The organism is Bradyrhizobium jicamae, assembly GCF_018130695.1.
GTDB lineage: Bacteria > Pseudomonadota > Alphaproteobacteria > Rhizobiales > Xanthobacteraceae > Bradyrhizobium > Bradyrhizobium jicamae_B.
Map to the genome: position 1 here is coordinate 1 of NZ_JAFCJX010000022.1, position 54,221 is coordinate 54,221.

A 54,221-nucleotide genomic window follows, 5' to 3' on the forward strand; every position below is an offset into this window, starting at 1 on the left:
GTAGATTCCATGGGCGGTGAGCGTGGCCTCTCCGATAGGTTTGGGTTTCCACACTCGAACCCACGGAGAGTCAGATGCAAGCATCGACTATAGGCACGCTCACCACCGGCCATAATGGCACAATTTTCCTTGCGATCGAACTCAGTCAGAAGACGTGGCTGACGACGTTGCACAGCCCGGATCGAGATCGGATATCGCGCCACAAGCTCGAAGGCGGCGATCATGCCGGACTGCTGGAGCTGATCGAGAAGGTCCGCAGGCGGGCGGCAGAGAAGCTCGGAGAGGTGCCGCGTGTGGTGAGCTGCTACGAGGCCGGCTACGACGGCTTCTGGCTGCACCGGCTGCTGGAAGCCGCCGGGATCACGAACTACGTGTTCGACCCCGCGAGTATTGCGGTGGAGCAGCGGTCGCGGCGGACCAAGACGGACCGGATCGATGGCGAGCTTCTGCTCCGCACCTTGATGGCCCATTTGCGCGGCGAGCCGCGGGTGGTTCGGATCGTCCGCGTCCCGAGCGCGGCGCAGGAGGACGCCAGGCGCGCCAGCCGCGAACGCGATCGGCTGGTCACGGAGCAGACGGCCCATACCAACCGGATCAAGGCGCTGTTGCGTCTTCAGGGGATGGCCGTCGGCAATCCGCGGCGGCGAGACTGGCTTGGCTGGCTGGCACGGCAGCGCGACTGGCAGGGGCAACCGCTGCCGCCGCATCTGCTGGCCGAAGTGACGCGCGAGCACGCCCGCCTGATGCTGATGCGTGAGCAGCTTGCAGTACTGGAAGAGGCCCAGACCCCTGCCGTCCCTGCGCAGACGGCCGAGCGGCAGGATCTGCTGCAGCGGCTTAAAGCCCTCGGTCCGGCCTTCACCGCGACGCTGACCAACGAGGTGTTCTACAAGGACTTCCGCAACCGCCGCGAGGTCGCCAGCTACGTCGGATTGGCGCCCAGTCCCTGGCGGAGCGGCGGCATCGATCGTGAGCAGGGCATCAGCAAGGCTGGCAATCCACGCGCCCGCCTCAAGGCGATCGAACTGGCCTGGCTGTGGCTGCGGCATCAGGCCGACAGCGAGCTCAGCCGCTGGTTCCGCATCCGCACCGCCAACGCCGGCAAGCGGGCCAGGCGCATCGCCATCGTCGCCCTGGCGCGCAAACTGATCGTGGCGCTGTGGCGCTATCTCACCACCGGGCTCGTCCCAGCGGGGGCGACGATGAAGGCATAGAACCGAACCACCGCACCGGCGCTGCGCCTGGCCGCAGTTCCGCGCGGGATGGATGATGACCGTGCCACCCTTGGGCCGAACCAACAGCCGTTTCGTAGATGGGTCTCATCCTCAAGGCTTCCTCGCCGCAAGCATGCGGAAGGTGGGTCCGGACCACACCAGTCCGACCGGATATGAGGTGATGCAGTGAGCTGCAGAAATCTTCGGAAGCCAATCCTCGCCCGGAACGCGGTCGTCGCGCGGCGCTACGCATGGCTCCGCGCGCCGCCCTCGCACCGTACCAACCTCACTCAAGCCAATCGAAGGGCCTTGACTCACAAATCCCCATATGAGGGTGGGCAAAGCGAAGCGTGCCCACCATCACGAGCACGCCGTGAATGGTGGGCACGGCGCAAGTGCGCCTTTGCCCACCCTACAAGATCACGCTACGCCTTCGCCGGCTTCGGCCAATACCGATCGCGCAGATGCCGCTTCACCAGTTTCCCCGTTGGCGTTCGCGGCAGCTCGGCTTCGAAATCGATGCTCTTCGGGCATTTGATCGGCGACAGATGCTGTCGGCAGAACGCGATCAGCTCGGCTTCGAGGTCCTTGCCGGCCTTGGCCATGTCGTGCGGTTGCACCACGGCCTTGACCTCTTCGCCCATCTCCTCGTTCGGCACGCCGAACACCGCAACGTCGGCGACATCAGGATGCGTGATCAGCACATCCTCGGTCTCCTGCGGATAGATGTTCACACCGCCCGAGATGATCATGTAGCTCTTGCGGTCGGTGAGATAGAGGAAGCCTTCGTCGTCGAGATAGCCGACGTCGCCGAGCGTCGACCAGCCCTTGGCGTTGTAGGCCTTCTTCGTCTTCTCGGGATCGTTGTGATAGGAGAACACCGGCGCGTCGGCGAAATAGACCTGGCCGATCTGGCCAACCGGCGCTTCCTGGTCGTTCTCGTCCAAAATCTTCACCTTGCCGACCACGGCGCGGCCGACGGTGCCGCGATGGGTCAGCCATTGCTGCGAGGTCGAGACCGTGACGCCGTTGCCTTCGGAGCCGGCGTAATATTCGATCAGGATCGGTCCCCACCACTCGATCATCTTGGCCTTCACGTCGACCGGGCAGGGCGCCGCGGCGTGGATCGCGCCCTTCAGCGAGGAGACGTCGTAACGCGCGCGCACTTCGTCGGGCAGTTTCAGCATGCGCACGAACATGGTCGGCACCAGCTGCGACTGCGTGATCTTGCGCGTCTCGACCTGCTTCAGAAATTCCTCGGCGTCGAAATGCTCCATGATTACGGACGTGCCGCCGAGCGTGATCGCCATCATGTTGAAGCGCAATGGAGCCGCGTGGTAGAGCGGCGCCGGCGACAGATAGACGCTGTCGGCATTCATCCCGCACATGTCGGCGCAGAGCACCTTCAGGAACGGATTCGGCACATCGATCCGGTTGCCTTCGAAATCCTTCTTGATGCCCTTGGGCCGGCCGGTGGTGCCGGAGGAATAGAGCATGTCGTAGCCGGCGACCTCGTCCGCAACCGGCGTGGTCGGCTGCACGATCGCTTCCTTGTCGTAGGAGCGGAACCCCGGCTCGGGCTCGTCCATCATGTAGAACAGGGGCTCGCCCTGCTCGCCCTTGATGATGCCCTTCACCTTGTCGGCGCATTGCGGCGTGGTGATGAAGACCTTCGCGCCGCAATCCTTGACGATGTAGGCGATCTCGTCCTGCGTCAGGTAGCGGCTGATCGCGGTGTAATAGAGCCCCGAGCGTTGTGCGGCCCAGCAGATCTCCATGAAGGCGAGGCGGTTTTCCATCAGCAGCGCGATGTGGTCGCCGGCCTTCAGGCCGAGCGAGCGGAACAGATGCGCGCCCTGGTTGGAGAGCTCGTCGAGCTCGCGATAAGTGATCGCCTTGCCGCTGCCGGCCATCTGGTAGGCGATTTTATCGGGCGTGTTGCGGGCATGAATGGACGGGTGGGTCATGAGAAGGTTCTGCTCGTGAACTCAAGGAGGCGTTCCCCGGATGCTGCGCAGCGCGTAGCGGTGCGCTGCTGATCCGGGGTCCATCGGGACACGCATGGGTCCCGGCTCTGCGATGCATCGCTCCGCGCTGCATCGCGTCCGGGACACGAGATAGTTACAGCCGCTCAACAATCGTCACATTGGCCATGCCACCGCCCTCGCACATGGTCTGCAGACCATAGCGCTTGCCACGCTGCTTCAGCGCGTTGAGCAGCGTCGTCATCAGCTTGGTGCCGGAGCCGCCGAGGGGATGGCCGAGCGCGATCGCGCCGCCATTGACGTTGAGGCGCGCCGGATCGGCGCCTGTGGTCTTCAGCCACGCTGTTGGCACCGAGGCGAAGGCTTCGTTGACCTCGAACAGGTCGATATCGTCGACGGTCATGCCGGCCTTCTTCAGCGCGCGCTCGGTCGCCGGCAGCGGGGCTTCCAGCATGATCACGGGGTCATGGCCGATCATGGTCATGTGATGGATGCGCGCCAGCGGCTTGACGCCGAGCGCCTTCAGGCCCTTCTCGTTGACGACCATCACGCCGGAAGCGCCGTCGCAGATCTGGCTGGCGCTCGCTGCGGTCAGTCTGCCGTTCTCGGCGATCAGCTTGACGCCCTTGATGCCGTCGAGGCTGGCGTCGAAGCGGATGCCTTCGTCGATGCTATGGATATCGGTCGAGCCGTCGGCGCGGGTGATTGTCACCGGCACGATCTCGTCCTTGAAGGCGCCGGCCTGGGTTGCCGCGATCGCGCGCTGATGGCTGTTGTAGGAGTATTCGTCGAGCTCATCCTTCGACAGGCCGTACTTCTCCGCCATCATCTCCGCGCCGGTGAACTGGCTGAACAGGATGTTCGGATATTTCTGCTCGATGCCCGGACTCTTGTAGTGGCCGAAGCCGTTCTTGGCGGGCAGCTGTGAGGCCAGCCCCATCGGCACGCGGGTCATCGACTCCACGCCGGCCGCGATCACGCAGTCCATGGTGCCGCTCATCACCGCCTGCGCTGCGAAGTGCAGCGCCTGCTGCGAGGAGCCGCATTGCCGATCCACTGAAGTGGCCGGCACGCTCTCCGGCAGCTTCGAGGCCATCACCGCATTGCGCGCGATGTTGTTGGACTGCTCGCCGGCCTGCATCACGCAGCCCATGATCACGTCCTCGATCTGCGCGGGGTCGACACCGGTGCGCTCGACCAGCGAGTCCAGCACGGTCGCGGCCAGATCGGCCGGATGCCAGCCGGCAAGACGTCCCCCCTTGCGGCCGCCCGCGGTGCGAGCGGCGGCGACGATATAGGCCTCGGCCATGTCTGATCTCCCTGATGTTTTTGGATTGGGGTGTGCAATGTCGGGCCGGATTTAAGGGGCGGCTCTGCATTTAGTCAATCAATCAATTAACTCTTGAGTGCAACCCCGGCATGGGCTTATGTGCGGCCTCATTCTCCTCGCAGCGGGATCAGGCGGCAGTTGAATACCAGCGTACCGACACGGCGCCAGGCGACCACCAATGCCACCGCCGACAAGCTTCTGGTCGCGGCCAGCGAGCTGATGATCGAGCGCGCCTCGATCGAGGTGTCGCTGTCGGACATCGCGCAGAAGTCGGGCGTCAACGCAGCCCTGGTGAAATATCATTTCGGCAACAAGGACGGCCTCTTGCTCGCGCTGCTGGCGCGCGACGCCGCCACCGAAATGTCCCAGCTCGAATATCTGCTGGCGCAGCCGATCACGCCCACCGCAAAGCTGCGCCTGCACATCGGCGGCATCATCCGCGCCTATCACCAGTTCCCCTACATGAACCGGCTGATCCATTATCTCTTGCACGAGAGCAGCGGCGAAGCTGCGGACGAAGTGTCAAAATTCTTCGTTGCGCCGCTGTTCGATTTTCATCGCCGCTTGCTCGACGAAGGCGTCAGGGCGGGCGAATTCCGCAAGGTCGATCCGGTGCTGTTCTACACCAGCCTGATCGGCGCCTGCGATCATCTGTTTTTCAGCCGCCACGCGATGTCGCGTGCGCTCGGCGTCGGTCCGGTCACCGACGAAGTCTGCCGCGACTACATCAAGCACATGGAGGCGCTGATTTTCGGCGGCATGCTCAATCCGAAGAATGAAACGGCGGTGATCGCCGTCGGATAACACGTTCGAAGTCCAGAGAAGAAACGCCCAAGGAAAGGTTGATCCCATGCAGTTGAAAGACGTTGCCGTTCTCATCACCGGCGGTGGCTCCGGCCTCGGTGCCGCGACCGCCCGCGCCATGGCCGCGAAGGGCGCCAGGATCGGCGTGCTCGACCAGAACAAGGACAATGCCGAGAAGGTCGCCGCCGAGGTGAAGGGCGTCGCGCTTCATGCCGACGTCACCAGCGAAGAGCAGATGAAGGCTGCGATCGCGAAAGCGGAAGCCGCGCACGGCATCGCGCGTGTGCTGATGAACTGCGCCGGCATCGGCGGCTCGCAGCGCATCGTCGGTCGCGACGGCGTCTATCCGCTGGAGAAATTCGCCCGCATCATCAACGTCAATCTGATCGGCACCTTCAACGCGCTCCGCCTGTTTTCCGAGCGGCTCGCCACCGCCGAGACCATCGGCGAGGAGCGGGGCGTGATCATCAACACGGCGTCCGTTGCGGCCTACGAAGGCCAGATCGGCCAGATCGCCTACTCCGCGTCGAAGGGCGGCATCGTCGGCCTGACGCTGCCGGCGGCGCGCGACCTCGCTTCCTTGAAGATCCGCGTCAACACCATCGCGCCCGGCATCTTCTTCACGCCGCTCTTGATGGGCCTGAACGAGGAAGCCCGCAAGAGCCTCGGCGCCCAGGTGCCGCATCCGGCCCGCCTCGGCGAGCCCGACGAATACGGCGCGCTCGCCGTGCATATGGTCGAGAACGCCATGCTCAACGGCGAAACCATCCGCCTCGACGGCGCCATCCGCATGGCGCCGCGGTAGTACCGCCGTCGTCCTGACGAAAGTCAGGACCCATTACCACCGGCGTTCGTTGTTGCGCGAGCTCAACCAACGCCGGTGATCGACAACAAGAGCCTGTGGTTATGGGTCCTGGATCAGCGCTCGCTCCGCTCGCTTGTCCAGGACGACGATGGGGAGTTGTCCGTGTCTCAACCGCTAATGATCGAACACCACGACGGAACAGATTGGGTCACGCTCAATCGCCCCGACAGCCTCAACGCGCTCGATCCCTCCCTGATCGACGCCCTCAACGTCTACTTCCAGGGACTGCAGCGTAACCGCGACACTCGCGTCGTCGTCCTGAAGGGCGCCGGCGCCAATTTCTGCGCCGGCCTCGATCTCAAGCATGCGATGGCGCGGCGCGGCGGGCAGGCCGAGCCGCCTGGCGTGCAGGACTCGCTGGACTCGCAGCGGCGCATTGCCGACATCGTGATGCTGATGCGGCGCTGTCCGCAGCCGATCATCGCGCTGGTGCAGGGCGCGGCCGCCGGCGGCGGCTTTGCGCTGGCGCTGGCCGCCGACATCCGCATCGCTGCCAAGAATGCGCGGATGAACTGCGCCTTCATCAAGCTCGGCCTTGGCGGCTGCGACATCGGCACCAGCTATTTCCTGCCGCGCCTCGTCGGCGTCTCCGTTGCCTCCGAGCTGATCCTCACCGGCCGCTTCATCCATGCCGATCGTGCGCTCGCCGTCGGCCTCGTCTCGGAAGTGGTGGAGGAGGACGCGCTCGAAGCAGCAGCCAATCCTTACGTCGAGGCAATGATGACGGCCTCGCCGGTCGGCTTAAGGCTGTCGAAGGAATGCATCAACATGAGCGTCGATGCCGGCTCGATCGAGGCCGTGATCGCGATGGAGGACCGTAACCAGGTGCTCTGCAGCCGCTCGGAAGATTTCGCCGAGGGCATCAAGGCCTTCCTTGAGAAACGAAAGCCTGTCTATATCAGGCGCTGACGCAAGATCCGCAAAGGACAAGAGAATTCCGGGAGACGCAAAATGAGTGGGAATGCCGCGGCAGTGATGACGAAGCCCGCCTTTCGCAAGATCGAATGGCTGCCGCGCGACATCGCCGTCGAGCGTCGCGACGACGGCACCGTCATTCTGAAGTCGCGCATTCCGCTGAAGTCCTACGAGACGCATATCCCGGCCTCGCTGGCGAAATGGGCCAAGGATGCGCCTGACCGAATCTGGCTCGCGCAGCGCGGCGGTCCCGATCGGCAATGGCGGAAAGTGTCCTATGGCGAAGCCAAGCGCACCGTCGATGCGCTGACGCAAGGCCTGCTCGATCTCGGCCTCGACGAGGGACGTCCGGTCACGATCCTCTCCGGCAACTCGATCGAGCACGCGCTGATGACGCAGGCGGCGATGCAGGCACGCCTGCCGGCCGCGCCGGTGTCGCCGGCCTATTCGCTGATGAGCCAGGATCACCTCAAGCTCAAATATCTCTTCAACCTGATCAAGCCCGCCGTCGTGATGGTGCAGGACGGCCCGACCTTCGAGAAGGCGCTGAACGCGCTCGATCTCACCGGCATCACCGTGATCCACGTGCTGCGTCCCTGCGAGGGCATCAAGAGTGTATCGTTCGCTGACCTCGCAAAAACGCCGGTGACCAAGGCGGTCGATGATTCGATCGCGAAGATCACGCCCAAAACCGTCGGCAAGCTGCTGTTCACCTCCGGCTCCACCGGCATGCCCAAGGCCGTCATCAACACCCAGGAGATGATGTGCGCCAATGCGGCGATGATGATGCAGGTGCGGCCGCGCGACACCGACGGCACGGCGCCTGTTGTGCTCGACTGGATGCCATGGAATCACACCATGGGCGGCAACGCCGCGTTCAATCCGGTGCTGGTCGACGGCGGCACGCTCTATATCGACGACGGCCGTCCGATGCCGGGCCAGCTCGAGGAGACGATCAGGAATCTGCGCGAGGTCTCGCCGACCTATTACGCCAATGTGCCGGCCGGCTATGCCGCCCTCGCCGCGGCGATGGAGAAGGACGACGCGCTGTGCCGCTCTTTCTTCAAGAACCTCGCGATCATGGCCTATGGCGGCGCGCGGCTGCCTGACGATCTCTATGATCGCATGCAGGCCTTGGCCGTGAAGACCACCGGCGAGCGCATCGTGTTTTACACCGGCTGGGGCTCGACCGAGACCGCGCCGACCTCGACCGGCACCTATTGGGACACCGAGCGCGTCGGCCTGATCGGCCTGCCGTTCCCCGGCGTCGAATTGAAGATGGTGCCGTGCGGCTCGAAATACGAGCTGCGGCTGCGCGGCATCAATGTCACGCCGGGCTATTTCGGCCAGCCTGATCTGACCAGGAAGATGTTCGACGAGGAAGGCTTCTACTGCATCGGCGATGCCGGCGTGTTCGTCGACCCCGAGGATCCCGTCGCCGGCATCATCTTCGCCGGCCGCGTCGTCGAGGACTTCAAGCTGACCACCGGAACCTTCGTGCATGTCGGTTCGCTGCGCACCGACGCGATCGCGGCCGCGACGCCGGTGGTGCATGACGCACTGGTCGCCGGCCAGGATCGTCCGTTCATCGGCCTGCTGTGCTGGCCGAACCTGCACGCCTGCCGACAGGTCGTCGGCAATCCGGATGCGACATTCGCGGACGTGGTGAAACATCCCGACATCGTCGCCTGCCTGAAGCGCGGGCTCGAGGCTTTCAACACCGCCTGCAAGGGCAGCAGCATGCGCGTCGCGCGCGCGATGCTGATGGTCGAGCCGCCCTCGATCGATGGCAACGAACTCACCGACAAGGGCTACATCAACCAGCGCGCCGGCCTCGAACGCCGCGCCGACCTGGTCGAGCAGCTCTATGCCGACAAGCCGGGAGAGGACGTGATCATCCTCAACTGAACGCAAATCGCAGGATGGGTAGAGCGCAGCGAAACCCATCACGCACCAACCAGGAACCCGATGGGTATCGCTTCGCTCCACCCATCCTACAAGAGCAAACGCCATGAACTTCGATTTCTCCGACGAGCAGAAGCAGATGCGCGACGAGGCGCGGAAATTCCTCTCAGAGCAGTGCCCGCCGAAGGCGGTGCGCGCCGTGCTCGATGGCAAGGCTGCCTATGACAAGAGTCTGTGGAAGGGCCTCGCGGAGATGGGCTTCCTCGGCGTCGCGATCCCGGAAAAATTCGGCGGCGCAGGTGCGGGCCATCTCGAGCTCTGCGTGATCGCGGAGGAAATGGGCCGCGCGCTGGCGCCGGTGCCGTTCTCCTCCACGGTCTATCTCGCCGCTGAAGCGATCCTGATTGCCGGAAGCGACGCGCAGAAGCAGAAGTGGCTGCCGAAGATCGCGAGCGGCGAGGCGATCGGCACGCTGGCGCTGTTCGAGGGCAAGGGCAATCCGTCGCCGAAGGCGATCAAGCTCACGGCCAATGGTGGTGCGCTCAATGGCGTCAAGAAGCCGGTGCCGGATGGCGCGATCGCGGATTTCGCAGTGGTGGCCGCGCGCACGGGATCTGGTAGCCGCGAGTCCGACATCTCGCTGTTCATTGTCGACCTCAAGGCTGAAGGCGTCGAGGTCAAGGAGCTCACCAACATCGATCCGACTCGCGGCCAGGCCGAGATCACCTTCAAGGATGCGAAGGCTGAACCGCTCGGCGCGGCCGGCGAAGGCTGGGGCGTCATCACCCAGGTGCTGGATCGCGCCGCGGTGCTGATGGCGTTCGAGCAGGTCGGCGGCGCCGACCGCGCGCTGGAGATGGGTCGCGACTACGCGCTCGATCGCATCGCGTTCGGCCGTCCGATCGGCTCGTTCCAGGCGGTCAAGCACATGCTCGCCGACATGTACGTCTCGGCGACGCTGGCGCGCTCCAATTCCTATTACGGCGCCTGGGCGCTCTCGACCAATGCCGGCGAACTGCCGGAAGCCGCCGCCGCCGCGCGCATCAGCGCGACGCAGGCGTTTCAGCACTGCGCCAAGAACAACATCCAGGTCCATGGCGGCATGGGCTTCACCTGGGAGTTCGACTGCCACATGTACTACCGCCGCGCCAACGCGGTCGCCGTTGGTCTCGGCAGTCTGTCCTATTGGGAAGACGCGTTGATCGATCGCATGCGCAAGAAGAACGCGGCGTAAGGGACACTCGTGTCCCGGACGCGATGCAGCGTGAAACGCTGCTTCGCAGAGCCGGGACCCACGGTGGACCCCGGATCAGCAGCGCATCACTTCGTGCTGCGCAGCATCCGGGAACGCAGGAGAGATAGATGAATTTCGACGACACCCCGCAAGAGGCCGCATTCCGCGCCGAGGCGAAAGCCTGGATCGCGGCGAATGCGCCGAAGCAATATGAAGACGAACTGCGCAAGGCCTCGCTCGGCCGCGTCCAGCTCAAGGGCGCCAACATCCTCGAGGTGGCAAAAGCCTGGCAGAAGAGGAAGGCCGATGCCGGCTGGGCCTGCCTGCACTGGCCGAAAGAGTATGGCGGCCGCGGTTCGTCGCCGATCGAGCGCGTGATCTGGCAGCAGGAAGAAGGGCCGTTCGGCCAGCTGTCCCGCATGTTCATCATCGGCCACGGCATGTGCGGGCCGACCATGATGGCGTTTGCGCGCGAGGAGCATAAGCGGACGTTCCTGCCGCCGCTCGCCTCAGGCGAGAAGGTCTGGTGCCAGCTGTTCTCCGAACCCGCCGGCGGCTCCGACGTCGCGGGCCTGCGCACGCGTGCCGAGAAGGATGGCGACGACTGGGTCATCAATGGTCAGAAGATCTGGACCTCGGGCGCGCATTATTCCGACTACGGCATCCTGCTCACCCGTACCGATCCGACCGTGCCCAAGCACAAGGGCCTCACCATGTTCTTCCTGGACATGAAGAGCCCGGGTGTCGAGGTACGGCCGATCAAGCAGGCCAGTGGCGCGTCCGACTTCAACGAAGTCTACTTCACCAACGTCCGCATCCCCGACCATCAGCGTCTCGGCGAGGTCGGTGACGGCTGGAACGTGTCGCTGACCACGCTGATGAACGAGCGCAGCGCGATCGGCGCGGCCGTCTCGACCGGTTTCCCGGAGCTGTTCGAGTATTGCTCCAGCCTGATGCTGGAAGACGGCCCCGCGATCGAGGATCGCGCGGTGCGCTCGAAATTGGCGAACTGGGCGGTGAAGGCGAGCGGGCTGAAATACACCAGCATGCGCGCGATCTCGGCATTGTCGAAGGGCGAGCGTCCGGGTCCGGAGAATTCGATCGGCAAGCTCGTCGCCGGTTCGATGATCCAGGACGTCGCGACTTATGCGCTCGATCTGCAAGGCGCCGCCGGTGGGCTGAATGGACCAGAGGAGGCCGAGGTCGCCGGCAAATTCCAGGCAATGCTGCTGCGCGCGCCCGGCACCCGCGTCGAAGGCGGCACCGACGAGATCATGCGCAACATCATCGCCGAGCGCGTGCTGGGTTTGCCCGGAGATATCCGCGTCGACAAGGATGTGCCCTTCAACAAGATCCCGACCAAGGGAAGAAGCTGATCGTGTCCCGGACGCGAAGCAGCGTGAAACGCTGCTTCGCAGAGCCGGGACCCACCCATCCATGGGCCCCGGCTCTGCGTCGCGTCACTCCGTGCCGCGCCGCGTCCGGGGCACGAGAGAGGAGAATGCGAAATGAATTTCGATGACACGCCGCAGGAAGCCGAATTCCGCCAGGTCGCGCGCCAATGGGTCGAGGCCAATGCGCCGAAGGAGTTCGAGGCGGAGCTGTCAAAGTCTTCGCTCGGCCGCATCCGCCTTGCGAAGCACGACATGGTCGAGGTCGGCAAGGCCTGGCAGAAGAAGAAGGCCGAGGGCGGCTGGGCCTGCCTGCATTGGCCGAAGGAATATGGCGGCCGCGGCGCGACGCCGATCGAGCGCGTGATCTGGCAGCAGGAAGAGGGCGTCTACGGCAAGCTGACCCAGCCGTTCCAGATCGGCGAGGGCATGTGCGGCCCGACAGTGATGGCCTGGGGCAGCGAAGACGCCAAGCGCCGCTATTTGCCGAAGCTCGCGTCGGGCGAGGAGATCTGGTGCCAGCTGTTCTCCGAACCGTCGGCCGGCTCGGACGTCGCGGGCCTGCGCACCCGTGCCGAGAAGCAGGGCGACAACTGGGTCGTCAACGGCCAGAAGATCTGGACCTCCGGCGCGCACTACTCGGATTACGGCCTGTTGATCGCGCGCACCGATCCGAACGTGCCCAAGCACAAGGGCCTCACCATGTTCTTCCTCGACATGAAGAGCAAAGGCGTCGAGGTCAGGCCGATCAAGCAGGCCAACGGCATGCAGGAGTTCAACGAGGTTTATTTCACCGACGTCGTGATCCCGGACAGCCAGCGGCTCGGCAATGTCGGTGACGGCTGGAACGTGTCGCTGACCACCCTGATGAACGAGCGCATGTCGATCGGCTCGCGGCTTGCGACCGGCGTCCCCGAGATGTTCGAGTTCTGCTCCAATTTGATGCTGGAAGACGGCCTTGCGATCGACGATCCGGCCGTGCGCTCGAAGCTCGCAAGCTGGGCGGTGAAATCGAACGGGTTGAAATACACCAGCTACCGCGCGATTTCCGCGCTGTCGAAGGGCGAGCGGCCGGGCCCGGAGAATTCCATCGGCAAGCTGGTCTCCGGCATGATGCTGCAGGATATCGCCGCCTACGCGATGGATCTGCAGGGCGCGGCCGGTTCGCTGACGGGGATGTCGGAGGAGACCGTGCACGGCCAGTTCCAGCAGATGCTGCTGTCCTCGCCCTCGATGCGCATCGCCGGCGGCACCGACGAGATCCTGCGCAACATCATCGCCGAGCGCGTGCTCGGCCTGCCCGGCGATATCCGCGTCGACAAGGACGTGCCGTATAACAAGATCCCGACCAAGGGGCGCTAAATCTCGTGTCCCGGGCGCGGTGCAGCGTACAACGCTGCTCCGCAGAACCGGGACCCACCTCTCATGGGCCCCGGCTCTGCGTCGCATCACGATGTGCTGCGCCGCGTCCGGGGCACGAAAGTGAGTTTCGACAATGGACGCTGTAGTCAAACCAACAGACCGTATCGACGCGCTCGAAAGCCTGCTCAACGAGCGCTACTCCGTCCGCGCCTTCCTCCCCCGCGAGGTCCCGCGCGACATCATCGAGCATGTTCTGACCGTCGCGCAGCGCACCGCGTCCTGGTGCAACAGCCAGCCCTGGCAGGTGCTGATCGCCAGCGGCGAAGCCAAGGAGCGTTTCCGGAAGGCCATCTACGCCGAGGCCGCCTCGGGCGGTAAGGACAATCACGACTTCACCCCGCCGCGCGAATATGTCGGCGTTTACCTCGAGCGCCGCCGCGAGAGCGGCTTTCAGCTCTACAACACGCTTGGTATCGCGCGGGGCGACAAGGCCGCGTATGCCAAGCAGGCGCTGGAGAACTACAATTTCTTCGGCGCGCCGCACGTCGCCGTGATCCACACCAACGAGCCGCTCGGCATCTACGGCGCGATCGATTGCGGCGCCTATGTCGCGAACTTCATGCTCGCAGCCCAGGCGCTCGGGCTCGGCACCATCCCGCAGGCCGCGCTCGCCCGCCACTCCGGCCTGATCCGAAAGCATTTTGATCTGCCCGACGACCGCCGCGTCGTCTGCGGCATCTCCTTTGGCTACGCCGACCATGCGGCCAAGGTGAACAGCTACCGGACCTCGCGCGCTGAGGTCGCCGACACCGTCACATTCCTGGACAAATGATCCCGTTTAAGCAAGTGGCCCACGCATCTTCCCGCGCGGGACAGGAACTGCATGATGGCGAACCGCGCCGCCACCCTCACTCCGGCGAAGATCATCTGGACTCTGCGTCAGTTCCCCGCGCTCGAGCGGGACGCTTTCATGGCTTCCGAATATCTGGGGCAGCGCGTCGCATGGAAGACGCGCTTCTTCGACGTCATCGATTACGGGGCAGGCTCGATCAAGCTGTTCAGCCTTTTCCAGCGCGGCTGGCACCGGCACGCGCGGTTCGACAGATCGGTCTATGCTCACATCGACATCAACAGCCATCCGGAAACCCGCGATCTGCGACGCGGGCGCCGCGTCGATCTCGGCGGCACCATCGCGGCCATCGACATCGTCACGGGAATCACGCTGACGCTGGACCGCTTCGAGATCCTCCCGGTCAGCCTGCTCGACCGGTTCGTCATCAAGTCCGACAGCCGCTACTGACGGCGAGGACGACGCTCAGCGCTTGCGCCCTGCCACCGCGCGAAGCGGCGCCGGCGCATAGCGCGCGGCCATCTCGCTTGTCATCTCCGCCATCTTCGCGCGCAAATCGGCGGGTGCCAGGACCTCGGCTTCGGCGCCGAGGCGGAGCAACTCGGTCGCGGCATGCCACAGCGTCTTGCCGACCGGCATGGTGGCGACGCGCCAGCCGTCGGCATCGGCGTTTGCGAGGCGCATCCGCGCCTTCACATAGGGATGGCCCAGCGCCTCGAACAGCTTCAGGCCGAACGGCGACAGCCGCACCGTCGCCTCGTTCGGGTGCAGCTCGGCTTCGAGCCGTTCGGTGGATGCGCGCCAATAGGCGGCGAGGTCGAAATCGGCGGGCCGCTTGAACGGCTTGTCGAGCGCTGCGCAATCCAGCACCCGCGCGACGCGGTAGGTGCGCACGCTGCCGTCGACGAGGCCGGCGAGATACCAGCTGCCGCCCTTCAGCACCAGGCCGAGCGGCGCGACGCGGCGGCGCTTTTCGGCGCGCCAGCTCTGGTAGCGGATCTCGATCATGGTCTCGCGCAGCACGGCGCTGGAGATCATGCGCAGGTATTTCGGCTCCTCGTTCTCGCCGAACCAGTTCGGCGCATCGAGATGGAAGCGCTGCTGCATGCCGCGTGCGTTCGGCCGCAGATTCTCCGGCAGCGCCGCCATCAGTTTTGTCTGTGCCGCCAGCATCGCCGCATCGAGGCCGAGCGCGGCAGCGGGGCCCGGCAATCCCGCCATGAACAGCGCCTCGGCCTCCGGCTGCGACAATCCGTTCAGCCGCACCCGATAGCCGTCGAGCAGGCGATAGCCGCCCTCGGCGCCGCGATCGGCATAGATGGGCACGCCGGAGGCGGCGAGCGCATCGATGTCGCGATAGATCGTGCGCACCGAGACCTCGCAGGCCTCCGCGAGCGCGCCCGCGGTGACCTGCCCCTTGGCCTGCAGGGTGGTGAGGATCGAAAAAAGCCGGCTCGCGCGCATGCCCAAAATCATACCTGACACAGGATGTCAGGTATAGGCGCGTATCACGGTGTCTTCGAAGCCCACGGAGTTCCGTCATGACCACCACCGACCGCATCACACTGTATTACTCGCCGCAGAGCCGCGCCACCGGCGCCCGCGTGCTGCTGGAGGAACTCGGCGCGCCCTATGATCTGCACGTCCTCAACATGAAGGCCGGAGAGCAGCGGAAGCCCGAATATCTCGCCATCAATCCACTCGGCAAGGTGCCGGCCATCGGCCACCGCGGCGGGCTGGTGACAGAGCAGGTCGCGATCTTCATTTATCTGGCCGATTTATTCCCGCAGGCCGGGCTGACCCCCGCGCTCGATGATCCCAGGCGCGGGCCGTATCTGCGCTGGACCGCCTATTACGGCGCGTCGTTCGAGCCAGCCGTGATCGACAAATTCATGAAGCGCGAGCCCGCGCCGGTCACGCAGTCGCCCTATGCCGATTTCGACACCATGCTGGGCGCGCTGGAGACGCAGCTCGCGAAGGGGCCGTATCTGTTCGGCGAGGAGATCACCGCGGCCGACATCCTCTGGGGCATGGCGTTGAACTGGACCATGATGTTCGGCCTGGTGCCGAAGAGGGACGTCTTCGTTCGCTTCGCCGAACGCATCGCCGCGCGCCCGGCCTACCAGCGGATTTCCGCAGCGGACGACGAGATGGCCGCTGCGCACGCCGTCGCGGCGGGAGTGTGATAGAGAGTGGCGATGACCAGGGCGCTGCACACGACCAATGTCGTCGACACCTTCATCCGCGTCGCGGAGGACTGCCCGGCGCGGAGCGGTGAGGAGCCGCAGCCGCGCGGCGGCAATCCGACCGTTGCCACGCTGCAGTACGCGATGCTCGCCGGATCACCCTACAAATACACCTCCGACGACGTCGTGTTCGCGACCTCGGCACCGGGCCGTGAGCTCGGTGCCAAGGCGACGAAGCATGAGCGCAGCCTCGCGCGTGAGACGTTCTTCTCGAAAGGCCAGGCCTGCATGCGCGCCTCGCCGCTCGGCAAGCGCTTCGGCTGGGGCGTGCATGCAGATGCCAAGGGTCGCATCGCGATCTACGCTGTCGACAGCAAGCGCTATCAGGCGCTTTCGGCGGATCCCGAACTCACACAGGTCCGCGCGATGCGGTCAAGGCGTGCCTGATCCAACTCGGAAATGAGTTTTAAATCGATCAGTCTTGCTGACCGATTGACGGACCTCCGACACAGCCGCGCTGTATGGTATTGTGGAGCGCGAGGAGATGAGCGTCATCACGCGTCTCGTCCGGGGCAGCAACGCCTGAAACAGCGTGGATCGGCGCGCTCATTGATTGCCTCAAGCAACCTGCAAGCCAAGCGCGTCCAACGACAATGGAGGATCGACCATGAAGATCGTCGTGATCGGCGGCACCGGCCTGATCGGCTCGAAGACCGTTGCCATTCTGCGCCAGGGCGGCCACGAGGTCGTCGCCGCCTCGCCTAAGTCAGGCGTCAACACCATCACCGGCGAAGGGCTCAAGGACGCCGTGGCCGGCGCGCAGGTGGTGATCGACCTCGCCAACGCGCCCTCATGGGAAGACAAGGCGGTGCTGGAATTTTTCGAGACTTCCGGGCGTAACCTACTTGCGGTGGAATCCGCAGCGGGCGTCCGGCACCATGTCGCATTATCCATCGTCGCAACCGACCGGACAGACAACGGCTATTTCCGCGCCAAGCTCGCCCAGGAGAAATTGATCGAGGCCTCCGGCATGCCCTACACCATCATCCGCGCGACCCAGTTCATGGAGTTCCTTCGCGGCATCGCCGATTCAAGCGCGGATGCAAACAGGGTGCGGATCTCACCCGTCCTGTTCCAGCCCATCGCGTCGGATGACGTTGCTGCCAACGTTGCCGATGTGGCGCTTGCGCCGCCGCGCAATGGCATCGTCGAGATCGCCGGTCCGGAACGCGCGCCATTCAACGACATCGTGGCCCGCTATCTGAAGGCCGTCGGCGATCCGCGTGAGGTGGTGAGCGACCCCAAGGCCGGATACTTCGGCGGCCAAGTTGAGGAGACTTCGCTCGTGCCGCTTGGCGAGGCGCGCCTCGGCCGCATCGGTCTCGACGAATGGCTCCGCCGCTCGCAGGCCGCAGCCTGATCCCGCATCGGCGCGTCGCCCCGGCTGTCACGAGCGGGGCGTGGGGAACGCCGCGCTTCAAAACTTCGGCGGCCGCTTCTCGGCGAATGCCTTGATGCCTTCCTTGATCTCCGGCCCACGCATGCTGTCGCGGTGACGGGCATCGGCGGCTTCCTCGTCGAGCTTGCCGCGGGCGAATTCGTTGATGGCGCGCTTCATGCCCGCCATCGCCTTCGGCGCGTTGCCGGCCAAAATCGCAGCGAGCTTGTCGACTTCCTCGTCCAGAAATTCGGGCGCCACCATCGCGGTGAGGTAACCGATCCGCAGCATCTCCGGTGCCGTGATCTTCTGCGCCGTCAGGAACAGCATCTTGGCGTTGTCGGCGCCGAGCCGCGTCACGTAGCGCTTGATGCCGTCCTTGTAGTAATGCAAGCCCAGCCGCGCCGCCGGCATGAACATCTCCGCGGTGTCGACGCCGATCCGGAAGTCACAGGCCAGCGCCAGATCGGTCGAGCCGCCATAGACGCCGCCGTTGAGCCGGCAGATCGTCGGCACGGAAAGATCCTCCAGCCGGTTCACCACCACCTCGAATGCCGAGCCCGCGCTCTGCTGCTCGTTGGCGCTCACCGCGCGCTCGGCGACCGAATTGAGATCATAGCCGGCCGAGAAGGCGCGGCCGGTGCCGGTCAGCACGAGTACGCGGATCGCCGGATCGGCTTCCACGCGGTCGAACAGTTTGACCAGTTCGCCGAGGTCCTCGGCCTGCAGCCGGTTGAGATGTTTGGGCCGGTTGAGGCGGATGGTGGCGCGGGCGCCACTGATTTCGAGCACGGGCGCGCTGGCGGTGTCGGCCGCGTCTGGCATGGTGGCCTCCTTATTTGTTTTCTTGCTCGCGCCGCCTGGCCTCGACGTCGATGGTGTTGGCGAGATCGGGGTGCCGCGCCATCAGCAGGCGGAAGTCGACGAGGTCGAGCACCAGGAGCCGCGTCACCTTCGTGGTCGTGACATTGGCGCCGCGCACGGCGTTGCCGAGCAGCGCCATCTCGCCGAAGAAGGCGCCTTCGCCGAGCTTGACCTGCCGGCCCGGCAGCTCCACCGCGACCTCGCCGGCGGCGACGAAATACATGCAGTCGCCGCTGGTGCCTTTGCGGATGATCATGGTGCGCGGCGGCAGGTCCATGGTCCGCAGCATATGCGTGACGTCGGCGATCGCGGACGGGCCGAGCTTCTCGAAGAACGGTACCTTGCTGACGGTTTCCCACGTCTTCAAAAAGTTGTCGCGCCGCGTCTCGGCAGCGAAGCCGGTGGCCAGAATACCGGTCCACAGCCCGAACACGCCGAGGCCCGAGATCATCACCATCGCCGCCACCACGCGTCCCATCGGAGTGATCGGCACCACGTCGCCATAGCCGGTCGTGGTCAGCGTCACCACCGCCCACCACAGCGCGGCCGGGACGCTGCCGAAGGTCTGCGGCTGCACGTCGCGCTCGAGGAAATATTCGGCCACCGAGGCCAGGAACACCACCATCAGGAAGATCACGAGCACGCTGAGCAGCGGGCCTTTTTCCTGCACCAGCACGCGGCGCAACTGGCGCAGGCCGGGAATGCCCGGCACCACCTTGAGCACCCAGAGGATGCAGAGCAGCCAGGCCGTGCGCGGCTCGACGCCGCTGATGAGCGCGACCGGGATCGCCAGCGCGCCGACCGTGTCGATCAGGCCTGCGCTCGACAGCAGATAGACCGACCGCCGGCCCTGCCGCGCCATGTGGCGCAGCCGCACCAGCCATTCGAAGATGAAATAGACCAGGCACAGCCAGAGCAGCGCGTCGACCCAGCGATGGGCCGCCTCATAGGCCGGCGCGACCGTCTGCAGCGCCATCATGGCGACGCCGAGCGTCACCGCGAGATAGGCCACACGGGTCATGTTGCGGCCGGCGGTGGCGGACACGAATTGTGTCAAGGCCGGAGGAGCGAGCCGCTGGGACATCGGACGTGGAATGCCTGTCGCTGAAATGGACAAAACCGGCCCTGCCGCTGCAGGGGCCAATGCCACAAACTGCCCGCCTGCGGGCAAGCCGTCAACGCAAGCAGCCCACACAGCACATTAATCCCGGCCCGATTTCATCCCTTCGTCGGATGCCGGCGCTGCCTGTCAGTGAATTTGACCCCTCAAACGTGAGAATCCCGACAAAACGTCGCGTTTTCCCCGTATATCAGGAATGTAAGCCGGTGTTTGCGACCGCGGCCGCGCATCGGCGACTAATAGAGCGACATTCACTTCTTGAGAAATTGGTTGGTTTCCGATGGATACCTCTCACCTCGCACAGCACGCTGGCGCCGCCGGCAGTTTCTTCGCGTCGATCTTCGTGGTCGCGACGCTGTCGATGCGGACCATGATCCCGCTACGCGTCTTCGCCATCCTGACCAACATCGTGCTGATCGTCACTGCGATTCCGACGCACAACTATGCGACGCTGATCCTGCACGCCATCCTGCTGCCGATGAACACCTACCGCCTGCACCAGATGCTGCAGCTGGTCCGCGACGTGAAGAAGTCGGTCAACAGCGACCTGTCGATGGAGTGGCTGAAGCCGTTCACCACCGAGCGGAAATGCACGGCGGGCGAGGTGCTGTTCTACAAGGACGAGAAGGCCGACAGCATGTTCTACATCACCTCCGGCCGCTTCCGCCTGGTCGAGTCCGGCATCGAGCTGCCGGTCGGCGCCATCGTCGGCGAGTTCGGCATGCTGTCGCCGACCAACACGCGCACCCAGACGCTGGAATGCATCGAGAGCGGCATGGTGCTGTCGGTGACCTATGACCAGGTCGAGCAGCTCTATGTGCAGAACCCGGCCTTCGGCTTCTACTTCCTGCGGCTCGCCAGCGCCCGGCTGTTCCAGAACATCGCGACCCTGGAGCAGCGGCTGGCCCAGCACACCGCCCCGCAGGTGGTCGAGCCGAAGCCCGCATGAGCACCGGAGGCACTGCATTGCCGGATGACGACGGTCTGCTGGCTTCGCTGCGTTACCTGTTCTCCGACATCATCGGCGAGCAGGACGATACGCCGCCCCTGCTGCCCGAGGCGCTGCCGGCGGCGCTCGCGCCCGCCGTCAGCGACGCCATCCATCTGTTGATCGACTATCAGGGCGTGTCCTACGCCAAGCTCTATGTCGATCGCCTGAAGCGCTTCGTCGGCCGCCGCGGTGTCGACGAGGCGATGCTGGCCGACATCGCGCAATTGATGGCGCAGCGCATGGCCTATCAGGATCCGATCAGGCTCGCGCAGCAGAAGCTGGTCGAGCTCGAGGAGGCGCAGCGGCGCTTCCAGCCGCGCTCGGCCGACGACGTCAAGAAATTCCGCGTCGACGAGATGGTCGGCGCGCTGCCTGCGGTCGTCGCCGATCCCATGCTGGCCGTGCTGGAGAAGTTCGGCTGGGTCCGCAAGAACGTCTCGATCCGCTTCAGCGCCAACAGTCCGTTCAGCGTGCGCCGGCTGAAGATGGAGGCGGGCCTGAAGCGTTGGCGGCTGTTCTCGGTGCGCTATGCCTCCGAGCGGGTCTGGGTCGAGCGCTGGCTGCACATGATCGACCGCAGCCTGACCAAGCAGCCGAAAGCCGCGACGGCGGTGATCGAGACCGCGACCATGATCCAGGGTTTTGGCGATCCCTACCGCCAGGGCATTGCCGATTGGCACGCCATCATCGACGGCCTGGCGAAGCCGACCTTCGACGGGGCACTGGCGCTGTCGGATCTCGCGGCCGCGATCTTGGAAGCCCGCGTCGCCGTGATGCCCGACCCGCGGCAGGCCGCGCTGAAGCGCAAGATCGCGGAGATTCGCGCAAAGGTGCCGGTCGCGACGAACTGATCGTTTGTAGGGTGGGCAAAGGAGCGAAGCGACGTGCCCACCGTCCACGGCGTGCTCGCGATGGTGGGCACGCTCTCATGTCGTGTGTGGAAATACCGCCCGCGTGAGCGCTTTGCCCACCCTACCGATTCCGCCCGACAAGCTCACCGCTCGTAGCGCGGCGGGTCGTCGTAGCCGTGGCGGCTCGAATAGAACAACAGGCCCATCAGCGCGACGCCGACGATCGCGAGCAGGGCGGTCGCGACGCCGAACACGACATAGCCATAGGTCGGTACCGCCGCATCGGGCAGTTCCATGCCTTCATAGGCGTAGATGCCGACGACGGCGAGAAGGGCCAGCAGGCCGATGCTGATTGCAAGTCGCACGTTGATCTGCCTCGGTTCCTCGCGGGTCGTGATCGCTGCACTGCGAATCAATCCCTCGCAAGGCCGACAGGGCTGGTCATTCGACCGATCATTTCGCCGCGACAGCTCGCTTCGCCAGCGCGGCTTTATCGAGTGCGTCCTGGCCTGCCGCGGTCAGTTCCGTGAGCGTCGTCCTGCCGCTCTCGGCGCATTTGATGATGTGTCTGGCAACGTATTTGCGGGTGGCATGTTCCTCGCCGTGCGGCATCGCCTGGCAGATCTGGTCGAGTGCCATGTCCATCGCGGCGAGGGTGCGCGAATCGAACTGTTCCTTGATCATCGCAAGCTCTCCCGGCGGCTGTGATGTCTTGCGTATGTCTTGCGGCTATTTGTGGAGCGTCAGCAGTTCGCTGACCTCCATCACGGTCTCGGTCTGTCGTGCTTTACGCATCAACGCCTCACGCTCACGTCCCGGCGGCAGGCGGCGCGCCTCGATCCGGACCTGGGTGGCGAATTTCTGCAGGCGATCTTCAAACGATCCGGCTGGCCGGATTCGGTTGCGCTTCTTCTTGTTGGGCACTGCCGTCTCCCGATAAGAGCACGAATGCTAGGCGGGTTCCTGCGGCGCGTCGTTAACCTATGACAGCGCAGGCGCGGCAAAAACGCGCGCGTGAGGTGAGGAACGAATGCCGCGGCCATGCGTAACCCAACGCGTCCGCTGTTTGCCCCCCGAGAGCAGCGGACCACTCCGGTGAAGGGCCCCGGCGAATTTTGTCGTCGGGGCCCTCGTCGTTTCAAGCCAGGGAGAACCGCACATGGTGCATTCGCAGCACGGTATCGTCAGGGACGACAAGGGCCAGGAACAGCCGGCCGACAAGCGGCGCGCGCAGACTGTGCACAAGGCCGATCCGAACAAGTCTGTCTCGCGCGAAGCGACGCGCGATCCCGGGCTCAGCGATGCCGAGAAGACGCCGGGCTCCGGCATGGTGCCCGACAACAAGGGCGATGCGCCGACCGGCTGATGCCGGCGCAAGCGAAATGCCGCTGGAACGATCGCATCGAGCGCCTGTTGCCCTTCCACGACACCAACCAAGGGAGAGCCACATGGCGATGGACGACAAGGAAATCGGCAATCTGATCGGCAGCGACAAGGTCGAAGGCACCGCGGTCTACGGCGCGGACGAGAGCAAGATCGGTTCGATCGAGCGCGTGATGATCGACAAGGTTTCTGGCCGCGTGTCCTACGCGGTGCTCGGCTTCGGCGGCATCCTCGGCCTCGGCAATGATCACTATCCGCTGCCCTGGCAGTCGCTGAAATACGACACGCGGCTCGGCGGCTACGTCACCGGCGTCACCGAGACGCAGCTTCGCGGCGCTCCGAGATACGGCAGTGATCGCGACTGGAATTGGAGCGATACCGGCAGGACGCGTGCGGTCAATGACTACTACGGCGTGCCGGTGGTCTAGAACGGAGCACGCAACATGAAAGCGCTGGCCGCCGTCGCAAGCACGATGAAGCCGGTGGCGGTCAGCACGAGACAGGCTTTTTCGAACAAGGACATTGGCGCCCCTCGGCGTCGAATCGGATGAGCGCCGCGAGTCTGAACCAACGCGCGGCTTGCGTCGCTAACCTGAGATATGCGGAACCCGGTCAGGTCGGGCTCGTGTCGTTGGAGAATTTCGCGACCATGCGCGTGCCCTGCCAGACCTCGATATCGGGATCGCTGAGCCGTCGACGCGCGACCTTGACGGCCTCCGCGTCGTCTGCGCAGTCGAGGTCGAGCCGATCCGTGATGTGTCCGCTCACATCCAGAACGTAAACCCGATAGTCCGCCATGCGCCGTTCCCCAAGGAAGCCGAGCTTTACGGAACGGAGCGCATCGCGCACTAACCTATGTGATCGTGCGGCTTGAATCCGGCGGCTGTGGCGCGTCTGCAGCGCGTCCGATTTGTGCGATGCTGCAGGCGGTCAACAGGAACCCCGCGCCGGTCGCAGGCGTTCTCATAGGTTAATTCCAGAGCTGACCGTCAGCTGGAACGTTGGCCCTTCAGCGAAGCCGCAACAGGCTGCCCCGGAGCGACCGCATCCGGTCTCTCCGGCGAATTGCTGAGCTGTGTCGTGAAGCGATACGCGTGGAATCTAACATACGTTATTGAAATCCGGCCGACGGTTACCCGATGAACACGCGGGGAGACTGATGTCGTTGGCGTCGCTAATTCGGAAATTAGAGCAGTTCGTACGGCTGTCGCCGACCGACCATGCCATCCTCGGCCGTGCGGCCGCAGAGCGGGTGCGCCACCTTCCGGCGCGCGTCGACATCGTGCGCGAGGGCGACAAGCCGAGGGACGTGCATCTGATCCTCGCCGGCTGGGCCTGCCGCTACAAGCAGCTGGAAGACGGCCGCCGCCAGGTGGTGGCGTTCTTCCTGCCCGGCGACATCTGCGACGTGAACATCTTCATCCTGCGCGAGATGGATCACTCGATCGGCACCATCACGCCGGTCTCGGTCGCCGACCTCTCGCGCGAATTTTTCGACACCGTCGCCGCCGGTCATCCCCGCATCGTCACCGCCTTCTGGTGGGAAACCCTGGTCAACGCCGCGATCCAGCGCGAATGGACCATGAATCTCGGGCAACGCACCGCGTCGGAACGCATGGCCCATCTGCTGTGCGAGATTTTCCTGCGGCTGCGGCTGGGCGGCCTCACCAATGGCGAGGGCTGTGACTTCCCGTTGACGCAGGCGGACCTTGCTGATGCGACCGGGCTGTCGAAAGTGCATGTCAACCGCACCCTGCAGGAACTTCGCGCCGCCGATCTTATTGTTCTCAAAGGAAAAACACTTGTCGTGCCGGATCTCGGCCGCCTGATGCAGGCCGGATTGTTCAACCCGAACTATCTGCACATGGAGCATGAGGGCCGGCAGCTCGATGCCAACGAATAGACGGTAGTCGGCCGTAGGGCCTCCCTGCCATTCCACTCCTGGACCAGGGATTTGGCGATGCCCGAGAACACACCTGGCGGTGACGATGAACGTGATGGCCCGCCGGCGTCAGGCAGCGGATCTCCGCAGAACAGCCTGGATCAGGTCGATCTTGCCCGCGCCTTGCGCGAGGCCGAGGCGCGCTTCGCCTGCTTTGGCGAAATCTCGACGGACGTGCTCTGGATTCGCAACGCCGATACCCTGCAATGGGAGTACCTGAGTCCGGCGTTCGAGCAGGTGTTCGGCGCGCCGCGCGACACTGCGCTTGCCGGGCAGGATTGGATCCAATGGGCCGAGTTCATCCTGGAGGATGATCGACAGCAGGCGCTCGGCCACATTGGCCGGGTCTGCGATGGGGAGCGGGCTGTGTTCGAGTGCCGCATCCGCCGCGCCGCCGATGGCGCAACGCGGTGGCTGCGTCACAGCGCCTTCCCGATGCACGACGAGCACGGCCATGTCACGCGCATCGGCTGCATCGGGCAGGACATCAGCGCGCTCAAGCACGCCGCCGACCGGCAGCAAGCCCTGCTCTGGGAGTTGCAGCACCGCGTGCGCAACACGCTGGCGGTGATCCGCGTCCTCGTGCAGCGGACCGCCGAGAGCAGCAAGACGGTGCAGGACTTCGCCAATCATCTGGATGGCCGCATCGCGGCGCTCTCCCGGATCAAGGCCGCGATCCACCGCGACCCGCTGGCCGGCTTCGATCTCGCCGAGCTGGTGTTCGACGCGCTGCTCGGCTGTGCCGCGCACGAGGGCGAGCACTTCACGCTCGACGGTCCGCAATTGCGGCTCGACGCCAAGGCGGCGGAAAGCATGGGGCTCGCCTTCCACGAGCTTGCGACCAACGCCGTCGAGCACGGCGCCTTCACCAGCCGGCTTGGCCGGGTCGAGGTGCGGTGGCGGCTGGAGCCGCGCGGCGCGGTGTCCTGGCTGGTGCTGGATTGGGTCGAGCGCGGCATGCAGGGGCGCGCGGTCGTGCCATCACGCGAGGGATTTGGCACCGCGCTGTTGCAGCGTCTCCTGCGCGACAATCTCAATGCCGAGGTGACGCGCCGGTTCGAGCCCGACGGGTTCAACTGCACGATCGCGTTTCCGCTGCCGGCGCATGTGCCGTGACGGCACAGGGCAAGGCATACGCCTAGTCCTCGTCCTCGCCTTCTTCTCGGCCGGCGCTTTGCCGCCGCCCGGCGAATGAGCGGGAGGTGCCGGCGGAGCCCGTCCCGGCTAGCGACGCCACTTCGAGCTCACGGAGCTCCTTCCGGATCCGGCGTGCCGTCGTCATGGCGCGCTTGATATTGGTGTCCGGCGAATAATCCTCGAAGAACAGGATGACCTCGCAGGTCGGGCATTGCCTGGAATAGCCGCCCCGCAGCCGCGCCGCCCGCTCGCGGAAGACGGATTTGCACCTTGTGCAGTGGACTTGAACGCTGTCGTCCATGGCAATGACCAGAAATGAAATTGAGGCTACTCAACCCGGAAAGTCCAAACAAAGTGCAAATGTCGGGCCCTGGATTCGCCGGCAACCGTGGGCGTGAGGCGCCGCCGCGGCAGGCGAATCTGCTACGGTGGTTCGATCCAACGACGGGGGCAGGGGCCCGCGGCATGAACAAGCGTGATCTGGCCTTTGTGGCGCTGTGCCTTGCGGGAGCCCTGCTGTGTGGCACCTGGAGCGTCAAGCTCGGCGTCGACTACTACCGCTCGCACCAGGCGCCGACGGACCTCAGTAGCTCGCATCGGCAGGCGAAGTAGCCGCTCCTGGCGAGACGTCAATTCGCGGAGACCTGCGCGATGAGCTCGGGCATCGGGCGCGCGACGATCTCACGTGCTTCGTCATCGTCGATCGAGAGCGCCTTGAGCAGCATCACGCACAGGGCATCGCCATAGCGCGTCGAACGGGCCTCCTGCAGAACGGCGCGCAGGCCCGAACGGACCGAGCCGACGACGAGATCGCGCGCTGCGAAGAGATCGTCGAACCGGAAGCGGCCCTGCTCGCGGCCGATCTCGAGATCGGGCCTGGGATATTGCAGAAGATCCTCCGAGATCGCCTCGCTGTCGCCAGACATGGAGTAGACCAGCCATCCCCACGCCTCGTTCCGGGCGGCACAGGCGAACACGAGCCGTGCCTCGGTCGCGAGCCGCTCGGCGGGATCTGTCAGGCCTTCGCACGCGCGCTGAATTTGAAAGAAAGGAGCGCGGCCGATCGACGCCCAGAGATCGTCGAGCAGCTCCTTCCGCGTCGAATAATGGTTGTAGAAGGTGCCGCGCGAGACGCCGGCCGCTTGAATGAAATCGTCGATATTGGCCCTGGCCTCCCCGAGCTCCGCGATCACGCGCGCGCTGGCGGCCAGCAGTTTCTGCCGCGTGCGCTCGCGGCGCTCAGCCCCGATCTCCTGCCGCCTGTTCATGCCGATTCCGCAAGAAAGTTGTCCCTGTATTGGAAGCACCTCCAGTTTGATTTGACAAGATACGTTCATAATGACAAAATATGTATAATTTGAAGTGGACGGACAAGACGCTCGGCAATTGCCGAGCATGCAGGCCTTGGTCACGCTCGCCATCGAGAGGAGACGCTGATGTCCGCGATCTCAGTCGCGCCTGCTGCCGCTCCGCTGCAATGGGCCGAGCAGCTTCCCGAGCTCGATGCCCTCCAGCTTGGCGCGTTGCGCCGCATGTTGAATCTGGCCGATCAGCTTCCGGATGACTGGTCGGGCATGCAGGGCCCGACCACGATGCAGGAGGATTTCGGCGGACTCCGTTTCCAGCTCGCCTATATGAGCTATGCGCTGGCGCTTGCCCATGTGCATCGCCTGCCGGCGGCGCCGGGCCTGTTCAAAAAGCCCTTCGCGCAGTTGATCGAAAAGATGCTGTCACCGGACGTCTGGGCCTATTGGCACTATGTCAGCACCGGCAACGGTCCGATCAATCGCAGCCAGGGTGAGCTGCCCGCGCAATGGAATCCGGTGGGCAAGGACAACATCATGTACAGCGCCTACATCCAGTCGATGGCGCTGATGTACCACTATCTCTTCCGCGACGCCCGCTACGCGAAGGACGGCGCCTTGACCTTCGCCGTATCGTCGATGTTCTGGGGCGATGGCAGCCTGCGTTTTCCCTATGACGAGCGCTCGCTCAACGAGCATCTCTACTGGAGCATGGTCGAACGCGGCTTCCTCGGCATCGCCTGCGAGCCGAACTGCGTTTTCCAGATCTGCAATCAGCCTGCGATCATCGGCTTTCGCATGCATGATTTGGTCTACGGCACCTCGCATGCATCCGAAGTGATGGACGGTTACGACAAGGCCTGGGCGGATTTCGGCGTGCTCACCGAGAGCGGCCACTTCAACATGATGGTGATGGAGCAGGAGCGCGTCGTGGTGACGCCGCCCGATGCGCCCTGGGTCGATTTCTGGCTCGCAGCCCTCATGCACGCCTGGAAGCCCGAGCTGGTCGCCGAGCGCTTTCCCGCGCACATCGCGCGCTGGGCGATCGAAGCGCCGCACGACACGTTGTGGATCCGGCCCGCCGTCCAGCGCAAGCTCGACATGTCGCCGATCATCTCTGCGCGCGATCACGGCTGGGCCGCGGTCGCAGCCGCGGAAGTCGGCGACGAGACAACGCTCGCCCGTCTGCTCGGTTACGCCGACCGGTTCATGAATCCGGTGCGCGAAAACGGCGCCTATTATTATCCGCGTCGCGATGAGCATTTCGACGCGCAGGGGCGCCTGTCCGTGATGGATCCGCACACCGGCAATGTGCTGCTCGGCTATGCGCGGCTCAATGTGAAGGATGGCTTGCGAAAACTGTTCGAGGGCCCGCTGACCGACGCCCATTTCGCCGCACCTGCGCTGGCGTCGCTCTCGAAGGGCATCGATGTGCGCCGCGCGAGCTATGACGCGGAGCGGCGCATGCTGGCGCTGACGCTTGAACCCTGCGCAGGCCGGGTCGACGCCTGCCTCGCCTTCGACAATGCCGTGCAGAACGGCATGCCCGAGGTGATCCATGACGGCAGCGATGCGCCGCGCGTGAGCGTCGAGGGCGATCGGCTGGAAATGCGCTTCGACATGTCGCGCCGCACCAGCCTCGTCCTTGCATGGTAGGCGCACCGGACCACCCGACCTTCACGCTGACCGACCATTTCGGCAACGAGGTCAGCGAGACGGATTTTCACGGGGCTTTCCAACTGGTCTATTTCGGCTTCACCTCATGCCGCGTGGTGTGCCCGCGCGCGCTGGCCAAACTGTCCGGCGTTCTCGATGCGCTCGGTGATGAAGCCGCCGGGCAGATCACGCCGCTCTACATCACGGTCGATCCGGCCCGCGACACGCCGGAAAAAATGAAGGCCTATCTGGAGGCGGACTACCCGCGTTTCCTGGGCCTGACCGGTCCGGACGCCGCCATCGACGATGCGAAACGATGCTTCCGGATCTTCGCGCAGCGCAAATCCGATCCCGCCGATCCCGACGGCTACCAGATCGCGCACACCGCCATCGCCTACCTGCTCGACCGCAACGGCGAGTATCTCGATCATTTCCCCGATGCGATGGAGGCGACGAAGATCGTCGAGCGGATTCGGTTTCACCTGGCGCAGTGACCATCCTGCCGGAGATCCACCACGCAAGCACCCGTGGCGATGTGGATAGGGTGGAATAAGCCGAACAAACTGTATTACCTTGCTTCCGCGGCCAATCGGCGATGCGCTATCGACCTCTGTTCCAAGGACCAGTCCCTCGTGAGCGAATATCAATACTACGAGTTTCTGGCGATCGATCGGCCTCTCGACAAGGCTGCGCAGGCCGCGTTGCGATCGATTTCCGAACGCGCGCGCATCACTTCGACGAGCTTCGTCAATCACTACGAATGGGGTGATCTCAAAGGCGATCCGAGCGAGTTCATGAAGCGCTGGTTCGACCTTCATCTGTATTTCGCGAACTGGAACGCGCGGCGCCTGATGCTGCGCGTGCCGACGCGATTGGTGAGCCGTACGGATCTCGAGCCTTTCCTTGGCGAGATCGACTGGGTCGGCGCGTCGACGTCCGGCGACAATCTGATCGTCGATCTTTGCCGTGAGGAAGCGGATGTCGATGACGACGACTGGCCTGATGGTCAGTTGGCCGCGCTTGCGCCGCTGCGTGCCGACGTCCTCTCGGGCGACTTCCGGATGTTCTATCTGGTGTGGCTGACTGCAGTTCAGGACGAGTCGCTTCCTGACGATGCAATCGAGCCGCTGCCGGGCATCGCTCCGCTGACCGGCGCGCTCGAGGCCTTTGCCGATTTTTTCGGAATTGACCCCGATCTCGTCGCGGCGGCAGCCCAGTCGGGGGCGAGCGATGCTGCGCAGTCCAAGGACGCGCTGCGCAAGCTCATCGCGGCCATTCCCGAAGCCGAAAAGACCGACCTGCTGCTCCGCGTCGTCGATGGCGAAGGCCACGTCGCCGCGGAGCTGAAGAACAGGCTTCGCCAAAAGAGCTCGACGCCGACCGCACGCCGCACGGCCGGTTCGTTGCGAATCCTGGCGAGGGAAATCGCGGAAGCGCGGGACCGCGCCGAAGCCAAACGTCGGGAGGCCGAGCGGCGGCGCCAGGCGGCGGCAGCGGAAAAAGCCCGTCGCGCGCGGATTGATCGTCTCAAGCAACGTGGCGCCGCCAGCGTCTGGCGCGAGATCGAGCAGGAGATCGAACGGCGCAACCCGACCGGCTACGACAACGCCATAGGTCTGCTGTCCGATCTTCAGGTCCTGGCCGGCGAAGAGGGGAGCCAGAATGATTTCGACCGTCGCCTCGCCGAGATGCGTGTGCGGCATGAGAAGAAGGTGAAGTTCATCGAGCGGCTGAACAATGGCCTTGGCGACGACGGCGACGCGAGACTGATCTGATCTTTTCGAGAATTGAGAGCGGGTCCGCCTACTCCGACTTTCGAACGGCGCGGCGTGGATGATGTCGCGGCAAGCCCGTACGGTGCCTATCGCAGTGTCCATCGCCATGCTGCGAAGATTGCGACGGAGATCGCATAGGCGGATGTGAGCATAATCCGCCGTTCTTCGCCGCGTCGGCCGGCGGATTATGCCTACGGCTAATCCGCTTTGCGGCCCTTGGCTTTGCTGTCGAGAAGGCGGGGTTTGGCATCTATTTGGTGATGTCTCTGGTGGGGTCCCGGTCGGCAGGGGCTGCTTGTTTCATGTCCGATCAGAAACAATTGCGCGTGCATGGCTATAACTGCAACCATTGCGTGATGTGGCAGCCTCGTCTAGCCTGATCGTCAACCCACGCTTGAACGCGTCGGCGCTATCGCAGGGGGCACGTCCGCAGATCGGATATCAAGCCACCGCAGCAAGGGAGACCTCTCGTGTTCGTCGCCCCGATCGATCGTCGTTTCTTCATGAAATCCGCCGCCGCTTTCACGGCGGCGTTGCCGTTTTCCCGTCCCCGATGCGCGCATGCGGCCGAAGCCGAGCTGATCGCCCGCCGGGTGCTGTTCGACGATCCCGACTATGGCAGCTTGACCGTCAGCCCGGACGGTTGGCACTTGTCCTGGCTCGCGCCGGTTGACGGCGTCCGTAACCTGTTCGTGGCGCGGATCGACGACCTCGCCTCCGCACGGCCCGTGACCCGCATCACCGATCGCAATGTCGCTCCGTTCTATCGCTGGGCGCAGACCAACAGCCATATCATCTTCTTCCAGGAGCATGACGGCGACGAGAACTGGCGGGCCTCCAGTGTCAATATTCGCAACAACGCCGTCACCGCGCTGTCGCCGGCGCAGGGCGTAAAGTCTCATTTGGTACAGATGGACCGCAAGTTTGCGACTGACGTGCTCCTGGCGCACAACGGCCGCGACAAGCGCTATTTCGATCTCTATCGGGTCAGCGTGCTGAACGGCTCGAGTGAGCTGCTCTACGAGAACAGGGAGTATGCCTGGTTCGTCTGCGATGGCGACTTCGAGCTGCGGCTCGGCGTTCGCTACGCCGCCGACGGCTCGGCGGAAGTGTTCGAACGGCACGCCAGCGGCACCTGGTCGCCTTTCATGAAATTTCCGATCGGCGACACCGACGGCACCGAGCTGCTGGAGTTCAGCGGCGACGGCAAGACGCTCTACATGATCGACACGAGCGGGCGCGACAAGGCCGCATTGGTTGCGGTGGACATGGCGACGAAGAAAAAGACGCTGCTCGCGTCCGACGACGAGGCCGATATCACGAATGTCAGCTTCTTCGCGCGCCGGCCGCTGGCGGCGCGCGCCGCGAAGGAGCGCGGACGCTGGCACACGGTCGATCCCGGCACCGTGCAGGATCTTTCGGACCTCTCAAACTACGCCTCGGGTGACGTCTATTTTGGCGGCCGCAGCTATGGCAACAAGGTGCTGTCCGCCTTTTTCGAGCGCGACGACAAGAGCGGCGAATTCGTGCTGCTCGACCGCGAGACCCGCCAGGTACGGCCGTTGTTCAAGCAGCGCAAGAAGCTGGACGGGCTCAAGCTGCAGCCGCTGGAGGCGGTGACGTTTCCGACGCGCGATGGGCTTCGTCTCAACGGTTATCTGACGCGCCCGATTCAAGCCGCCGCCGGTAAGGTTCCGCTGGTGCTGGTGATCCACGGCGGTCCCTATGCACGCGATTCCTGGGGCTTCAGTTCGGTGCATCAGTGGCTCGCCAATCGCGGCTACGCGGTGCTCAGCGTGAACTATCGCGGCTCGACCGGTTATGGCAAGGCGTTCGTCACCGTGGCGGACCACGAATGGGGCGGACGCATGCACGACGACCTGATCGACGCAGTCGATTGGGCGGTCGGACAAGGCTTTGCGGATCCCGCGCGGGTCGGCTTCTTCGGCGGCAGCTATGGCGGCTATTCGGCGCTGATGGCGGCGACCAAGACGCCGGATGTGTTTGCCTGCATCGTCGACCTCTTCGGCATTTCCAATCTGCAGACCTTCATGGCGACGATCCCGCCATACTGGCAGCCTTGGTTCAGCATCTGGAAGAACCGGCTGGGCAATCCGGACACCGATGACGGCCGCGCGCTTTTGGCCGAGCGGTCGCCGCTCAACCATCTCGAGCGAGCCACCAAGCCGATCCTGATCGCTCAGGGTTTGAAAGATGTCCGCGTGGTGGCGGCGGAATCGCAACAGATGGTCGACGCTCTGAAGAGCCGCAACGCCCCGGTGACTTACATTACTTTCCGCGACGAAGGTCACGGTTTCGTCCGGCCGGTCAATCGCTTCGCCTTCTACGCGGTAGCGGAAGCATTCCTCGCAAAACATCTCGGCGGTCGCTGCCAGCCCTTCGAGGGCGACCTCTCGAGCTCGACGATGAAGGTCGAAATCGGTGGAGATCTGGTGCCGGGGCTTACGGGGTAGCGCTGGTCGTTGCGATGGCGCCAGTCGCACGCGCAGCAACGGCGCTCGTGGCTCGACAAGTCTTTGATCCTGACCGTTGTGAGCGGCCGGCCTCGGATCGGCATCTGCGCCAAAAATCGAATTTGTCGAACGATCTCAATATGATTTGGGCTGTCCAGTCGTTTACGCAGAAATAATTCGCTTTATCGGAATGGCAAATCAGCCTATGATCCGCCCGTCTCACCCGACACGAGGGGCGTTTCGCGAACGTCAGGAACGTGGGTGCAGATGCGGTGGACGCTGAGTGTGCGACAGGCGTTGCGCACATGCGGCGGACGGCGAAGTCGTGTGGTCTTGCCGCCCCGACGCAGGTGGCAAATTCGTGAGAGGCCGATGCCCTCATGGACGACGGTGACAAACCAGCATGGTCTCGCCGGAGAGAGCACGTATAAGCCGTAAAACCATCGCGCAGGGAAGGCCGGGATGCCTCCGCCGAACCTGTATGCTCGCGTGCGCAATCTCTCTATCCATTGCGCGCGAGACCGCGGGTGCGGCGTGCACCCGGTCTTCCCTGCGCCCTCGGTATCGAGAGAGGGCGGAACGAAGTGAAAGACTCGGGCACATCATGTCGCGAGAATGCAAAACTGCATCCTCACTTCAGCTGTCATCGCCCGGCCTGTGCGCGATTGCGCACAAGGACCGGGCGACCCAGTACGCTACGGCTTTTGACACCGTTGTTTGACACTTGTACCAGAAAGCCACCCGCGTCTTCGCACCTGCACGCGCGGCGGTTCCCGTGCGCTCACGGAAATATTCATCGCGAAACGCACTCCGCTGATGTCACAGGTTAAGGACGCGCCTGGGTTGGAGGCGGATCATTCCTGCAACATGGCAGGAATGGAGGCGAGCAATGGCCACTGCCAATACCCCATACAGACGCGAGCCGCCCGTCGTCGATGCGCGGTTGAAGAAGGCGGCGGACGACGCGCGGACGAAGGCGCGGCGGCTGCCGAATGGACCACGACGCGATGCGCTCTTGAGAGAAGCAAGCCTGAACGAGACGCGGGCTCATCTCGAAGGCTGGGCAACCTCGTCCGGCCTGCAATCCCCGAAGTGAGGGCGGCCCATGGACCGCAGGACAGCGTGCCTCGCCCAGGCGTCGGCGTGCCGCGAACAGGCGGAGGCCGATCCGGCCAATCGCGACTACTGGGTCGATCAATCGATTCAATGGCTGGAGCGGGCGGCTGAATCCTGCGGCCACGTCGCCGTCAGCTATGAGACGCGGCGGGAGAGCGCGAGGACCGCCGGCGTGACACCGCGCGGGTCGTCCACATGATCCGGCTCACGCGCTCTGCGCGGTCTTCACCACCACGACATTGCTGTCGGTGCTGTCATCAGCCTCGACTGGCGGATGGCGGATCAGGTGATCCCGGCGCATCGCGATCTCGTCGCGGACCAGCTCATAGCCGAGCTTGAAGGTGTCGAGCCCGTCGCTGTTGATGGTGCCGTCGCGCAGGCCGACCACCGCATGGCGCAGGATCGTCTCGAGCTCGTCCTGCAGCTCGTCGAGATGGTCGAGGCACATCGCGTGCTCCATGCGCTCGCCGACGTCGAGGATCCGCCCGGCGAGCTCGCTCGCCCGCTCCGGCGCGACGCGGGTGACCTTGGTGTAGAGCGCGGCGAAGATCGAGCCGATGATGCTGAGCGCACCGGCGCCGAGATACATCACGTCGCTGTAGCGATCCATGAACGACTTGGTGTCGTCGTTGATGTATTCGGCCGCGCCCTGATGGGCGACGACGAAGGCGTCCTTGTCGGTCGCGGCAGGCTCGATCTTGGAGGCGAAGCCGTCGTCGAGCGCGAGCTCGGACTTGTTCTCGTAGATCAGGCGGGCGAGCTCGGCCGCGGTCGTGGTCGACATCCGCGATTGCGCCACCAGCAGCCACTCCAGCCCGATCGTGTCGACGTCGTCGTCGGGGATCGCGGGCGAGGACGACAGCATGCCGGTCGAGACGGTTTCCTCCGAGATTGCCGGATATTTGCGGGCCAGCGCCTTGGCCGAATCGATCCCGTTCAGCGTGAAGCCGGTTCGCTTGGCGTATTGCTCGTAGGTCTTGTCCTTCATGATCTTCGAGGCGTGCTCGATCGCGACCACCGCGCCGAAGCCGGAGGCGAACAGTCTGTCGAGGGAGGTGCCGGGCGAGGCGAGCTGCACGCGCTGCGCGGCGTCGGGGCTGTCGGAAATCTCGAGCGCAGTGCGGACGAAATTGGCGCTGTTCTCGCCGTCGCCGAGCACGGCGATCTTCTTCTTCTTGAGGTCCGCGACCGACTTGATCTTCTTGCCGCCCGGGCTCAGCACCAGCACGACGTCGTGCTCGAGGATCGCCAGCGTTCGGGCGCGCGGCGGCACCTTGGCGTCGGTGCGCAGGATGGCGAGATTGGCATTGCCGCGCTCGAACTGCTGCAACGCCTTGGTGTTGTCGGGGTTCGACGCGACCTTCAGCCGAAGCCGCGACGAATTGTTCTTGATCACGGTGGCGAGCCGGTTGGCGAACCTGGCCTCGGGGCCGCCGGGGGCGCCGACCGCGAACACGATGGTCTCCGAATTGCGCAGCCAGGCGCGGCCGCCCCAGACGGTTGCCGCCGACAGCAGCAAAGTGAGAAGCGTGAAGATCAGGATCTGGGCGCGGTTGCTCTTCACCACCCGTGCGCGAGGCTTCGGCATCGGCGGCATGGGCTTGGCGGCAGGCGACTTGGATTCAGACGACTTGGATTCAGGCGATTTGGATGCTGGCGATTTGGGGGCTTCAGCGCTCATGGCTCATAACCCGTTGTCCGGGGCTTTCGGCCCACGCCTCTCGCGGGTGCGGCGACTGCCCGGTGAATTCGTAAATGCCTATAAAAGAAAGAAAATTTCCGCTTGACCGCAATCATATCGCGCTGCCGCGTGATTGCAAACGGCGCCGCCGGAGTAACGTTAACTTATGGCGCGCCGTGCCGCGATGTCGCAGTGCGATCGCCGAGCGGGCACATCATGTGATTTTCAGACCACCCAGAGGTGCAATCCGCCGTTGGAAATGTCATAAATGCCGCAAGTTTTGCCAAGTGCCGCAAGAAGTGCCGGATTTGAGACGTGCTGACGGCCTGATCGATCGACTTAAGCGACCACTCAAATCCCAGCGAAGGACGTCAGCTTGTTTCCCTCCATGTCATCGTCGGTGTCGGTTGGTGCCCTCGTGGGATGGATGCTGCTTCTCACCGCCAAGCACATCATCGCCGACTTCATGCTGCAGAACGCCTGGATGGCGATCGGCAAGGATCAGAAGACCGGCTGGGCGATGCCGCTGCTCGCGCACTGCCTGGTCCATCTCGCCACGGCGCTGGCGCTGATTCTCGTGGTGGCGCCGCGGTTCTGGTACGTCGCCTTCGTCGACTTCGTCATCCACATCATCGTCGACCGCGCCAAGGGCATCTGCGCCTCGCGCTTCCACGTCACGCTTGAGTCCGGGCACCCCTGGTTCTGGACCCTGATCGGCGTCGACCAGGCGCTGCACCACCTGACCGGCTTCGCCCTGGCGATCTTCATGGCCGCGAATTAGGGCTGGCCAGGCTTCCGAATCAGTTTTTTGGCGATTCCGATTCGCGCACAGCTGGCAAGCACCCCGGGTGACTACTGACATGGGTGGTTAACCCTTCGTTAGAGAATTGCGCTGCATTTTCCCGGACAGGGAGAACCGCAATGTTTTCAAGCCAGAATGCCTTCGAGAACGATGCCTGCCCGGTCGGTGATGAACTGCTCGGACAGATGTACCGCGCCAATCCCAACGGCCTGTCGCTTTTGGTTGGCAATGTCTCGCCCGACGCCCGCGCCATGCTGGCGCTGTTCTGCTACAAGCGCAGCCATCTGCATGCGCTGGCGCTGGCGATCGCGACCAGCTGCACCGAACGGGATCTGATCCATTTCGGCGGCCGCGTCGGTTCCACGCTCTACGCGTTGTCGCGCGAGCCGGTCCGCTCGGCTTCGTCGTCGCATGGCGGCCGCAAGCCGATCACGCTGTCGACCAAGCCGCTCTCGGCCTTCGTGCCGATCGTCGATGAGCTCGACGACGAAGAGCTGACCGAAGCGGTCACCGCCTAGGACGCGGGGAGCAGCGGCAGCCCGTGGCGGCGCCGCGCCATCGCGCATTCGGCATCGCCGGGCATGCAGGTCCGGCATACGTCCGGCCGCACGGCGTAGACCTCGCAGCGCGTTGCCTCACCGACCTTACCTGACAGCGCCGAACAGCGGTCGCCGTCGCAGCGCATCCCCGACTGCCGATCGTTGACGAACCTTGCCGGGATCAGGTCGAGCTGCGCGTCTTCCTCGACCGTGAAGCGCGGCCAATTCGCCGAATAGCTGCAGCACGCCCCGCAGGACTGGCACGGGCTCTCGCTCGCTTGATTGAGCTCCGTCGCCATTAGGTATCCTTCGGCGCTTCCCACACCATGCTGCGCCGCCAGCGCGCCCGGAGCAGGTCGCGCCGCTCCGGATATTTGTCGTCGTGATAGATGGCGGTGATGACGCGGTCGGTGCGGAAGCTGCGGAAATCCTTACGCAGCTCGCAGAAGGCGGCGAGCAGCCGCACCGCTTCGTGATAGCCGACCGCGATCGGCCAGATCGTGCGCTCGGTGTTGCGGCCGTGCTCGTCGCGGTAGTTCAGCGTGATTTTTTTGCCTTCATGAATCTGGCTGCGCGTCTTGACCATGTCGATCCGGTCCGGCTCGCGATTCCAGGCCGAGCGGGCGCGGCTCGCCGGCTCCAGCACGAACGGGCGCAGGCGGTCGGGCACGGTCTCGGCGATCTTGGCCATCAGATCCTCGGCCGCGCGCGCCAGCGCAGGGTCGGCATGGCCGATCACCCATTGCGCGCCGAGCACGCAGGCCTCGATCTCATCGGGTGTCAGCATCAACGGCGGCAGGTCGAATCCCTTCTCCAGGATGTAGCCCATGCCGGCCTCGCCGCGAATCGGCACCCGCTGCTCGATCAGGGTCGCGATGTCGCGATAGATGGTGCGCTTCGAGGTCTCGAGCTCGGCCGCGATCGCGTCAGCCGTCAAGGGCTTACGGGTGCGGCGGAGCACCTGGATGATTTGAAACAGCCGGTCGGCGCGTCGCATGGTCGGTCTCGTCGGTCGTCTTTTCCGTCAGCTACCTCACTGCTGCTGACAGCATGTTGGCAGCAGGGGGCGGCTATATCAGGACAACACCTCAAGTGAAGGGAATTTGTCCATGACGAATCTTGATGAACTCGGTTTCCAGCGGACCCGGACCTTCGCGCTGGAACAGTTGATGACTGTGTATGCCACCTCCGGCGACCTGCGCTGGGCGTTGATTGCGGCGTTTGCGCAATCGGTTAGCGCGGCCTGGTCGTACGGGCGATCGCGGGTGATCAGGCTGGTGCGCGGGGCGGTTCGCCGCCTCGCGCCGCTCGGCCCGTATGACCGCGAATGTACTTATTGCTGACACCACGCTGGCAGCAGGGCGCCACTAGCGTCGACCTCTATCTCAGGCAATCAGGAGCTTCCGATGATTACGTTGTACGGTTTTGGCGCGGGCTTTGGCTTGCCGGAAATGAGCCCCTTCGTGACCAAGACCGAGGTCCAGCTCAGGATGGCCGGGCTCGATTATCGCAAGGAAAAGGCGATGCCGCCGGCCTCGCCGAAAGGCCAGCTGCCGTTCATCATCGATGACGGCGAAACGGTCGCCGATTCGACTTTCATCCGCGCCCATATCGAGGGCAAATACGGTTTCGATTTCGACGCGCCGCTGAGCCTGCAGGCCCGCGCACAGGCCTGGGCGTTCGAGCGGATGATCGAGCACCACGTCTACTGGGCGCTGGTCGGCGCGCGCTGGGTCGACGATGTCAATTTCGCCAAGGGTCCGGCACACTTCTTCGACGGCGCGCCCGATCACATGCGCGACAAGCTGCGCGAGGACGCGCAGTTCCGCGTCGCCGAGAACTATCTCCTGAGCGGCCTCGGCCGCCATGCGCCGGACGATGATATCGATCTCGCGATACGCTCGCTGTTTGCGATCTCGGTGCAACTCGGCGACAAGCCCTATCTGTTCGGCAATTCGCCATGCGGCACCGATGCCACCGCGTTCGGTGCGCTCGCCGGCATTTTGACGCCGTTCTTCGACTCAGTCCTGCGTGAGCGCACCGAAAAATTCGGCAACCTCACAGCCTATGTCGAGCGGATGATGCTGCAATATTACCCGGAGTTCGTCTGGACGCCGCAGCAGCAGGCCGCCTAGCTGGTTGTGACCGGAGCGGGCTGGCCCTTCAATGCGGCCAGCTCGGCTTCGAGTTCGGCGATCCGTCCGTCGCGCGCGGCGAGTGCCGCCGCAACATCGGCCGCATCGAACTTCTGCGGAATGTGCTGCGGGCAGTTGGTGTCCCATGCGGCAATCCTGAACAGGATCACCTGCTCCGCCCGGGCCCTGTAGCCCTGCGGCATCAACGACCGCGTCAGCGCCGGATCGTCCTCGACCACGCGCGCCTCGCCCCAGATCTTGACGCGTTGGCGATGCGCGTAATCCATCACGAAGATATGCGCCCTGGGATTCTCCGAGAGATTGCCCTGCGTGATGAACTGCCGGTTGCCGCTGTAGTCGGCGAACGCGATCGTCGACTTGTCGAGGATCTTGATGAACCCCTTCGGCCCGCCGCGATGCTGGATATAGGGCTGACCGTCCGCGGAGGCGGTCGAGAGATAGAAGCTGTTGGTGTTGGCGAGGAACGTGCCGAGGTTCTCGTCGATCTCGGTCCGCCAACCACCGTGCGCCTCCACATCGGCATAGGCCTCGCGCGAGCCTTTGCGAGTCTGGATCTGCTTCACCGCCGGGGTGAAGGCGACATCGCTGGAATAGGTCTGAGCATCCGACATCGAAACCTCCCAGACGCCGACGCGTCCTGTTCGGCCTCCAACATAGACGTTCTCGAAATCTAAATAATCCGGAGCATTGACACTTCACTATTGCCAGATATGCAATAGTGAGCATGGACCGGATAGAAGCCATGGAGGCCTTCGTCGCGGTGGCGGATCTGCAAGGGTTCGCCCCGGCCGCCCGCAAGCTCGGCCTGTCGCCGTCGGCCGTGACCCGGCTGATCGCGGCGCTCGAGGAGCGGCTGGGCGCGCGGCTGCTGCAGCGAACCACCCGGCAGGTGACGCTGACCGACGCCGGCTCTCGCTATCTGGAACGGGCGCGGCGGATCCTGGCCGATGTCGACGAGGCAGAGAGCGCGATCGAGGGTGAGCGGACACGGCCTGAGGGGCGGTTGGTGATCTCCGCGCCGTTCGGATTCGGCCGGATGCATGTCAGCCCGGTCGTCACGGCCTACCTCAAGCGCTACCCCGACGTCGGCGCTGATTTGCGCCTGTCGGACCGCCGGATCAATCTCGTCGAGGACGGCGTCGATCTTGCGGTCCGCATCGGCCATTTGCCGGATTCGACGCTTGTGGCGCGGCATGTCGGGCAGATGCGGCGAATCATCGTGGCGTCGCCCAGCTATCTGAAGGCGCGCGGCGAGCCGAAGCATCCAACCGAGATTCCCTCTCATGACACGATCGAGTTCGGCGCCATGACCTCCGGGCCCGACTGGCGCTTCCAGGACGCCGGCGAGGATATCCGCATCACGATCACGCCGCGCTTCTCCACCAACAGCTCGGATTCCGCAGTCCAGTATGCCGAGCAGGGCGGCGGGCTGACGCGGGTGATGTTCTATCAGGCCGCGGAATCACTGAAGGCCGGTCGCGTGAAAATCGTGCTCGCGTCGTTCGAGCATCCGGCCGTGCCGATTCACATCGTCTATCCGACCTCGCGGCTGTTGTCGGCCAAGGTGCGCACCTTCATCGATCTCGTCACCGAGATCAGCGACTGGCACTTCGGTTAGGTCTCGTGCCCCGGACGCGGCGCATCACGTCAGTGGTGCGACGCAGAGCCGAGGCCCATGTTGCCGTACGGTGTGGGCCCCGGCTCTGCGGAGCAGCATTGCACGCTGCACCGCGTCCGGGACACGGGACCGGATCACGCCGGCTCCTGCTTCGGCACCACGCGGAACGTGCCGTTGGCACGGGCGATGGTGACGTCGTCGGCCTTGATCAGGCACTGCGCGAAGCAGATCGTGCTGCCGGTCTTGATCACGTCGCTCTCGATCGCGAGCCACTGCCCGATCTTGGCGGTGCCGATGAAATCGACGGCGAGCGAAATCGTCACGAACGATGTCGTCCAGCCGGTCGCCTGCGCGCAGCTATAGCCCATCGCATTATCGGACAGCGCCGCGATCAGGCCGCCATGAATCAGGCCGCGGCCATTGGTGTGCGGCTTGGCTAGCCGCAGGCCGATGATGACGGCCTTGTCGGTCTTCCTGGCATAGAGCGGCGCCCAGGCATCGGTGACCGGGCTGTTGCGGAAGTGCGGTTCGAAGCCCGCGGGGACCTCGGGGAGGGTGGTCGTATCTGTCGTCATCGGCATCTCGCAATCTGCGTTCGTTGTGCGCCATTGAACGCGATGTCGATGACATCTGCACCGCCTACAAAGTTTTAAACGGGATTTGCAGGAGTGTTTGAATGAAGCGGTGTTTGAATGAGCCGCGTCGGCACAAAGCACGACGCGGCCCTCCGCAACCGCGCCCGAATTCAGCCGGTCGGCATTCGTTCGAATGTCTTCAACGCGGGATCGATCCTGTCCCACGCATGGCCGCGGATGCTGTAGGTGAGCACCTGCGGGTTGAACAGGCCGGGATCGTCCAGGCTGGTCGCGGGGATCGAGAACAAATCCGGCATCGCCGCGAAGGTCAGATAGACCGGCGTTCCGCAGGTCGGGCAGAAGGCGTGGATCTTCTCGTTCCCGCTATCGCCGGCCACGCGCCACTCGGACGCCGTGCCTGATATCTTGACGTCGGCGCGCTGCGGGAAGGTCAGATAGGAACCATGCCCGGTGCCGCTGCGCTTCTGGCAATCCGTGCATTGGCAGTGGTTCTCGAAAATCGGCGCACTTCGCGTCTCGTAGCGGATCGCGCCACAGGCGCATCCGCCGGCATACATCCTGGCCATGATTGTGCTCCTCCGATGTCGCTGGGTCACGCCGTCTTCGGCTTGGCGAAGACATCGAGGCCGCGGCCGGTTTCCAGCAGGGATTTCAAGCTGGAGAGAACCACTGGCCAGCCCTTGCTGATGCCCTTCGCCATGCCGCTGTCGGCTTCGAGCTCGTCATGGGTGACGGTAAGCTTCACCATGTCACCGTCGTAGTCTTCGAGGTCGAACGTCACGCGGCTGTAGCTTGCGGGATCGTTGGCTTGCGACGGGCTCGCCCAGGTAATGACCAGGCGCGAAGGCGGCGCGACCTCGACGACCTTGCCGACGATATTGACGGTCCGCTCCTCGTTGTCGCGGACATGCTCCCATCTCGAGCCCACCTTCCAGTCGGAGACGTTCGCATGGCCCCAGTAGCGCCGTGCGATCTCCGGCCTGGTGATGGCCTCGAACACCTTCTCGCGTGTCGAGCTGATGTAGGTCACGTAGACAAAGCTGGTGGTCTGTTTGCTCATACTCACTCTCCTTCGAGCTCTCTCTTCAAATCGTGCAGCAGGCTGAGCCGCCCGCGTTCGAACTTCCGCACCCACCGCTCGTAGACATCGTGGAGCGGCACGGGGTTGATGAAGTGCAGCTTCTCGCGGCCACGCTTGACCGTGCTGACCAGATTAGCCGCCTCCAGGATCTCGAGATGCTGCGTGGCGGATTGCCGGGCCATATCGAGATTTTCGCAGAGCTGGCCGAGCGTCTGCCCGTTGTTCTCGCAGAGAAGGTCGAGCAGCCTTCGCCGCGTCGCATCGCCCAGCGCCTTGAAAACCTTGTCAGCGTCCATTGGTCTTGCTCGCATGCGAACATAATATGCAGGCAAATACCTGCATGTCAAGGGCAGGCATTTGCCTGCATATGGCGCTCCGCCTGATCGGTGGGCGAAACCGCAAATCTGCGACATTCCCGCTTGACCAATCCATAACTCATCGGTTATGGATTAACTCATAGCTGGTTGGTTATGCATTTATGGCGAATGCCCACGACACCCTGTTCCGAACGCTTGCCGATCCGACACGGCGGGCGATCTTCGAGCGCTTGTGCCGCGAGGGCGAGCAGACGGTCGGGGCTTTGACGGCGCGGGCGAAAATCTCGCAGCCGGCGGTGTCGAAACATCTCGGCGTGCTGAAGCAGGCCGGGCTGGTGCGTGACCGGCACGAGGGACGCCAGACGCACTACAGCGCGCAGCTTGCTGCGCTGGCGCCATTGATCGACTGGACCAGCCAGATGACCGGCTTCTGGCAGAAGCGGTTCGATGATCTCGAGGATTTGCTGAAAAGGATGGACCAATGATGAGTACCGCCACCGAAGTCCGCTCCGTCGTCGTCGAGCGCGAGTTCCCGCATCCGCCGGAGAAGCTGTGGCGCGCGCTGACGCAGCCGCACTTGATGGAGGAGTGGCTGATGAAGAACGACTTCAAGCCGCAAGTCGGCCATCAGTTCAATCTGCGTGGCGATTGGGGCGGCGTGCTGGATTGCGAGGTGCTGACCATCGAGCCCGAGAGGACGCTGGCCTACACCTGGAACTTTGCGCATGCCGACGCAGCCTTCAATCTGAAGAGCGTGGTGACGTTCACGCTGACGCCGTCGGGCGCCGGCACCCATCTGCGGGTCGAGCAGGTCGGCTTCCGGCCGGACCAGAAGCAGGCCTATGGCGGCGCCCATGCCGGGTGGAAGCAGTTCCTCGAGAAACTCGATCAGGTCCTGGCGCGGCCCAATTGAATCGCGTGTTGTCAAAGGAGGCCCCATTGAACTGGAACATCATGATTCGGCAGGTTCACCGCTGGCTGTCGATCGCCTTCACGTTGGCCGTCATCGTCAACATCGTCGCGATGGTGCAGCAACAGCAAGCCGTGTGGATCGGTCTGCTGGCCCTGTTCCCGCTGATCTTGCTGATGCTCACCGGGCTCTACATGTTCGCGCTGCCCTATACCGCGACATGGCGTAACGGCCAGGCGTGACGGTCGGAGTGGGTGCAATGAAGAAAGCCGCGACAACCACGAAGAATACCGCAGCCAAGGACGCCGGCGGAGCTTCTCCGTCCCGTCATATCGACGGCAGGATCAAGGAGCTCGGTGACTGGCGCGGCGAGACGCTGGCGCGGATCCGCGCCATCATCAAGCAGGCCGACCCTGAGGTGGTCGAGGAATGGAAGTGGCGCGGTGTGCCGGTGTGGGAGCATGACGGGATCATCTGCACCGGCGAGACCTACAAGGCCGTCGTGAAGATGACCTTTGCCAAGGGCGCCGCGCTGGACGATCCGAAAGGCCTCTTCAACTCCAGCCTCGAAGGCAACGTCCGCCGCGCGATCGACATCCGTGAGGGCGAGACGATCGACGAGAAGGCCTTGAAGGCGCTGATCCGCGCAGCGGTCGAGCTGAACACGTCGCGTCCGAAGAAGAAGTCGAAGAGCGCCTGAGAGGCGCTCAGGCTTCGTCATGACCGGGACAAGCCCGGTCATGACGAATGAAGCTGAGCGCGACGTGGCCGCCGCTAGAACGGCAGCCCGACATAATTCTCCGACAGTGACGTCGACGCCGCCTGCGAGCTGACCAGGTAGTTCAGCTCGGCGATCTGGATGCGTGCGGCGAAGTCGCCTTCGTCGGGGAATCTGTGCAGCATCGAGGTCATCCACCAGGAGAAGCGCACCGCCTTCCAGACCCGCGCCAGCGCGCGGGCCGAATAGCCGTCGATCCCCGCGGACGACTTGTCGTCATAAAACTCGCGGAAGGCCTGCGACAGGTAGTGCACGTCGCTGGCGGCGAGGTTGAGCCCCTTGGCGCCGGTCGGCGGCACGATATGGGAGGCGTCGCCGGCCAGGAACATCCGGCCGAACCGCATCGGCTCGGCGACGAAGCTGCGCAACGGCGCGATGCTCTTCTCGATCGAGGGGCCGATGACCATCTCGTCGGCGGCCTTCTGGTCGACCCGGCGCCTCAGCTCGTCCCAGAACCGCTGGTCCGACCATTGATCGACGTGATCATCGAGCGGGCACTGCACATAGTAGCGGCTGCGCTTGGTGGAGCGCATGGTGCAGAGCGCAAAACCGCGTTCGTGGTTGCTGTAGATCAGTTCCGGCGACACGGGCGGGGTCTCCGAAAGGATGCCGAGCCAGCCGAACGGATAGACCCGCTCATAGGTCTTGAGCGCCGACGCCGGCACGCTGGCGCGGCTGACGCCGTGGAAACCGTCGCAGCCGGCGATGAAATCGCACTGGATTTCGTGGGCCACTCCGTCCTTCACATAGGTGACACGCGGATGGTCGGTGTCGAAATCATGCGGCTTGACCTCGGCCGCCGAGTAGATCGACGTCAGGCCGGCGGCCTTGCGGGCGTTCATCAGGTCGAGCGTGACCTCGGTCTGGCCGTAGATCGTGACCGTCTTGCCGGTCGTGGCGTGCATGTCGATGCGATGCCGCGCGCCGTCGAAGGCGAGCTCGATGCCGTGGTGGATCAGTCCTTCCTGGTGCAGGCGGCCGGCGGCCGCGACCTTCTCCAGCAGGGCCACGGTGCCTTCCTCGAGCAGGCCGGCGCGGATCCGCCCCAGCACATATTCCGGGGTCTGCCGCTCCAGGATGACGTTGTCCACGCCATATGCATGAAGTAGTTGCCCAAGCAACAGTCCGGCCGGACCTGCGCCTATGATTGCTACTTTTGTCCGCAATACTTGCTCCTCCCGATCCTGTAGGTTCGAACCTATACCCGCACAGCAGCCGGCTGTCGTCACCTTGCAATGATGATTATATCATATAACAGTTCTGGCAAGGCCGGTTTGCGCAAGACCTTGCTCTTCGCCGCAGTGCGAGAGGGCGGGACGGCGGGATTCCGGGGATGCGACGCGGTGTCATGGCGGCGTCTTCCGTCTTGATCCCGTCCGCAAAATAGATAACATGTTAAGTAATGAGCGGGCGCCCGACGTCCGCCTGAAGCAAGAGGGAGAGAAGGCCGATGAGGAAGATTGTGTTGGCGCTGCTGTTGGCCGCCGCGGTGACGCCGGCCGTTGGGCCTGCATTTGCGCAGGACAAGACCGTCAATCTGAAAGTGTCGCTGTGGGTGCCGCCGGCGCATCCGCTGGTGCCGGCCACGCAGGCCTGGGCCGCCGACATCGAGAAGGCCTCGGGCGGCACCATCAAGGTGGCCGTGTTCCCCTCCGAGCAGCTCGGCAAGGCGTTCGACCATTACGACATGGCGCGCGACGGCATCGCCGACATCACCTACGTCAATCCCGGCTATCAGCCCGGCCGCTTCCCGATCGCGGCCGCCGGCCAGCTGCCGTTCACCTTCTCGGACGGCAAGAAGGGCACCCTGGCGCTGAACGAATGGTACCATAAATACGCGCCGACCGAGATGAAGGACACCAAGCTCTGCTTCGCCTTCATCCATGATCCCGGCGCGCTGCACGGCAAGAAGAAGATCGTGGTGCCGTCCGACCTCAACGGCGTGAAGGTGCGCCCGGCGCAGAGCACGATCGGTGAAATGGTCAAGATGTTCGGCGGCACCAATGTGCAGGCCTCGGCGCCGGAATCGCGCGACGCGATCGAGCGCGGCGTCGCCGACGAGATCACCTTCCCCTGGGGCTCGATCTTCCTGTTCGGCATCGACAAGGTGGTCAAGTACCACATGGACGTGCCGCTGTACTCGACGGTGTTCACCTACAACATGAACCTCGCCAAGTATAACTCGATGTCGGACGCGCAGAAGAAGGTGATCGACGATCACTGCACGCCGCAATGGGCCTCCAAGGTCACCGATCCCTGGACCGACTTCGAGGCCAACGGCCGCACCAAGATGAAGGCGCTGGAGGGACACGAGGTCTACCCGCTGACGCCGGACCAGCTCGCCGAGTGGAAGAAGGCGGTCAAGCCGCTGCGCGACAGCTGGGCCGAAGCCGTGAAGAAAGCCGGCGGCGACGCCGCCAAGATCGAAGCCGATTTGCAGGCCGCGCTGCAGAAGTTCGGGGCGGGGATTTAAACGATCAGCTTAAGACGTCATGCCCGGCCTTGTGCCGGGCATCCACGTCTTGGCCAAAGCGAAGTAAGTCGTGGATGGCCGGGACAAGCCCGGCCATGACGCGGGGTGGGATTTCGAGCCATGGCTGCCAATACTGAAGTGACCCAAGACGGTGTCATCACCGGTCCGCCCGAGCCGGCGCACAAGAACGTCATGGACCGCTTCATCGACTCCATCGAATGGGTCGCGGCGTTCTTCGTCGGCGTGGTCGCGCTCAACACCTTCACCGCGGTGTTCATGCGCAAGTTCTTTTCGGTGACGATTCCCGACTATTACAATTTCGGCCAGTTCCTGCTCGGCATCCTGATCTTCTGGGGCATCGCGGCGACCAGCTATCGCGGCACCCACATCACGGTGGACCTGGTCTGGGCCAATGCCTCACCGCGCTACCAGCGCTGGATCGACATCTTCGCGACGCTGGTGCTGCTGTTCGTGGTGAGCGTGCAGACCTATACGCTGATCGACAAGGTGATCGACACCCGGAACGGCCACATCGTCACCATGGATCTGGGCGTGCCGATCTGGCCGTTCTTCCTGGTATCGTGGATCGGCGACGTCTCGGCGGTGCTGCTGATCGCGATCCGTACGTATCGGCTGATCTTCCATCCGGAAGACATCCATGACGCCAAGATCAAGACTGCGGAGTAGACGGCGATGTCACCCGAGACTGTAGCCGTCCTCGGCTTTGTCAGCCTGTTCGTGCTGATGCTGCTGCGCGTGCCGGTCGGCATGGCGATGGGCCTCGTCGGCATCACCGGCTTCGGTTACCTGACCGGCTTTGCGCCGGCGCTGAAGCTGATCGGCCAGACCACGATGCGCACGGTGACGGATTATTCCTTCGGCGTGATCCCGATGTTCCTGTTGATGGGCGCGTTCGTCTCGGTCTCCGGCATCAGCCGCGAGCTGTTCCGCGCCGCCAACACCTTTGTCGGCCATTGGAAGGGCGGGCTCGGCATTGCGACGATCGGCGCCTGCGGCGGGTTTGCCGCGATCTCCGGCTCGTCGGTCGCGACCGCCGCGACCTTCTCCGCGGTGGCCTATCCGGAGATGCGCCGCTTCGGCTATCCGCAGTCGTTTGCGACCGGCGTGATCGCGGTCGGCGGCACGCTAGGGGCGATGCTGCCGCCGTCGACCGTGCTCGCGGTCTACGGCATCATCACCCAGCAGGACATCGCCATGCTGTTCATGGCCGGCGTGGTGCCGGGCCTGCTCGCGATCGTGATGCACATGATCACGATCGGCATCATCGGCGTGGCGCGACCGGGATTCCTCCCCGCAGGCAAACGGGCGTCGTGGCACGAGCGCGTGCTGGCGCTGCGCGACGTCTGGTCGCCGCTGCTGCTGTTTTTGTTTGTGATCGGCGGCCTCTATGGCGGCTTCTTCATCCCGACCGAGGCCGGTGCGGTCGGCGCCGTCGGCGCCTTCCTGATCGGCATCCTCCGCGGCAAGCTCACCAAGGATGGCATCCTGCAATCGCTGCTGCAGGCGACGCGCACGGCGGCGGCGGTGTTCACGGTGCTGATCGGCGCGCTCTGCTTCGGCTATTTCCTCACCATCACCCAGACGCCGCAGAACGTCACCGCGTTCCTGACCGGCCTCGGCATCGGCCCCTACGGCGTGCTGGCGCTGATCCTCTTGATGTATCTCGTGCTCGGCTGCCTGATGGACGCGATGGCGATGGTGATCCTCACCGTGCCGATCGTGTTCCCGGTCGTGACCTCGCTCGGCTTCGATCCGATCTGGTTCGGCATCGTCATCGTGATGACGGTCGAGCTCGGCCTGATCCATCCGCCGGTCGGCATGAACGTGTTCGTGATCAAGAGCGTGATCAAGGACGTCAACATGTCGACCATCTTCGTCGGCGTGCTGCCCTTTGTGGTCACGGACCTGATCCGGCTGGTGATCCTGATCCTGTTCCCGCTGCTCGCGACCTGGCTGCCGCATCGCATGGCTGGTTAAATCATGACACCAGAGATTCACACCAAGTACGCCTTCACCATCACCGCGCGCATTGCCGACGTGACGTCGGCGGGCGACATCGGCAGCGGCGTTCGCCGCATCATCCCGATCATCGGCGGCGAGGTGAAGGGCGAGAAGGTGAACGGCAAGGTGCTGGGCTTCGGCGCCGATTTCCAGATCATCCGCCCCAACGAGCTGATCGAGCTGGAGGCCAAATACGCCTTCGAGACCGATGACGGCGCGGTGGTCTATGTCGAGAACAAGGGCATCCGCTTCGGGCCGGTGGATCTGCTGCAGAAGCTGAAGCGCGGCGAGCCGGTCGATCCGGAGCTGATCTATTTCCGCACGGTGCCGAAATTCGAGACCGGCAGCGAGAAGTATCGCTGGCTGATGCAGCACATCTTCATCGCCTCCGCCGCCCGCCACGCCGACCGCGTCGTGATCGACGTGCACCAGGTGCTGTAGCGCCACCCACGCGGCGCCATGAAAAAAGCCGGCCTCGCGAGAGGCCGGCTTTCGTATTCGTAGTTGTATTCGTATTCTTGGCGGGGCTTACATCGCCGGGACGTATTTTCCGTCCTTGACCGTCAGCAGGATGCGCGAACGCTCGTCGAGGCCGTAGCGATCCTTTTCGGTCCAGTTGTAGACGCCCTGCGAGGCGGCGATTTCCTTTTCCGACATGAACGCCTGGCGGATGCCTTCGCGGAATTCCGGCGTGCCGGGCTTGCCGGCCTTCAGCGCCACCGGGATGATGCGCTTCAGCACCTCGAAGGCGTCATAGGAATGGCCGGCGAACTGGCTGCGGCTGTTCGGGCCATACTTGGCTTCATAGGCGGTGTTGAGCGCGAGGCCCGGCTTCTTGGTCAGCGCCGAGTCCGGCTGCGTTTCCGGCGACATCACCGGACCCGAGACCATGATCACGCCTTCCGCCGCCGCGCCCGCGATGCGGATGAAGTCCATGCTGGCGGCGCCGTGGGTCTGGTAGATCAGGCCCTTGTAGCCGCGCTCGCGCAGCGCGGTCTGCGGCAGCGCCGCGGCGGTGCCGGAGGCGCCGACCAGGATCGCGTCGGGATTGGCGGCGACGAGCTTCAGCACCTGGCCCGCGACCGACGTGTCGGTGCGCGCGAAGCGCTCCTCGTCGGCGATGGAGAGGCCCATCGGCACGGCCTGGTTCTTGAAATCGTTGAACCAGAGATCGCCGTAGGAATCGGAGTAGCCGATATAGCCGACGGTCTTGATGTTGTGCGCCTTCATGTGCTCGTAGACCACCTTGCCCATGATCGGCACCGACTGCGGCATGTCGACCGACCACTTGGCGCGTGCCTCGTTGATCGGGAATGGCGCGAGACCGAAATGCGGAATGCCGGCCTCGTTGGCGACCGCCGACACCGCGATCGTCGTCGGCGTGATGCAGCTGCCCATGATGATGTCGGCCTTGGACTCCGTCACGAAGCGCCGCGAATTGGTGGTCGCGGCCGTCGGGTCGCCGCCGTCGTCGAGCACGATCAGCTTCAGCGGCACGCCGCCGATCTCCTTCGGCACGAAGTCGAGCGCGTTGCGTTCGGGGATGCCGAGCGCCGCCGCCGGACCGGTGGTCGAGATCGTGATGCCGATGACGATTTCGTTGCTCTGCGCGAACGCCGGCGCACCTGGCAGTGCGAGAACCGCCGCGAGCACAGCTGTGGCGAGATAAGTCTTCTTCATTCATTCCTCCCTGCGGATATGATTTTTGGTTTTAAGCCGGTTTTTGGAGCCAATTCAGCCCCTTCTTTAGGTCATGAAGGAGTGTAGGTCAGCCCTTCATGAAGCGGTCGATGATCTCCTGCGGAAACGGCGCCGACTTCAATTTGTCGGGATTATCAGGATGCTTGCCGACGAGCACGCGGGTCTCGAACGCCTCGATCGCAAGCCGCTCGCCCTTGAACACGCGGTGCTCGACCTCGAAGCTCGAGCGCTTGATGCTCGCAATCTTCGTCTCGATCTTGATCCAGTCGCCATGGGTCGACGGGATGTGGAATTTCGCCCGCGTGTCGACCATGGGAATGCCGACCAGTCCGTATTTGTGAACGATGTCCTGCTTCGAGAACCCGGCCGCCTCGAACATGATGGCGGTCGAGTCGTCGAACATCGCGAAGTAGCGCGGGTAGTAGACGATGTTGGCGGGGTCGCAATCACCCCACTGGATCTGCACGTCGCGCCGATGGACGAACATGGACTTACCTTAACTTGACCTGGCTTACTTCGGCGCCATCCGGAGCGCGGCATCGAGCCGCACCACTTCGCCGTTCAGGTAGGGGTTGTCGACCATGTGCAGCGCAAGCGAGGCGAATTCGTCGGCAGCGCCGAGCCGGCGCGGGAAGGGGATCGCGGCGGCGAGCGAGTCCTGAGCCTCCTGCGGCAGATTGGCGAGCAGCGGCGTCAGGAACAGGCCGGGCGCGATGGTCAGCACGCGGATGCCGAACTGCGCGAGCTCGCGGGCGATCGGCAAGGTCATCGCGACGATGCCGCCCTTCGAGGCGGCGTAGGCGGCCTGGCCGATCTGGCCGTCATAGGCGGCGACCGAGGCGGTCGAGATAACGACGCCGCGCTCGCCGGTCGACTGCGGCTCGAGCTTGGACATGTCGGCGGTCGCAAGCCGCAGCATGTTGAACGAGCCAAGCAAATTGACCTTGATCACCTTGTCGAAATCGGCGAGCGCCATCGGGCCGTCGCGGCCGATCACGCGCTTGGCCACGCCGATGCCGGCGCAGTTCACCAGCACGCGGGCCGGACCATGCGCGGCGGAGGCCTTTGCCACCGCGGCTTCGGCGGAGGCGGCGTCGGAGACGTCGCAGATCACGGCGACGCCGCAGATCTCGGCCGCGACGCTCTCGGCGAGCTTTTCATTGAGGTCGCAGACCGCGACCTTGGCGCCTTGCGCGGCCAGCTTGCGTGCGGTGGCGGCGCCCAATCCCGATGCGCCTCCGGTGACGATGGCGGCTTGATCCTTCAACTGCATGTGTCTCTCCCTGGATCCTGTGAAAATTTTAGCGTGCGGTGATCACGGACGCCGGCGGCGTCTCGGCATAAATCGACTCGACCAGGACGCTGCGATTCTCCAGCACCGCGCGCTGGTTGATAGAGCCCTTGTCGGTGACCTCGCCACGATCGATCGATAGCGGCGTGTCGAGCAGCACCGCGCGGCTGATGCGGGTCGACGAGCCGGTGGCGCCGGCGAGAAACTCCGCGAAGCGTTCGCGGAAGGCGGCGCGCACGATCGGATCGTTGGCGGCGGCGGCGAGATCATTGGCCGGAAGCTGCGGATTGATCAGGCGGCAGCCGTCGAGGTCGAGCACGACCAGTGCCGAGATCTCGTCGCGGTTGATACCCGCGATCACGGCGTCGCGCACCAAGGGCGCGCAGGTGCCGACGAAGCGCGCGCGCAAGGGACCGACGCTGACCCAGGTGCCGCTCGCTAGCTTGAAATCCTCGCCGACGCGGCCGTCGAAATCGAGGCCGGCATTGAAGTCATCGGGATCGACCGGCTTCAGGGCGTCGCCGAGCTTGTAGAAACCTTCCTCGTCGAAGGATTTCGCCGTTATCTCGGGCTGCCGCCAGTAGCCGGGCATCACGTTCGGGCCCTTGGCGCGAACCTCGAGCTTGCCGTTGTTCGGCACCAGCTTGGCGTCGTTGCCCGAGACGGGGAGGCCGACATGGCCGGAGCGGCTGGTGGCTGGTCGTACCGACATGAAGAACGGCGAGGTCTCGGTGGCGCCGAGCCCCGTGAGCATCGGCACGCGATAGCCCTTCTCCTGCACTGCCAGCTCGTCCAGGCTGTTCCAGATGAACGGCGACAGTGCAGCCCCCGAGAAGAACATCGCATGCAGCCGGTCGAAGAACTTTGCGCGCAGGCTCGCATCGTCGCGCAGATAGGGCAGCAGCGACTCGTAACCCTTGGGGACGTTGAAATAGACGGTCGGCGAGATCTCGCGCAGGTTTCGCACGGTCTCCTCGATGCCGCCGGGCATCGGCTTGCCCTCGTCGAGATACATCGAGCCGCCATTGTAGAGCGTCAGCCCGATATTGTGGTTGCCGCCAAAGGTGTGATTCCACGGCAGCCAGTCGACGATCACGGGCGGCTCGTCCTTCAGGAACGCCAGCGTCTCGCGCAGCATCACCTGGTTGGCGCAGATCATCCGCTGGGTATTGATCACGGCCTTCGGATTGCCCGTCGAGCCCGAGGTCAGCAGGAATTTTGCGATCGTGTCCGGCCCGATCGCGTCATGGGTGGCGTCGAGCTGCGCGTGCTCCGCCGTCGCGATCAGGTCGGCGAGCCTGGTCACGTCGCGGCCGGGCACGGCGCCGCGGGTGGCGGCAATCTCGGTGCCGGGTGAGACGTTGGCAACCAGCGCATCGGCGAACTTGTCGGCGTCGTCGACGAAGACGAGGCCGGGCGTCAAGAGCTTCATCAGATAGGACAGCTTGCCGTAGTCGCGCGACACCAGCGAATAGGCCGGGGATACCGGGCAGAACGGCACGCCGGCATAGAACGCGCCGAAGGCAATCAGCACGTGGTCGATCGAGTTGCCCGACAGGATCACGATCGGCCGCTCGGCCGAGAGCCCGCGCGCGATCAGCGCGGAGGCGATATGCCGTGTCGTTTCCAGGAGCTGCGCATAGGTAATCTTGCGCCAGCCGCCGCCTGAAACACGCTCGGCCATGAACACGCGGTTCGGCTCGGCCTTGGCCCAGTGATGCAGGCGGTCGGTGATGCGGGTGGGATATTCGAGCAGTTTTGCCTTCGGGCGCAGATAGATTGTGCCGTTGTCGCCGCGCTCGACCGTGACCTCGGGGTTGCCGAACGAGATCGGCCGCAGCGGATGTACGCTAGTGCCGGGCGCTGGCGTCTTGGGCTGGGCGCTCATGTCGGCTTCACCTTGGCGGTCTTGCGGTCCAGAAACGCGCGGATCCGCTTCTTGGCTTCCTTGTCGCTTTGCGCAACGGTCGCCATCAGCGATTCCATCAACAGGCCGGTCTGCGGATTGGCTTCCGCGATCATCGGCAATGCCTGCAGCACGGCGAAATTGGTCAGCGGCGCATTCGCCGCGACCCGCTCGGCCAATTCCAGCGCCTTGGGCAGCGCACCGCCATCTTCGGTGAGATATTGCGAGAAGCCGTAGGCCGCGCCTTCGGTCGCGGAA

64 protein-coding genes (1 of these 64 running past the window's edge) are annotated in these 54,221 nt (G+C 64.3%); 39 read left to right on the forward strand and 25 right to left on the reverse strand.

All coding sequences use genetic code 11. The annotated features are described in order from the left end of the window. The first annotated feature begins 74 nt into the window (after positions 1-74). Positions 75-1,214, forward strand: coding sequence for an IS110 family transposase (locus tag JQ604_RS28135; RefSeq protein WP_212363936.1), 1,140 nt, complete (start codon positions 75-77; stop codon positions 1,212-1,214). A gap of 425 nt (positions 1,215-1,639) precedes the next feature. Here JQ604_RS28135 and JQ604_RS28140 read toward each other — a convergent pair whose 3' ends face one another. Next, positions 1,640-3,181, reverse strand: a complete 1,542-nt coding sequence (locus JQ604_RS28140; RefSeq protein ID WP_212363937.1) for an acyl-CoA synthetase — start codon at positions 3,179-3,181, stop codon at positions 1,640-1,642. A 154-nt stretch (positions 3,182-3,335) separates the two neighbouring features. Then, positions 3,336-4,508, reverse strand: coding sequence for an acetyl-CoA C-acetyltransferase (locus JQ604_RS28145; protein ID WP_212363938.1), 1,173 nt, complete (start codon positions 4,506-4,508; stop codon positions 3,336-3,338). 159 nt (positions 4,509-4,667) lie between these two features. Between JQ604_RS28145 and JQ604_RS28150 the strand changes: the two genes are divergently transcribed. From JQ604_RS28150 to JQ604_RS28190, 9 genes are all read left to right on the forward strand, one after another. Next, complete coding sequence (locus JQ604_RS28150) at positions 4,668-5,333, forward strand: TetR family transcriptional regulator (RefSeq protein ID WP_212363939.1); 666 nt, start codon at positions 4,668-4,670, stop codon at positions 5,331-5,333. Between the two features lie 46 nt (positions 5,334-5,379). After that, positions 5,380-6,138 carry an SDR family NAD(P)-dependent oxidoreductase gene (locus JQ604_RS28155; protein ID WP_212363940.1) on the forward strand — a complete coding sequence of 253 codons (759 nt, stop codon included), beginning with the start codon at positions 5,380-5,382 and terminating at the stop codon, positions 6,136-6,138. Positions 6,139-6,300: 162 nt separating this feature from the next. After that, complete coding sequence (locus tag JQ604_RS28160) at positions 6,301-7,107, forward strand: enoyl-CoA hydratase/isomerase family protein (protein WP_212363941.1); 807 nt, start codon at positions 6,301-6,303, stop codon at positions 7,105-7,107. A gap of 42 nt (positions 7,108-7,149) precedes the next feature. After that, a complete protein-coding gene (locus JQ604_RS28165) occupies positions 7,150-9,021 on the forward strand; it encodes an AMP-binding protein (RefSeq protein WP_212363942.1) in 1,872 nt (623 codons plus the stop codon). A gap of 103 nt (positions 9,022-9,124) precedes the next feature. Beyond that, entirely contained in the window at positions 9,125-10,252 is a 1,128-nt protein-coding gene (locus tag JQ604_RS28170; protein WP_212363943.1) for an acyl-CoA dehydrogenase family protein, read from the forward strand. 128 nt (positions 10,253-10,380) lie between these two features. Then, a complete protein-coding gene (locus JQ604_RS28175) occupies positions 10,381-11,628 on the forward strand; it encodes an acyl-CoA dehydrogenase (protein WP_212363944.1) in 1,248 nt (415 codons plus the stop codon). Between the two features lie 132 nt (positions 11,629-11,760). After that, on the forward strand, positions 11,761-13,005 hold the full coding sequence (locus JQ604_RS28180) for an acyl-CoA dehydrogenase (protein WP_212363945.1): 1,245 nt from the start codon (positions 11,761-11,763) through the stop codon (positions 13,003-13,005). Positions 13,006-13,138: 133 nt separating this feature from the next. Then, the gene (locus JQ604_RS28185) at positions 13,139-13,837 is read left to right on the forward strand and encodes a nitroreductase (RefSeq protein ID WP_212363946.1); all 699 of its coding nucleotides are present in this window, start codon (positions 13,139-13,141) and stop codon (positions 13,835-13,837) included. Positions 13,838-13,891: 54 nt separating this feature from the next. After that, positions 13,892-14,305, forward strand: a complete 414-nt coding sequence (locus JQ604_RS28190) for a hypothetical protein (RefSeq protein WP_212363947.1) — start codon at positions 13,892-13,894, stop codon at positions 14,303-14,305. 15 nt (positions 14,306-14,320) lie between these two features. Here JQ604_RS28190 and JQ604_RS28195 read toward each other — a convergent pair whose 3' ends face one another. Beyond that, complete coding sequence (locus JQ604_RS28195; RefSeq protein ID WP_212363948.1) at positions 14,321-15,319, reverse strand: helix-turn-helix transcriptional regulator; 999 nt, start codon at positions 15,317-15,319, stop codon at positions 14,321-14,323. 77 nt (positions 15,320-15,396) lie between these two features. Here JQ604_RS28195 and JQ604_RS28200 point away from each other — a divergent pair, with 77 nt between their 5' ends. The 3 genes from JQ604_RS28200 (at position 15,397) to JQ604_RS28210 (ending at position 17,461) form a co-directional block, all read left to right on the forward strand. Then, positions 15,397-16,041 carry a glutathione S-transferase family protein gene (locus JQ604_RS28200; protein WP_212363949.1) on the forward strand — a complete coding sequence of 215 codons (645 nt, stop codon included), beginning with the start codon at positions 15,397-15,399 and terminating at the stop codon, positions 16,039-16,041. 12 nt (positions 16,042-16,053) lie between these two features. Further along, positions 16,054-16,488 carry a DUF6157 family protein gene (locus JQ604_RS28205; RefSeq protein ID WP_212363950.1) on the forward strand — a complete coding sequence of 145 codons (435 nt, stop codon included), beginning with the start codon at positions 16,054-16,056 and terminating at the stop codon, positions 16,486-16,488. A gap of 220 nt (positions 16,489-16,708) precedes the next feature. Further along, on the forward strand, positions 16,709-17,461 hold the full coding sequence (locus tag JQ604_RS28210; protein WP_212363951.1) for an SDR family oxidoreductase: 753 nt from the start codon (positions 16,709-16,711) through the stop codon (positions 17,459-17,461). A 57-nt stretch (positions 17,462-17,518) separates the two neighbouring features. Here the strand turns inward: JQ604_RS28210 and JQ604_RS28215 are convergent, their stop codons facing one another. Together JQ604_RS28215 and JQ604_RS28220 are read right to left on the reverse strand one after the other, a co-directional pair. Beyond that, a complete protein-coding gene (locus JQ604_RS28215) occupies positions 17,519-18,304 on the reverse strand; it encodes an enoyl-CoA hydratase/isomerase family protein (protein ID WP_212363952.1) in 786 nt (261 codons plus the stop codon). Between the two features lie 10 nt (positions 18,305-18,314). Continuing rightward, positions 18,315-19,427 (reverse strand): cyclic nucleotide-gated ion channel, encoded by a 1,113-nt coding sequence (locus JQ604_RS28220; protein ID WP_212363953.1) that lies wholly within the window; start codon positions 19,425-19,427, stop codon positions 18,315-18,317. Positions 19,428-19,743: 316 nt separating this feature from the next. Between JQ604_RS28220 and JQ604_RS28225 the strand changes: the two genes are divergently transcribed. Next, on the forward strand, positions 19,744-20,412 hold the full coding sequence (locus JQ604_RS28225; RefSeq protein WP_212363954.1) for a Crp/Fnr family transcriptional regulator: 669 nt from the start codon (positions 19,744-19,746) through the stop codon (positions 20,410-20,412). Further along, on the forward strand, positions 20,409-21,305 hold the full coding sequence (locus tag JQ604_RS28230) for a DUF6537 domain-containing protein (protein WP_212363955.1): 897 nt from the start codon (positions 20,409-20,411) through the stop codon (positions 21,303-21,305). The genes JQ604_RS28225 and JQ604_RS28230 overlap by 4 nt, the downstream gene beginning before the upstream one ends. Before the next feature lie 143 nt (positions 21,306-21,448). Here JQ604_RS28230 and JQ604_RS28235 read toward each other — a convergent pair whose 3' ends face one another. The 3 genes from JQ604_RS28235 to JQ604_RS28245 form a co-directional block, all read right to left on the reverse strand. After that, a complete protein-coding gene (locus tag JQ604_RS28235; protein ID WP_212363956.1) occupies positions 21,449-21,670 on the reverse strand; it encodes a hypothetical protein in 222 nt (73 codons plus the stop codon). Between the two features lie 88 nt (positions 21,671-21,758). Continuing rightward, on the reverse strand, positions 21,759-21,989 hold the full coding sequence (locus tag JQ604_RS28240; RefSeq protein ID WP_212363957.1) for a hypothetical protein: 231 nt from the start codon (positions 21,987-21,989) through the stop codon (positions 21,759-21,761). Between the two features lie 45 nt (positions 21,990-22,034). Then, positions 22,035-22,229, reverse strand: coding sequence for a hypothetical protein (locus JQ604_RS28245; protein WP_212363958.1), 195 nt, complete (start codon positions 22,227-22,229; stop codon positions 22,035-22,037). Between the two features lie 235 nt (positions 22,230-22,464). Between JQ604_RS28245 and JQ604_RS28250 the strand changes: the two genes are divergently transcribed. Further along, positions 22,465-22,671 carry a hypothetical protein gene (locus JQ604_RS28250; protein WP_212363959.1) on the forward strand — a complete coding sequence of 69 codons (207 nt, stop codon included), beginning with the start codon at positions 22,465-22,467 and terminating at the stop codon, positions 22,669-22,671. Positions 22,672-22,753: 82 nt separating this feature from the next. Continuing rightward, on the forward strand, positions 22,754-23,116 hold the full coding sequence (locus JQ604_RS28255) for a PRC-barrel domain-containing protein (RefSeq protein WP_212363960.1): 363 nt from the start codon (positions 22,754-22,756) through the stop codon (positions 23,114-23,116). A gap of 184 nt (positions 23,117-23,300) precedes the next feature. On the opposite strand, the gene JQ604_RS28260 is transcribed toward JQ604_RS28255, so the two are convergent. Further along, the gene (locus tag JQ604_RS28260) at positions 23,301-23,486 is read right to left on the reverse strand and encodes a hypothetical protein (protein ID WP_212363961.1); all 186 of its coding nucleotides are present in this window, start codon (positions 23,484-23,486) and stop codon (positions 23,301-23,303) included. A gap of 367 nt (positions 23,487-23,853) precedes the next feature. Between JQ604_RS28260 and JQ604_RS28265 the strand changes: the two genes are divergently transcribed. Both JQ604_RS28265 and JQ604_RS28270 read left to right on the forward strand, forming a co-directional pair. Next, positions 23,854-24,591: a Crp/Fnr family transcriptional regulator gene (locus tag JQ604_RS28265; RefSeq protein ID WP_212363962.1), complete on the forward strand. Its 738-nt coding sequence runs from the start codon at positions 23,854-23,856 to the stop codon at positions 24,589-24,591. Positions 24,592-24,648: 57 nt separating this feature from the next. Continuing rightward, complete coding sequence (locus tag JQ604_RS28270) at positions 24,649-25,746, forward strand: sensor histidine kinase (RefSeq protein ID WP_212363963.1); 1,098 nt, start codon at positions 24,649-24,651, stop codon at positions 25,744-25,746. 22 nt (positions 25,747-25,768) lie between these two features. Here JQ604_RS28270 and JQ604_RS28275 read toward each other — a convergent pair whose 3' ends face one another. Next, entirely contained in the window at positions 25,769-26,068 is a 300-nt protein-coding gene (locus tag JQ604_RS28275; RefSeq protein WP_212363964.1) for a hypothetical protein, read from the reverse strand. Positions 26,069-26,232: 164 nt separating this feature from the next. Here JQ604_RS28275 and JQ604_RS28280 point away from each other — a divergent pair, with 164 nt between their 5' ends. Further along, positions 26,233-26,379, forward strand: coding sequence for a hypothetical protein (locus tag JQ604_RS28280; RefSeq protein WP_212363965.1), 147 nt, complete (start codon positions 26,233-26,235; stop codon positions 26,377-26,379). Between the two features lie 17 nt (positions 26,380-26,396). On the opposite strand, the gene JQ604_RS28285 is transcribed toward JQ604_RS28280, so the two are convergent. After that, positions 26,397-27,035 carry a TetR/AcrR family transcriptional regulator gene (locus tag JQ604_RS28285; RefSeq protein ID WP_212363966.1) on the reverse strand — a complete coding sequence of 213 codons (639 nt, stop codon included), beginning with the start codon at positions 27,033-27,035 and terminating at the stop codon, positions 26,397-26,399. A gap of 168 nt (positions 27,036-27,203) precedes the next feature. Between JQ604_RS28285 and JQ604_RS28290 the strand changes: the two genes are divergently transcribed. The 6 genes from JQ604_RS28290 to JQ604_RS28315 all read left to right on the forward strand — a co-directional run bounded on the left by JQ604_RS28290 (position 27,204) and on the right by JQ604_RS28315 (position 34,291). Next, on the forward strand, positions 27,204-28,727 hold the full coding sequence (locus JQ604_RS28290; protein WP_212363967.1) for a hypothetical protein: 1,524 nt from the start codon (positions 27,204-27,206) through the stop codon (positions 28,725-28,727). Next, positions 28,721-29,221: an SCO family protein gene (locus JQ604_RS28295; protein ID WP_212363968.1), complete on the forward strand. Its 501-nt coding sequence runs from the start codon at positions 28,721-28,723 to the stop codon at positions 29,219-29,221. The genes JQ604_RS28290 and JQ604_RS28295 overlap by 7 nt, the downstream gene beginning before the upstream one ends. Positions 29,222-29,359: 138 nt before the next feature. Next, positions 29,360-30,502 carry a hypothetical protein gene (locus JQ604_RS28300; RefSeq protein ID WP_212364066.1) on the forward strand — a complete coding sequence of 381 codons (1,143 nt, stop codon included), beginning with the start codon at positions 29,360-29,362 and terminating at the stop codon, positions 30,500-30,502. 470 nt (positions 30,503-30,972) lie between these two features. After that, positions 30,973-32,976 carry a S9 family peptidase gene (locus JQ604_RS42055; RefSeq protein WP_212363969.1) on the forward strand — a complete coding sequence of 668 codons (2,004 nt, stop codon included), beginning with the start codon at positions 30,973-30,975 and terminating at the stop codon, positions 32,974-32,976. Positions 32,977-33,865: 889 nt separating this feature from the next. Beyond that, positions 33,866-34,072, forward strand: a complete 207-nt coding sequence (locus tag JQ604_RS28310) for a hypothetical protein (RefSeq protein WP_212363970.1) — start codon at positions 33,866-33,868, stop codon at positions 34,070-34,072. 9 nt (positions 34,073-34,081) lie between these two features. Further along, positions 34,082-34,291: a hypothetical protein gene (locus tag JQ604_RS28315; RefSeq protein WP_212363971.1), complete on the forward strand. Its 210-nt coding sequence runs from the start codon at positions 34,082-34,084 to the stop codon at positions 34,289-34,291. 6 nt (positions 34,292-34,297) lie between these two features. Here JQ604_RS28315 and JQ604_RS28320 read toward each other — a convergent pair whose 3' ends face one another. After that, positions 34,298-35,689 carry a TAXI family TRAP transporter solute-binding subunit gene (locus tag JQ604_RS28320; protein ID WP_212364067.1) on the reverse strand — a complete coding sequence of 464 codons (1,392 nt, stop codon included), beginning with the start codon at positions 35,687-35,689 and terminating at the stop codon, positions 34,298-34,300. Between the two features lie 511 nt (positions 35,690-36,200). On the opposite strand from JQ604_RS28320, the gene JQ604_RS28325 reads away from it, so the two are divergent. Then, the gene (locus JQ604_RS28325) at positions 36,201-36,554 is read left to right on the forward strand and encodes a DUF3307 domain-containing protein (RefSeq protein ID WP_212363972.1); all 354 of its coding nucleotides are present in this window, start codon (positions 36,201-36,203) and stop codon (positions 36,552-36,554) included. 140 nt (positions 36,555-36,694) lie between these two features. Further along, positions 36,695-37,093 (forward strand): hypothetical protein, encoded by a 399-nt coding sequence (locus JQ604_RS28330; RefSeq protein WP_212363973.1) that lies wholly within the window; start codon positions 36,695-36,697, stop codon positions 37,091-37,093. Here JQ604_RS28330 and JQ604_RS28335 read toward each other — a convergent pair. Both JQ604_RS28335 and JQ604_RS28340 read right to left on the reverse strand, forming a co-directional pair. After that, the gene (locus JQ604_RS28335) at positions 37,090-37,413 is read right to left on the reverse strand and encodes a YkgJ family cysteine cluster protein (RefSeq protein ID WP_212363974.1); all 324 of its coding nucleotides are present in this window, start codon (positions 37,411-37,413) and stop codon (positions 37,090-37,092) included. The two genes, JQ604_RS28330 and JQ604_RS28335, sit on opposite strands and share 4 nt — an antisense overlap. Beyond that, a complete protein-coding gene (locus JQ604_RS28340) occupies positions 37,413-38,111 on the reverse strand; it encodes a helix-turn-helix transcriptional regulator (RefSeq protein WP_212363975.1) in 699 nt (232 codons plus the stop codon). The genes JQ604_RS28335 and JQ604_RS28340 overlap by 1 nt, the downstream gene beginning before the upstream one ends. 112 nt (positions 38,112-38,223) lie before the next feature. Here JQ604_RS28340 and JQ604_RS28345 point away from each other — a divergent pair, with 112 nt between their 5' ends. Beyond that, positions 38,224-38,457, forward strand: coding sequence for a hypothetical protein (locus tag JQ604_RS28345; protein WP_212363976.1), 234 nt, complete (start codon positions 38,224-38,226; stop codon positions 38,455-38,457). A gap of 63 nt (positions 38,458-38,520) precedes the next feature. Beyond that, a complete protein-coding gene (locus tag JQ604_RS28350) occupies positions 38,521-39,249 on the forward strand; it encodes a glutathione S-transferase family protein (RefSeq protein WP_212363977.1) in 729 nt (242 codons plus the stop codon). Here JQ604_RS28350 and JQ604_RS28355 read toward each other — a convergent pair. Further along, on the reverse strand, positions 39,246-39,881 hold the full coding sequence (locus tag JQ604_RS28355; protein WP_212363978.1) for a pyridoxamine 5'-phosphate oxidase family protein: 636 nt from the start codon (positions 39,879-39,881) through the stop codon (positions 39,246-39,248). The two genes, JQ604_RS28350 and JQ604_RS28355, sit on opposite strands and share 4 nt — an antisense overlap. Before the next feature lie 113 nt (positions 39,882-39,994). Here JQ604_RS28355 and JQ604_RS28360 point away from each other — a divergent pair, with 113 nt between their 5' ends. Continuing rightward, entirely contained in the window at positions 39,995-40,888 is an 894-nt protein-coding gene (locus JQ604_RS28360; RefSeq protein WP_212363979.1) for a LysR family transcriptional regulator, read from the forward strand. A gap of 134 nt (positions 40,889-41,022) precedes the next feature. Here JQ604_RS28360 and JQ604_RS28365 read toward each other — a convergent pair whose 3' ends face one another. From JQ604_RS28365 to JQ604_RS28380, 4 genes are all read right to left on the reverse strand, one after another. Further along, on the reverse strand, positions 41,023-41,463 hold the full coding sequence (locus JQ604_RS28365; RefSeq protein WP_212363980.1) for a PaaI family thioesterase: 441 nt from the start codon (positions 41,461-41,463) through the stop codon (positions 41,023-41,025). 170 nt (positions 41,464-41,633) lie between these two features. After that, complete coding sequence (locus JQ604_RS28370) at positions 41,634-42,050, reverse strand: GFA family protein (protein WP_212363981.1); 417 nt, start codon at positions 42,048-42,050, stop codon at positions 41,634-41,636. Between the two features lie 26 nt (positions 42,051-42,076). Further along, positions 42,077-42,544, reverse strand: coding sequence for an SRPBCC family protein (locus JQ604_RS28375; protein WP_212363982.1), 468 nt, complete (start codon positions 42,542-42,544; stop codon positions 42,077-42,079). A 2-nt stretch (positions 42,545-42,546) separates the two neighbouring features. Continuing rightward, positions 42,547-42,861 (reverse strand): ArsR/SmtB family transcription factor, encoded by a 315-nt coding sequence (locus JQ604_RS28380; protein ID WP_212363983.1) that lies wholly within the window; start codon positions 42,859-42,861, stop codon positions 42,547-42,549. Positions 42,862-43,043: 182 nt separating this feature from the next. Between JQ604_RS28380 and JQ604_RS28385 the strand changes: the two genes are divergently transcribed. From JQ604_RS28385 to JQ604_RS28400, 4 genes are read left to right on the forward strand one after another with little or no spacing between them, the layout of a single operon-like run. Further along, entirely contained in the window at positions 43,044-43,367 is a 324-nt protein-coding gene (locus JQ604_RS28385) for an ArsR/SmtB family transcription factor (RefSeq protein WP_212363984.1), read from the forward strand. Continuing rightward, positions 43,364-43,795, forward strand: coding sequence for an SRPBCC family protein (locus JQ604_RS28390; protein WP_212363985.1), 432 nt, complete (start codon positions 43,364-43,366; stop codon positions 43,793-43,795). The genes JQ604_RS28385 and JQ604_RS28390 overlap by 4 nt, the downstream gene beginning before the upstream one ends. A gap of 26 nt (positions 43,796-43,821) precedes the next feature. Further along, complete coding sequence (locus tag JQ604_RS28395; protein ID WP_212363986.1) at positions 43,822-44,034, forward strand: hypothetical protein; 213 nt, start codon at positions 43,822-43,824, stop codon at positions 44,032-44,034. Between the two features lie 17 nt (positions 44,035-44,051). Continuing rightward, a complete protein-coding gene (locus JQ604_RS28400; RefSeq protein WP_212363987.1) occupies positions 44,052-44,492 on the forward strand; it encodes a DUF1801 domain-containing protein in 441 nt (146 codons plus the stop codon). Between the two features lie 74 nt (positions 44,493-44,566). On the opposite strand, the gene pobA is transcribed toward JQ604_RS28400, so the two are convergent. Beyond that, positions 44,567-45,736 carry a 4-hydroxybenzoate 3-monooxygenase gene (pobA, locus tag JQ604_RS28405; RefSeq protein ID WP_212363988.1) on the reverse strand — a complete coding sequence of 390 codons (1,170 nt, stop codon included), beginning with the start codon at positions 45,734-45,736 and terminating at the stop codon, positions 44,567-44,569. A 284-nt stretch (positions 45,737-46,020) separates the two neighbouring features. On the opposite strand from pobA, the gene JQ604_RS28410 reads away from it, so the two are divergent. The 4 genes from JQ604_RS28410 to JQ604_RS28425 all read left to right on the forward strand — a co-directional run bounded on the left by JQ604_RS28410 (position 46,021) and on the right by JQ604_RS28425 (position 49,506). Beyond that, positions 46,021-47,043, forward strand: coding sequence for a TRAP transporter substrate-binding protein (locus tag JQ604_RS28410; protein WP_212363989.1), 1,023 nt, complete (start codon positions 46,021-46,023; stop codon positions 47,041-47,043). 192 nt (positions 47,044-47,235) lie between these two features. After that, positions 47,236-47,730, forward strand: a complete 495-nt coding sequence (locus JQ604_RS28415; RefSeq protein ID WP_212364068.1) for a TRAP transporter small permease — start codon at positions 47,236-47,238, stop codon at positions 47,728-47,730. Positions 47,731-47,736: 6 nt separating this feature from the next. Further along, complete coding sequence (locus tag JQ604_RS28420; RefSeq protein WP_212363990.1) at positions 47,737-49,041, forward strand: TRAP transporter large permease; 1,305 nt, start codon at positions 47,737-47,739, stop codon at positions 49,039-49,041. A 3-nt stretch (positions 49,042-49,044) separates the two neighbouring features. Next, positions 49,045-49,506 carry a DUF3237 domain-containing protein gene (locus tag JQ604_RS28425; RefSeq protein ID WP_212363991.1) on the forward strand — a complete coding sequence of 154 codons (462 nt, stop codon included), beginning with the start codon at positions 49,045-49,047 and terminating at the stop codon, positions 49,504-49,506. Between the two features lie 87 nt (positions 49,507-49,593). On the opposite strand, the gene JQ604_RS28430 is transcribed toward JQ604_RS28425, so the two are convergent. The 5 genes from JQ604_RS28430 to JQ604_RS28450 form a co-directional block, all read right to left on the reverse strand. After that, the gene (locus JQ604_RS28430; protein ID WP_212363992.1) at positions 49,594-50,745 is read right to left on the reverse strand and encodes an ABC transporter substrate-binding protein; all 1,152 of its coding nucleotides are present in this window, start codon (positions 50,743-50,745) and stop codon (positions 49,594-49,596) included. A gap of 88 nt (positions 50,746-50,833) precedes the next feature. Then, the gene (locus JQ604_RS28435; RefSeq protein ID WP_212363993.1) at positions 50,834-51,253 is read right to left on the reverse strand and encodes an acyl-CoA thioesterase; all 420 of its coding nucleotides are present in this window, start codon (positions 51,251-51,253) and stop codon (positions 50,834-50,836) included. A gap of 24 nt (positions 51,254-51,277) precedes the next feature. Beyond that, positions 51,278-52,039, reverse strand: coding sequence for an SDR family NAD(P)-dependent oxidoreductase (locus tag JQ604_RS28440; RefSeq protein ID WP_212363994.1), 762 nt, complete (start codon positions 52,037-52,039; stop codon positions 51,278-51,280). A gap of 28 nt (positions 52,040-52,067) precedes the next feature. After that, positions 52,068-53,945 carry a feruloyl-CoA synthase gene (locus JQ604_RS28445; protein WP_212363995.1) on the reverse strand — a complete coding sequence of 626 codons (1,878 nt, stop codon included), beginning with the start codon at positions 53,943-53,945 and terminating at the stop codon, positions 52,068-52,070. Beyond that, positions 53,942-54,221 carry the 3' end of a crotonase/enoyl-CoA hydratase family protein gene (locus tag JQ604_RS28450; protein WP_212363996.1) on the reverse strand. It continues 518 nt past the right edge of the window, so 280 of the gene's 798 nt are visible here — the last part of the coding sequence; its start codon lies beyond the right edge, outside the window; its stop codon occupies positions 53,942-53,944. Before JQ604_RS28450 ends, JQ604_RS28445 begins: the two co-directional genes overlap by 4 nt.

Coding starts and splice junctions, on each gene's coding strand:
- JQ604_RS28315 (WP_212363971.1), top strand. CDS start 34,082: ATGGACCGCAGGACAGCGTGCCTCGCCCAGGCGTCGGCGTGCCGCGAA.
- JQ604_RS28210 (WP_212363951.1), top strand. CDS start 16,709: ATGAAGATCGTCGTGATCGGCGGCACCGGCCTGATCGGCTCGAAGACC.
- JQ604_RS28425 (WP_212363991.1), top strand. CDS start 49,045: ATGACACCAGAGATTCACACCAAGTACGCCTTCACCATCACCGCGCGC.
- JQ604_RS28390 (WP_212363985.1), top strand. CDS start 43,364: ATGATGAGTACCGCCACCGAAGTCCGCTCCGTCGTCGTCGAGCGCGAG.
- JQ604_RS28285 (WP_212363966.1), bottom strand. CDS start 27,035: ATGAACAGGCGGCAGGAGATCGGGGCTGAGCGCCGCGAGCGCACGCGG.
- JQ604_RS28135 (WP_212363936.1), top strand. CDS start 75: ATGCAAGCATCGACTATAGGCACGCTCACCACCGGCCATAATGGCACA.
- JQ604_RS28355 (WP_212363978.1), bottom strand. CDS start 39,881: ATGTCGGATGCTCAGACCTATTCCAGCGATGTCGCCTTCACCCCGGCG.
- JQ604_RS28330 (WP_212363973.1), top strand. CDS start 36,695: ATGTTTTCAAGCCAGAATGCCTTCGAGAACGATGCCTGCCCGGTCGGT.
- JQ604_RS28165 (WP_212363942.1), top strand. CDS start 7,150: ATGAGTGGGAATGCCGCGGCAGTGATGACGAAGCCCGCCTTTCGCAAG.
- JQ604_RS28170 (WP_212363943.1), top strand. CDS start 9,125: ATGAACTTCGATTTCTCCGACGAGCAGAAGCAGATGCGCGACGAGGCG.
- JQ604_RS28280 (WP_212363965.1), top strand. CDS start 26,233: ATGAACAAGCGTGATCTGGCCTTTGTGGCGCTGTGCCTTGCGGGAGCC.
- JQ604_RS28155 (WP_212363940.1), top strand. CDS start 5,380: ATGCAGTTGAAAGACGTTGCCGTTCTCATCACCGGCGGTGGCTCCGGC.
- JQ604_RS28260 (WP_212363961.1), bottom strand. CDS start 23,486: ATGGCGGACTATCGGGTTTACGTTCTGGATGTGAGCGGACACATCACG.
- JQ604_RS28250 (WP_212363959.1), top strand. CDS start 22,465: ATGGTGCATTCGCAGCACGGTATCGTCAGGGACGACAAGGGCCAGGAA.
- JQ604_RS28195 (WP_212363948.1), bottom strand. CDS start 15,319: ATGCGCGCGAGCCGGCTTTTTTCGATCCTCACCACCCTGCAGGCCAAG.
- JQ604_RS28230 (WP_212363955.1), top strand. CDS start 20,409: ATGAGCACCGGAGGCACTGCATTGCCGGATGACGACGGTCTGCTGGCT.
- JQ604_RS28365 (WP_212363980.1), bottom strand. CDS start 41,463: ATGACGACAGATACGACCACCCTCCCCGAGGTCCCCGCGGGCTTCGAA.
- JQ604_RS28220 (WP_212363953.1), bottom strand. CDS start 19,427: ATGTCCCAGCGGCTCGCTCCTCCGGCCTTGACACAATTCGTGTCCGCC.
- JQ604_RS28410 (WP_212363989.1), top strand. CDS start 46,021: ATGAGGAAGATTGTGTTGGCGCTGCTGTTGGCCGCCGCGGTGACGCCG.
- JQ604_RS28290 (WP_212363967.1), top strand. CDS start 27,204: ATGTCCGCGATCTCAGTCGCGCCTGCTGCCGCTCCGCTGCAATGGGCC.
- JQ604_RS28415 (WP_212364068.1), top strand. CDS start 47,236: ATGGACCGCTTCATCGACTCCATCGAATGGGTCGCGGCGTTCTTCGTC.
- JQ604_RS28200 (WP_212363949.1), top strand. CDS start 15,397: ATGACCACCACCGACCGCATCACACTGTATTACTCGCCGCAGAGCCGC.
- JQ604_RS28375 (WP_212363982.1), bottom strand. CDS start 42,544: ATGAGCAAACAGACCACCAGCTTTGTCTACGTGACCTACATCAGCTCG.
- JQ604_RS28240 (WP_212363957.1), bottom strand. CDS start 21,989: ATGATCAAGGAACAGTTCGATTCGCGCACCCTCGCCGCGATGGACATG.
- JQ604_RS28350 (WP_212363977.1), top strand. CDS start 38,521: ATGATTACGTTGTACGGTTTTGGCGCGGGCTTTGGCTTGCCGGAAATG.
- JQ604_RS28145 (WP_212363938.1), bottom strand. CDS start 4,508: ATGGCCGAGGCCTATATCGTCGCCGCCGCTCGCACCGCGGGCGGCCGC.
- JQ604_RS28430 (WP_212363992.1), bottom strand. CDS start 50,745: ATGAAGAAGACTTATCTCGCCACAGCTGTGCTCGCGGCGGTTCTCGCA.
- JQ604_RS28295 (WP_212363968.1), top strand. CDS start 28,721: ATGGTAGGCGCACCGGACCACCCGACCTTCACGCTGACCGACCATTTC.
- JQ604_RS28340 (WP_212363975.1), bottom strand. CDS start 38,111: ATGCGACGCGCCGACCGGCTGTTTCAAATCATCCAGGTGCTCCGCCGC.
- JQ604_RS28175 (WP_212363944.1), top strand. CDS start 10,381: ATGAATTTCGACGACACCCCGCAAGAGGCCGCATTCCGCGCCGAGGCG.
- JQ604_RS28435 (WP_212363993.1), bottom strand. CDS start 51,253: ATGTTCGTCCATCGGCGCGACGTGCAGATCCAGTGGGGTGATTGCGAC.
- JQ604_RS28370 (WP_212363981.1), bottom strand. CDS start 42,050: ATGGCCAGGATGTATGCCGGCGGATGCGCCTGTGGCGCGATCCGCTAC.
- JQ604_RS28400 (WP_212363987.1), top strand. CDS start 44,052: ATGAAGAAAGCCGCGACAACCACGAAGAATACCGCAGCCAAGGACGCC.
- JQ604_RS28380 (WP_212363983.1), bottom strand. CDS start 42,861: ATGGACGCTGACAAGGTTTTCAAGGCGCTGGGCGATGCGACGCGGCGA.
- JQ604_RS28335 (WP_212363974.1), bottom strand. CDS start 37,413: ATGGCGACGGAGCTCAATCAAGCGAGCGAGAGCCCGTGCCAGTCCTGC.
- JQ604_RS28360 (WP_212363979.1), top strand. CDS start 39,995: ATGGACCGGATAGAAGCCATGGAGGCCTTCGTCGCGGTGGCGGATCTG.
- JQ604_RS28325 (WP_212363972.1), top strand. CDS start 36,201: ATGCTGCTTCTCACCGCCAAGCACATCATCGCCGACTTCATGCTGCAG.
- JQ604_RS28185 (WP_212363946.1), top strand. CDS start 13,139: ATGGACGCTGTAGTCAAACCAACAGACCGTATCGACGCGCTCGAAAGC.
- JQ604_RS28270 (WP_212363963.1), top strand. CDS start 24,649: ATGCCCGAGAACACACCTGGCGGTGACGATGAACGTGATGGCCCGCCG.
- JQ604_RS28225 (WP_212363954.1), top strand. CDS start 19,744: ATGGATACCTCTCACCTCGCACAGCACGCTGGCGCCGCCGGCAGTTTC.
- JQ604_RS28255 (WP_212363960.1), top strand. CDS start 22,754: ATGGCGATGGACGACAAGGAAATCGGCAATCTGATCGGCAGCGACAAG.
- JQ604_RS28310 (WP_212363970.1), top strand. CDS start 33,866: ATGGCCACTGCCAATACCCCATACAGACGCGAGCCGCCCGTCGTCGAT.
- JQ604_RS28320 (WP_212364067.1), bottom strand. CDS start 35,689: ATGCCGCCGATGCCGAAGCCTCGCGCACGGGTGGTGAAGAGCAACCGC.
- JQ604_RS28445 (WP_212363995.1), bottom strand. CDS start 53,945: ATGAGCGCCCAGCCCAAGACGCCAGCGCCCGGCACTAGCGTACATCCG.
- JQ604_RS28345 (WP_212363976.1), top strand. CDS start 38,224: ATGACGAATCTTGATGAACTCGGTTTCCAGCGGACCCGGACCTTCGCG.
- JQ604_RS28190 (WP_212363947.1), top strand. CDS start 13,892: ATGGCGAACCGCGCCGCCACCCTCACTCCGGCGAAGATCATCTGGACT.
- JQ604_RS28140 (WP_212363937.1), bottom strand. CDS start 3,181: ATGACCCACCCGTCCATTCATGCCCGCAACACGCCCGATAAAATCGCC.
- JQ604_RS28385 (WP_212363984.1), top strand. CDS start 43,044: ATGGCGAATGCCCACGACACCCTGTTCCGAACGCTTGCCGATCCGACA.
- JQ604_RS28180 (WP_212363945.1), top strand. CDS start 11,761: ATGAATTTCGATGACACGCCGCAGGAAGCCGAATTCCGCCAGGTCGCG.
- JQ604_RS28215 (WP_212363952.1), bottom strand. CDS start 18,304: ATGCCAGACGCGGCCGACACCGCCAGCGCGCCCGTGCTCGAAATCAGT.
- JQ604_RS28440 (WP_212363994.1), bottom strand. CDS start 52,039: ATGCAGTTGAAGGATCAAGCCGCCATCGTCACCGGAGGCGCATCGGGA.
- JQ604_RS28420 (WP_212363990.1), top strand. CDS start 47,737: ATGTCACCCGAGACTGTAGCCGTCCTCGGCTTTGTCAGCCTGTTCGTG.
- JQ604_RS28205 (WP_212363950.1), top strand. CDS start 16,054: ATGACCAGGGCGCTGCACACGACCAATGTCGTCGACACCTTCATCCGC.
- JQ604_RS28275 (WP_212363964.1), bottom strand. CDS start 26,068: ATGGACGACAGCGTTCAAGTCCACTGCACAAGGTGCAAATCCGTCTTC.